52 protein-coding genes (2 of these 52 cut by a window edge) are annotated in these 57671 nt (G+C 66.6%); 32 read left to right on the plus strand and 20 right to left on the minus strand.

All coding sequences use genetic code 11. The annotated features are described in order from the left end of the window. The 4 genes from alr to coaA form a co-directional block, all read right to left on the minus strand. Nucleotides 1-413, minus strand: the beginning of a protein-coding gene (gene alr, locus CGU34_RS13495; RefSeq protein ID WP_198517807.1) for an alanine racemase. It extends 712 nt beyond the left edge of the window; the window shows 413 of its 1125 coding nt (coding positions 1-413); it begins with the start codon at nt 411-413; its stop codon lies off the left edge, out of view. Further along, on the minus strand, nt 410-820 hold the full coding sequence (locus CGU34_RS13500) for a holo-ACP synthase (protein WP_036298050.1): 411 nt from the start codon (nt 818-820) through the stop codon (nt 410-412). Before CGU34_RS13500 ends, alr begins: the two co-directional genes overlap by 4 nt. 149 nt (nt 821-969) lie before the next feature. Next, nucleotides 970-2820 carry a glutamine--fructose-6-phosphate transaminase (isomerizing) gene (gene glmS / locus CGU34_RS13505; protein ID WP_036298051.1) on the minus strand — a complete coding sequence of 617 codons (1851 nt, stop codon included), beginning with the start codon at nt 2818-2820 and terminating at the stop codon, nt 970-972. Nucleotides 2821-2877: 57 nt separating this feature from the next. Next, nucleotides 2878-3828, minus strand: coding sequence for a type I pantothenate kinase (coaA, locus tag CGU34_RS13510; RefSeq protein WP_100814379.1), 951 nt, complete (start codon nt 3826-3828; stop codon nt 2878-2880). A gap of 71 nt (nt 3829-3899) precedes the next feature. Between coaA and CGU34_RS13515 the strand changes: the two genes are divergently transcribed. Together CGU34_RS13515 and CGU34_RS13520 are read left to right on the plus strand one after the other, a co-directional pair. Then, complete coding sequence (locus CGU34_RS13515) at nt 3900-4832, plus strand: Ppx/GppA phosphatase family protein (protein WP_036298053.1); 933 nt, start codon at nt 3900-3902, stop codon at nt 4830-4832. 107 nt (nt 4833-4939) lie between these two features. After that, complete coding sequence (locus CGU34_RS13520; protein WP_100814380.1) at nt 4940-6220, plus strand: hypothetical protein; 1281 nt, start codon at nt 4940-4942, stop codon at nt 6218-6220. Between the two features lie 12 nt (nt 6221-6232). Here CGU34_RS13520 and glmM read toward each other — a convergent pair whose 3' ends face one another. The 4 genes from glmM to CGU34_RS13540 all read right to left on the minus strand — a co-directional run bounded on the left by glmM (nt 6233) and on the right by CGU34_RS13540 (nt 9647). Continuing rightward, nucleotides 6233-7591 carry a phosphoglucosamine mutase gene (glmM, locus tag CGU34_RS13525; protein WP_100814381.1) on the minus strand — a complete coding sequence of 453 codons (1359 nt, stop codon included), beginning with the start codon at nt 7589-7591 and terminating at the stop codon, nt 6233-6235. Between the two features lie 18 nt (nt 7592-7609). After that, nucleotides 7610-8113: a 30S ribosomal protein S9 gene (gene rpsI / locus CGU34_RS13530; RefSeq protein ID WP_051513354.1), complete on the minus strand. Its 504-nt coding sequence runs from the start codon at nt 8111-8113 to the stop codon at nt 7610-7612. 30 nt (nt 8114-8143) lie between these two features. Next, the gene (gene rplM / locus CGU34_RS13535) at nt 8144-8590 is read right to left on the minus strand and encodes a 50S ribosomal protein L13 (RefSeq protein WP_036298056.1); all 447 of its coding nucleotides are present in this window, start codon (nt 8588-8590) and stop codon (nt 8144-8146) included. 199 nt (nt 8591-8789) lie between these two features. Continuing rightward, nucleotides 8790-9647 carry a CPBP family intramembrane glutamic endopeptidase gene (locus tag CGU34_RS13540; RefSeq protein WP_157811319.1) on the minus strand — a complete coding sequence of 286 codons (858 nt, stop codon included), beginning with the start codon at nt 9645-9647 and terminating at the stop codon, nt 8790-8792. A 30-nt stretch (nt 9648-9677) separates the two neighbouring features. On the opposite strand from CGU34_RS13540, the gene CGU34_RS13545 reads away from it, so the two are divergent. The 3 genes from CGU34_RS13545 to CGU34_RS13555 all read left to right on the plus strand — a co-directional run bounded on the left by CGU34_RS13545 (nt 9678) and on the right by CGU34_RS13555 (nt 11559). Further along, entirely contained in the window at nt 9678-10262 is a 585-nt protein-coding gene (locus tag CGU34_RS13545) for an arsenate reductase/protein-tyrosine-phosphatase family protein (protein WP_100814383.1), read from the plus strand. A 98-nt stretch (nt 10263-10360) separates the two neighbouring features. Beyond that, nucleotides 10361-10945 carry a nitroreductase family protein gene (locus CGU34_RS13550; protein WP_100814384.1) on the plus strand — a complete coding sequence of 195 codons (585 nt, stop codon included), beginning with the start codon at nt 10361-10363 and terminating at the stop codon, nt 10943-10945. A 122-nt stretch (nt 10946-11067) separates the two neighbouring features. Continuing rightward, entirely contained in the window at nt 11068-11559 is a 492-nt protein-coding gene (locus CGU34_RS13555) for a DUF3237 domain-containing protein (RefSeq protein ID WP_036298059.1), read from the plus strand. Nucleotides 11560-11665: 106 nt separating this feature from the next. Here the strand turns inward: CGU34_RS13555 and CGU34_RS13560 are convergent, their stop codons facing one another. Further along, nucleotides 11666-13135: an HNH endonuclease signature motif containing protein gene (locus CGU34_RS13560; protein ID WP_157811320.1), complete on the minus strand. Its 1470-nt coding sequence runs from the start codon at nt 13133-13135 to the stop codon at nt 11666-11668. 539 nt (nt 13136-13674) lie between these two features. Between CGU34_RS13560 and CGU34_RS13570 the strand changes: the two genes are divergently transcribed. The 8 genes from CGU34_RS13570 to CGU34_RS13605 all read left to right on the plus strand — a co-directional run bounded on the left by CGU34_RS13570 (nt 13675) and on the right by CGU34_RS13605 (nt 22428). Next, on the plus strand, nt 13675-14217 hold the full coding sequence (locus CGU34_RS13570; RefSeq protein ID WP_269800309.1) for a DUF998 domain-containing protein: 543 nt from the start codon (nt 13675-13677) through the stop codon (nt 14215-14217). A 220-nt stretch (nt 14218-14437) separates the two neighbouring features. Continuing rightward, a complete protein-coding gene (locus tag CGU34_RS13575; protein WP_100814388.1) occupies nt 14438-15070 on the plus strand; it encodes a helix-turn-helix domain-containing protein in 633 nt (210 codons plus the stop codon). A gap of 97 nt (nt 15071-15167) precedes the next feature. Next, on the plus strand, nt 15168-15905 hold the full coding sequence (locus CGU34_RS13580; RefSeq protein WP_100814389.1) for an ABC transporter ATP-binding protein: 738 nt from the start codon (nt 15168-15170) through the stop codon (nt 15903-15905). Beyond that, nucleotides 15902-16735 carry an ABC transporter permease gene (locus tag CGU34_RS13585; protein WP_198517809.1) on the plus strand — a complete coding sequence of 278 codons (834 nt, stop codon included), beginning with the start codon at nt 15902-15904 and terminating at the stop codon, nt 16733-16735. The genes CGU34_RS13580 and CGU34_RS13585 overlap by 4 nt, the downstream gene beginning before the upstream one ends. Before the next feature lie 87 nt (nt 16736-16822). Continuing rightward, on the plus strand, nt 16823-17968 hold the full coding sequence (locus CGU34_RS13590; RefSeq protein WP_100814391.1) for a nitrate ABC transporter substrate-binding protein: 1146 nt from the start codon (nt 16823-16825) through the stop codon (nt 17966-17968). A 123-nt stretch (nt 17969-18091) separates the two neighbouring features. After that, nucleotides 18092-19267, plus strand: coding sequence for a mandelate racemase/muconate lactonizing enzyme family protein (locus tag CGU34_RS13595; protein WP_100814392.1), 1176 nt, complete (start codon nt 18092-18094; stop codon nt 19265-19267). Between the two features lie 19 nt (nt 19268-19286). Next, on the plus strand, nt 19287-20195 hold the full coding sequence (locus CGU34_RS13600; protein WP_100814393.1) for an NAD-dependent epimerase/dehydratase family protein: 909 nt from the start codon (nt 19287-19289) through the stop codon (nt 20193-20195). Nucleotides 20196-20223: 28 nt separating this feature from the next. Continuing rightward, nucleotides 20224-22428, plus strand: coding sequence for a malate synthase G (locus CGU34_RS13605; RefSeq protein ID WP_100814394.1), 2205 nt, complete (start codon nt 20224-20226; stop codon nt 22426-22428). Between the two features lie 27 nt (nt 22429-22455). On the opposite strand, the gene CGU34_RS13610 is transcribed toward CGU34_RS13605, so the two are convergent. Beyond that, nucleotides 22456-24012, minus strand: coding sequence for an HNH endonuclease signature motif containing protein (locus tag CGU34_RS13610; protein WP_100814395.1), 1557 nt, complete (start codon nt 24010-24012; stop codon nt 22456-22458). Between the two features lie 193 nt (nt 24013-24205). On the opposite strand from CGU34_RS13610, the gene CGU34_RS13615 reads away from it, so the two are divergent. After that, nucleotides 24206-24451 (plus strand): ribbon-helix-helix domain-containing protein, encoded by a 246-nt coding sequence (locus CGU34_RS13615; RefSeq protein ID WP_157811321.1) that lies wholly within the window; start codon nt 24206-24208, stop codon nt 24449-24451. Nucleotides 24452-24461: 10 nt separating this feature from the next. Further along, nucleotides 24462-24944: a PIN domain-containing protein gene (locus tag CGU34_RS13620; protein ID WP_100814397.1), complete on the plus strand. Its 483-nt coding sequence runs from the start codon at nt 24462-24464 to the stop codon at nt 24942-24944. Between the two features lie 100 nt (nt 24945-25044). Here the strand turns inward: CGU34_RS13620 and CGU34_RS13625 are convergent, their stop codons facing one another. Beyond that, nucleotides 25045-25635: a GNAT family N-acetyltransferase gene (locus tag CGU34_RS13625; protein WP_100814398.1), complete on the minus strand. Its 591-nt coding sequence runs from the start codon at nt 25633-25635 to the stop codon at nt 25045-25047. Nucleotides 25636-25746: 111 nt separating this feature from the next. Here CGU34_RS13625 and CGU34_RS17560 point away from each other — a divergent pair, with 111 nt between their 5' ends. The 4 genes from CGU34_RS17560 to CGU34_RS13640 all read left to right on the plus strand — a co-directional run bounded on the left by CGU34_RS17560 (nt 25747) and on the right by CGU34_RS13640 (nt 28964). After that, complete coding sequence (locus tag CGU34_RS17560) at nt 25747-25878, plus strand: hypothetical protein (RefSeq protein WP_269800307.1); 132 nt, start codon at nt 25747-25749, stop codon at nt 25876-25878. A gap of 37 nt (nt 25879-25915) precedes the next feature. After that, nucleotides 25916-26395 carry a hypothetical protein gene (locus CGU34_RS17230; RefSeq protein ID WP_198517810.1) on the plus strand — a complete coding sequence of 160 codons (480 nt, stop codon included), beginning with the start codon at nt 25916-25918 and terminating at the stop codon, nt 26393-26395. A 152-nt stretch (nt 26396-26547) separates the two neighbouring features. Next, nucleotides 26548-28038 (plus strand): polysaccharide biosynthesis tyrosine autokinase, encoded by a 1491-nt coding sequence (locus CGU34_RS13635; protein ID WP_100814399.1) that lies wholly within the window; start codon nt 26548-26550, stop codon nt 28036-28038. A gap of 8 nt (nt 28039-28046) precedes the next feature. After that, nucleotides 28047-28964: a hypothetical protein gene (locus CGU34_RS13640; protein ID WP_157811322.1), complete on the plus strand. Its 918-nt coding sequence runs from the start codon at nt 28047-28049 to the stop codon at nt 28962-28964. Here the strand turns inward: CGU34_RS13640 and CGU34_RS13645 are convergent. Then, nucleotides 28961-32020 carry a hypothetical protein gene (locus CGU34_RS13645; RefSeq protein WP_157811323.1) on the minus strand — a complete coding sequence of 1020 codons (3060 nt, stop codon included), beginning with the start codon at nt 32018-32020 and terminating at the stop codon, nt 28961-28963. The two genes, CGU34_RS13640 and CGU34_RS13645, sit on opposite strands and share 4 nt — an antisense overlap. A 222-nt stretch (nt 32021-32242) precedes the next feature. Here CGU34_RS13645 and CGU34_RS13650 point away from each other — a divergent pair, with 222 nt between their 5' ends. The 3 genes from CGU34_RS13650 to CGU34_RS13660 all read left to right on the plus strand — a co-directional run bounded on the left by CGU34_RS13650 (nt 32243) and on the right by CGU34_RS13660 (nt 36557). Beyond that, nucleotides 32243-33808 (plus strand): sugar transferase, encoded by a 1566-nt coding sequence (locus CGU34_RS13650; protein WP_232711678.1) that lies wholly within the window; start codon nt 32243-32245, stop codon nt 33806-33808. Between the two features lie 247 nt (nt 33809-34055). After that, complete coding sequence (locus tag CGU34_RS13655; RefSeq protein WP_100814402.1) at nt 34056-35549, plus strand: sugar transferase; 1494 nt, start codon at nt 34056-34058, stop codon at nt 35547-35549. A gap of 141 nt (nt 35550-35690) precedes the next feature. Then, the gene (locus CGU34_RS13660; protein ID WP_100814403.1) at nt 35691-36557 is read left to right on the plus strand and encodes a glycosyltransferase; all 867 of its coding nucleotides are present in this window, start codon (nt 35691-35693) and stop codon (nt 36555-36557) included. 151 nt (nt 36558-36708) lie between these two features. Here the strand turns inward: CGU34_RS13660 and CGU34_RS17035 are convergent, their stop codons facing one another. The 3 genes from CGU34_RS17035 to CGU34_RS17565 form a co-directional block, all read right to left on the minus strand. Beyond that, entirely contained in the window at nt 36709-37371 is a 663-nt protein-coding gene (locus CGU34_RS17035) for a glycosyltransferase (protein ID WP_157811324.1), read from the minus strand. A 419-nt stretch (nt 37372-37790) separates the two neighbouring features. Next, on the minus strand, nt 37791-38570 hold the full coding sequence (locus CGU34_RS13670; protein WP_157811325.1) for a hypothetical protein: 780 nt from the start codon (nt 38568-38570) through the stop codon (nt 37791-37793). 452 nt (nt 38571-39022) lie between these two features. Beyond that, nucleotides 39023-40396, minus strand: a complete 1374-nt coding sequence (locus CGU34_RS17565) for a DapH/DapD/GlmU-related protein (RefSeq protein ID WP_269800308.1) — start codon at nt 40394-40396, stop codon at nt 39023-39025. Between the two features lie 106 nt (nt 40397-40502). Here CGU34_RS17565 and CGU34_RS13680 point away from each other — a divergent pair, with 106 nt between their 5' ends. The 3 genes from CGU34_RS13680 to CGU34_RS13690 all read left to right on the plus strand — a co-directional run bounded on the left by CGU34_RS13680 (nt 40503) and on the right by CGU34_RS13690 (nt 43975). Beyond that, the gene (locus tag CGU34_RS13680) at nt 40503-41735 is read left to right on the plus strand and encodes a glycosyltransferase family 4 protein (protein ID WP_100814406.1); all 1233 of its coding nucleotides are present in this window, start codon (nt 40503-40505) and stop codon (nt 41733-41735) included. Nucleotides 41736-41966: 231 nt separating this feature from the next. Beyond that, nucleotides 41967-42998: a GDP-mannose 4,6-dehydratase gene (gene gmd / locus CGU34_RS13685; RefSeq protein ID WP_100813328.1), complete on the plus strand. Its 1032-nt coding sequence runs from the start codon at nt 41967-41969 to the stop codon at nt 42996-42998. Beyond that, the gene (locus tag CGU34_RS13690) at nt 42995-43975 is read left to right on the plus strand and encodes a GDP-L-fucose synthase family protein (protein WP_100814407.1); all 981 of its coding nucleotides are present in this window, start codon (nt 42995-42997) and stop codon (nt 43973-43975) included. Before gmd ends, CGU34_RS13690 begins: the two co-directional genes overlap by 4 nt. Nucleotides 43976-43982: 7 nt before the next feature. On the opposite strand, the gene CGU34_RS13695 is transcribed toward CGU34_RS13690, so the two are convergent. After that, entirely contained in the window at nt 43983-44510 is a 528-nt protein-coding gene (locus CGU34_RS13695; protein WP_100814408.1) for a VanZ family protein, read from the minus strand. Nucleotides 44511-44682: 172 nt separating this feature from the next. Between CGU34_RS13695 and CGU34_RS13700 the strand changes: the two genes are divergently transcribed. From CGU34_RS13700 to CGU34_RS13710, 3 genes are all read left to right on the plus strand, one after another. Beyond that, a complete protein-coding gene (locus tag CGU34_RS13700; protein ID WP_232711679.1) occupies nt 44683-46464 on the plus strand; it encodes a DUF4012 domain-containing protein in 1782 nt (593 codons plus the stop codon). Nucleotides 46465-46608: 144 nt separating this feature from the next. Continuing rightward, the gene (locus CGU34_RS13705) at nt 46609-47205 is read left to right on the plus strand and encodes a hypothetical protein (protein WP_100814409.1); all 597 of its coding nucleotides are present in this window, start codon (nt 46609-46611) and stop codon (nt 47203-47205) included. Nucleotides 47206-47412: 207 nt separating this feature from the next. Then, on the plus strand, nt 47413-48723 hold the full coding sequence (locus CGU34_RS13710; RefSeq protein ID WP_100814410.1) for a UDP-glucose dehydrogenase family protein: 1311 nt from the start codon (nt 47413-47415) through the stop codon (nt 48721-48723). Here CGU34_RS13710 and CGU34_RS13715 read toward each other — a convergent pair. Next, complete coding sequence (locus tag CGU34_RS13715) at nt 48702-49310, minus strand: VanZ family protein (RefSeq protein ID WP_100814411.1); 609 nt, start codon at nt 49308-49310, stop codon at nt 48702-48704. The two genes, CGU34_RS13710 and CGU34_RS13715, sit on opposite strands and share 22 nt — an antisense overlap. Before the next feature lie 534 nt (nt 49311-49844). Between CGU34_RS13715 and CGU34_RS13720 the strand changes: the two genes are divergently transcribed. Continuing rightward, a complete protein-coding gene (locus tag CGU34_RS13720) occupies nt 49845-51155 on the plus strand; it encodes an HNH endonuclease signature motif containing protein (RefSeq protein WP_100814412.1) in 1311 nt (436 codons plus the stop codon). Nucleotides 51156-51633: 478 nt separating this feature from the next. Here CGU34_RS13720 and CGU34_RS17765 read toward each other — a convergent pair whose 3' ends face one another. The 3 genes from CGU34_RS17765 to truA all read right to left on the minus strand — a co-directional run bounded on the left by CGU34_RS17765 (nt 51634) and on the right by truA (nt 53935). Continuing rightward, nucleotides 51634-52002, minus strand: coding sequence for a helix-turn-helix transcriptional regulator (locus CGU34_RS17765; RefSeq protein WP_100814413.1), 369 nt, complete (start codon nt 52000-52002; stop codon nt 51634-51636). A 213-nt stretch (nt 52003-52215) separates the two neighbouring features. Beyond that, nucleotides 52216-52980 carry an endonuclease/exonuclease/phosphatase family protein gene (locus CGU34_RS13730; protein ID WP_100814414.1) on the minus strand — a complete coding sequence of 255 codons (765 nt, stop codon included), beginning with the start codon at nt 52978-52980 and terminating at the stop codon, nt 52216-52218. Nucleotides 52981-53077: 97 nt separating this feature from the next. Next, complete coding sequence (truA, locus tag CGU34_RS13735; protein WP_100814415.1) at nt 53078-53935, minus strand: tRNA pseudouridine(38-40) synthase TruA; 858 nt, start codon at nt 53933-53935, stop codon at nt 53078-53080. A 166-nt stretch (nt 53936-54101) separates the two neighbouring features. Here truA and CGU34_RS13740 point away from each other — a divergent pair, with 166 nt between their 5' ends. From CGU34_RS13740 to CGU34_RS13750, 3 genes are all read left to right on the plus strand, one after another. Next, the gene (locus tag CGU34_RS13740) at nt 54102-56180 is read left to right on the plus strand and encodes an acyltransferase family protein (protein ID WP_100814416.1); all 2079 of its coding nucleotides are present in this window, start codon (nt 54102-54104) and stop codon (nt 56178-56180) included. Between the two features lie 152 nt (nt 56181-56332). After that, entirely contained in the window at nt 56333-57298 is a 966-nt protein-coding gene (locus CGU34_RS13745) for a glycoside hydrolase family 6 protein (protein WP_232711680.1), read from the plus strand. A 60-nt stretch (nt 57299-57358) separates the two neighbouring features. Further along, on the plus strand, nt 57359-57671 hold the beginning of the coding sequence (locus tag CGU34_RS13750; protein ID WP_100814418.1) for a response regulator transcription factor. It continues 761 nt past the right edge of the window; 313 of the gene's 1074 nt are visible here — the first part of the coding sequence; the start codon lies at nt 57359-57361; its stop codon lies off the right edge, out of view.

The following is a 57671-nucleotide window of genomic DNA, read 5'->3' on the forward strand; positions in this document are numbered from 1 at the left end:
CCGTTGCGCGACAGCCCCGTCTCGAGCTTCAGGTGTACGGCGACGGGACGGTCGACGGATGCCGCAGCCGCCGCCTGCAGAAGCTGTTCGAAGCTCGAGATGCCGAGCTCGACACCCACCGACACGGCCTCCGCGAACGAGGCGCCGGGCGCGTGTAGCCAGGCGATGATCGGGGCCATGACTCCGGCGCGACGCAGAGCGAGCGCCTCCGAGACGTCGGCGACGCCCAAACGCGTGGCACCGCCCTCGAGGGCCGCAACAGCCGCGCGCGCAGCACCGTGCCCGTACCCATCCGCCTTGACGACGGCGATGACCTCGACGCCGGTCAGCCGGCGCAGGTGGCGCGTGTTCGCGGTGATCGCTCCGACGTCGATGAGGGCCTCGCGCATGACGCCGGCCGGCAGCTGGGTCATGGGGTCTCCTCGAGAGGCGATGCGGGCTGTGCCGCGGCGACGGCGGATGCCGGGACATCCGACTCCGCGACGACGTACGCCGTCGCGAGCCCGGCGTCGTGCGACATCGAGAGGTGGATCGCGGTGATGCCCCGCGCGGCGACGACGTCGGCGGTCGAGCCGACGAGGGTGAACCAGGGACGTCCGGATGCCTCGGGGGTGACCTCGATCTCGGTCCAGTGCACCCCGTCCGAACCGCCGAGGGCCTTGATCAGCGCCTCTTTCGCGGCGTAGCGCGCGGCGAGGGAGCGGGGCCGGAGCATCCGTTCCGCGGGTGAGAACAGGCGCTCGAGCAGGCGGGGCGTGCGCTCGAGCGTGCTCTCGAACCGGGGAATGTCGACGATGTCCACGCCGATCCCGACGATCACGCGTGGGCTCCGATCTTCACCTCGCCACCCTATCCCCGCCCCTGGCCCGCCTGGCCCGCCTGGCTCGCCGCGCAGGCATACTCCGCTGTCGCGGATCGACGTTCCACGGCGTGCGAGAGGTCGATCTGTGACAGCGGAGCTCCGCGCGTTTACTCGACGGTGACGGACTTCGCGAGGTTGCGGGGCTGGTCGACGTCCAGCCCCTTCGCGGTCGCCAGGCCCATCGCGAAGATGTGCAGCGGCACGACCGCCAGCAGCGGCTCGAACAGCGGGGCCGCGAGCGGGATGCGCAGCACCTCGTCGGCGAAGGGCAGCACCGCGGCATCCCCTTCTTCCGCGATAGCGATGACGCGGGCGCCGCGGGCACGGATCTCTTGGATGTTCGAGACGACCTTGGCGTGCAGAAGCGCGGACTCGCGGGGCGACGGGACGATGACGAAGACGGGCTGGCCGGGCTCGATCAGCGCGATGGGCCCGTGCTTCAGCTCGCCGGCGGCGAAGCCCTCGGCGTGGATGTACGCCAGTTCTTTGAGCTTGAGGGCGCCCTCGAGGGCGATCGGGTACCCGACGTGGCGTCCGAGGAACAGCACCGAACGGGTGTCGGCCATCCAGTGCGCCAGCTGCTCGATGCGCGGCTGCTCGCGTTCGAGGATCTGCGCGATCTTCGAGGGCACGGCCTCGAGCTCGAGCACCTGCTGCGCCGCCTCGGTTGCGCCCAGGGCGCCTCGCACGCGTCCGACGTGGAGCGCGAGCAGGTAGAGCGCGGTGATCTGAGCGACGAAGGCCTTGGTGGATGCGACGGCCACCTCGGGTCCGGCGTGCGTGTAGACGATCGCGTCGGACTCGCGCGGAATGGTCGCACCCTGCGTGTTGCAGATCGACAGCGTCTTGGCGCCGCGTTCCCGCGCGTACTTGACGGCCATGAGCGTGTCCATCGTCTCGCCGGACTGGCTGATCGAGACCACGAGGGTGCTGGCGTCGATCACGGGGTCGCGGTAGCGGAACTCGTGCGCGAGCTCGACATCGACGGGGATGCGGGCCCACTGCTCAAGCGCGTACTTGCCGACGAGACCCGCATAGGCGGCCGTGCCGCACGCGATGACGACGATGCGCGAGATGCCCGCGAAAAGCTCGTCGAGCCCGTCGAGTTCGGGGATGACGACCTGGCCGTCGCGGGTCCGACCCAGCAGCGTCTTGGCGACGGCTTCGGGCTCTTCCGAGACCTCCTTCGCCATGAACGACGACCATCCGCCCTTTTCCGCGGCCGAGGCATCCCACATCACTTCGAACGGCTCGACCTCGACGGATGTCCCGAAGAAATCGGTCACGGTCACACCACCCGGCCGGATCTCGACGATCTGGTCTTGGCCGATCGCGAGTGCGTGGCGCGTGTGCTCGACGAACGCCGCGACGTCCGACCCCAGGAAGTTCTCGCCATCGCCGAGCCCGATCACGAGGGGCGAGTTGCGGCGTGCGCCAACGACGAGGTCGGGGTGATCCTCGTGCACGGCGAGCAGCGTGAATGCGCCGTCGAGGCGGCTGACGGTGTTGCGGAACGCCGTCGCGAGGTCTTCGCTCTTCCGGTACTCACGCCCGAGCAGCACGGCCGCGACCTCGGTGTCGGTCTCGCTCTGGAATTCGTAGCCCTCGGCGAGCAGTTCTGCCTTCAGCTCGGAGAAGTTCTCGATGATCCCGTTGTGGATGACTGCCAGGCGATCGTCGTCGGCGAGGTGCGGGTGAGCGTTCACATCCGTGGGCCCACCGTGGGTCGCCCAGCGGGTGTGACCGATGCCGGTCGTGCCCGCGGGGAGCGGGTTCGCGGCCAGGTTGTCCCGCAGGATGCTCAGCTTGCCCGCGCGCTTGCGCATCCCGAGCTCGCCCGAGCCGTCGATCACGGCGATGCCGGCGGAGTCGTAGCCGCGGTATTCGAGTCGCGCGAGTCCGGCGAGAAGGATGGCCTGGCTCGGCCTCGGGCCGACATATCCGACGATTCCACACATGAGGGACATCCTAAGTCGGTGCGGCTGTGCGGCAGGTGAAGCGGCCGGCCCAAGCGCCTACAGCTTGCGGAGGAACACCCGGTCGACGCCGTGTTCCGGCCCCTTCTGCAGGATGAGGGTCGCGCGGTGTCGCGTGGGCATGACGTTCTCGACGAGGTTCGGCATGTTGATCTCGTCCCAGTACTTCATGGCCGTCTCGACAGCCTCTTCATCGCTCAGGTGTGCGAAGACGTTGAAGTACGACGTGGGATTCGCGAACGCGCCGCGGCGGAGAGCCAGGAATCGCTCGACGAACCACCGCGCGATGTGCTCGGGTTCGGCATCGACGTAGACGGCGAAGTCGAACAACTCGCTGACGGCGACATCGTTCGGCGAAGCCGGCGGCTGCAGGACGTTCAGGCCCTCGACGATCACGACGTCGGGGCGCCGGACGACGACGCTCGCGTCGGGCACGATGTCGTAGCGCATGTGCGAATAAAAGGGCGCTCGGACCTCGGATGCGCCGCTCTTGACCTCCGTCAGGAAGCGGATCAGGGCGCGGCGGTCGTAGGACTCGGGGAAGCCCTTGCGGCTCATCAGTCCCCGGCGTTCGAGTTCGGCGTTGGGGAACAGGAATCCATCGGTCGTGACCAGCTCGACGCGGGGGGTGCCGGGCCAGCGGCTCATCAGTTCGCGCAGCAGGCGGGCGATCGTCGACTTTCCGACCGCGACCGAGCCCGCGACGGCGACGACGAAGGGCGTGGTGGTGTCGGGTTCGCCGAGGAATCCGCTCGTATCGACACCGAGACGCTTCGTCGCGTTGGCGTACAGGCTCAGTAACCGGCTGAGGGGAAGGTAGACGTCGCGCACCTCGTCGACGTCGAGGCGATCCCCGAGTCCGCGCAGCTGGACGATCTCTTTCTCGGACAGCGGTTGGGCCATCCCGGCCGCCGCGCGCGCCCATTCGGCGCGTTCGATTTCACGGTAGGGCGTCAGCAGTGACGTGTTCGTGGTCTCCTCGGCGGGCACCGTTCGATGCTATCGCGCCGGTCGGCAGAGCCTGTCCGTTAGACGGAGCCCGACCGCGCTACGCTTCACCGGTGCGCCTGGGAGTCCTCGACATCGGCTCGAACACCGTCCACCTGTTGGTCGCCGATGCGAGACCCGGGGGCCGGCCGCTCGGCACGACCAGCCACCGCACCGTGCTGCGGCTGATGCGCTACCTTGCGCCGGACGGATCGATCACGGAAGACGGCATCCGAGCGCTCGAGAGTGCTGTTTCCGAGGCACGCGATCATGCCGCCGCCGAGGCCGTCGACGAGTTGCTCGCGACCGCCACCTCGGCCGTGCGCGAGGCGACGAACGGCGCCGAGGTCATCGAACGGATCGAGGCGGCGCTCGGTCAGCCCCTCCAAGTGCTCGGCGGCGAGACTGAGGCGAGGTTCACGTTCCTCGCGGTGCGGCGGTGGTTCGGATGGTCGGCCGGACGCATCCTGCTCTTCGACATCGGCGGGGGTTCGCTCGAGCTCGCATCGGGTTCGGACGAGTTGCCCGAGCGCGCGGCATCCGTTCCTCTCGGCGCCGGACGGATGACGTTGGGGTTCTTCCCCGACGATCCGCCCGGCGAGGCCGCGGTCGATCGCCTGCGTGCCCATGCCGCCGACGTGCTCGCGCCGGTCGCCCGAGAATTCCGCGCACTCCCGAAGCCCGACCATGTCGTCGGGTCGTCGAAGGCGATCCGTTCGCTCGCGAAGCTCGCGGGCTATCCGATGCCCGGTTGGTCGGGAATCGACCGGATGGTTCTGCCCCGCGCCGCCCTCGCGTCGTGGATTCCGCGGCTCGCGCGCCTTCCCGCAAGCGCGCGGCAGGAGCTGCCGGGAATCACCGCCGACCGCACGATGCAGATCGTCGCGGGAGCGGTCGTGTTGCACGAGGCGATGACGGCGCTGCGCGTCGACGAACTCGAAGTGAGTCCGTGGGCCCTGCGCGAGGGCGTGCTGCTGAGGTATATCGAGTCGCTGACCTGGGGCTAACCGAGAAGCGCAATACCGTGCGTCATGTGGGATATCGGCCGATGTGACGCTAGTATCGGCCTCGGCGGGGGGAACGCCATCCCCGCCAGCCATTTCGGAGGTACCACGTGTCGACCGACGCACGCCGCGCCACCTCCGGCTCCGATAGCGACTCCGCGTCACCCCGAGGTCGAGCCTCTGAGGGCCGCGCGAACGAGACATCGAAAGCGCCCGAGACCACTTCCGTCCCGATCGCCGTGACGCAGGCTCAGCGCATCAAAGCGTTGAGCACGGCCGACCGTCACGCGGACATGCGCACGATGGTCACCACCGTCGGATTGCTCGGCGGGGCTCTCGCTCTCGCCGCAACAGCCCAGGCCGTCATCGTGCTCGGAATCGGCGATACGGCGGTCGGCGAGTCCGTGCCGTTCGGGTGGGATCTCGGTCGACGCATCTTCATCAACCTTTTGACGGTGATCTCGACCCTCGTCATCGTCAGCCAGCTGCGCATCGAGACGCGTCGCGCCCTGCCCGCGGCGGCCCTCGTCCTCACCGCCGGGGTCGGCGTTGCGGCGCTCCGCGCGGTGATGCAGATCGCGATCGGCGTCTACTCACAGAACGATGTGTTGCCCGCCCTCGCGGATGCCGCGGTTTCCGGCACCATGATCAGCCTGATCATCGCGTTCGCGGTCTTCGTGACGCGCTCGCAGCAGCGAGTCCGGCGGGCGGAACGAACATCTCACCTGCCCGCGGCGCAGAGTTCCCAGGCGCTGGTCCAGATGCTGCGCACGCAAACAAGGGGTCGCTACCGGCTGGCATCGAAGACACATGAGGCGCTCACGGAGCGATTCCAGCACGTTGCGCACGAGATTGCCGAGATCACCGCCGACGCGGATGGCCTCATGAAACTTCGCCTGCAGGCCGTGCAACACGAGTTAGCGGGTGTTGCGATTGACGGCCAGAAGGGCATCGCGTTGTTCAGCTATCCCGAGGCGTTGGAACACGGACTGATCCCCGCCGTTCGCGCCTTCATCGCGACGGTGCCGAACCCCATCGCCGTTCGACTGAGAGTCAGTGACTCCGCCGAGGTCCTCGCCGCTACGGGCACCGGGCCGTCGACGATCGACCGACGCGCCGTCCTGCTCCAGACGATCATCGAAGGCGTGCTGAACGCGCTGGAGTTCTGTCACGCACAGCGCATCGACATCACCATCGGCGTGGTCGCCGGAATGGTGCGCGTCTCGCTCACGAACGACGGCACCGGTAGCGCCGGTATGGCGGAGCCTCCCGGGCTCGACAGCCTGCGTCGCCAGGTGAGCGCAATCGGCGGGAGGCTCGAAGCCGAGATGCCCGCCGAGGGCGGGTGCAGCCTGATCATGTTCACGCCGCCCGTCGCCGCGAGCGCCTAGCGACTGAGCTCGCTAGAGAGCTAGGGCTGAGCGCACGACATCGGCCAGCTCGTCGGCGTGACGGCGGGCCGTTTCTTCGTCGGCGGCTTCGACCATCACGCGCACGAGCGGCTCGGTGCCCGAGGGACGCAGCAGCACACGACCGGAATCCCCGAGAGACGCGGATGCCGCGGCCACAGCAGCGATAACGTCCGGGTCCGTGTTGGCCCGTGAACGGTCGACGTCGCGCACATTGACCAGCACCTGCGGGAACACCGTCATGATCGACGCGAGTTCGGCGAGGGTCTTGCCCGTGCGCGCCATCTCAGCCACGAGGTGCAGACCCGTCAGCAGGCCGTCTCCGGTCGTGGCGTAGTCGCTCATGATGAGGTGCCCGGACTGCTCGCCGCCGAGCGAGTACCCGCCCCGGCTCATCTCTTCGAGCACGTAGCGGTCGCCGACGGCGGTCTGGAGCACGCGGATGCCTCGCTCCGCCATCGCCCGATGCAGGCCCAGGTTGCTCATGACCGTCGCAACGAGTGTGTTGTCGCGCAAGCGTCCACGTTCGTGGAGGGAGGCGGCGAGAATCGCCATGATCCGGTCACCGTCGATGATCTGCCCCGTGGCGTCGACCGCCAGGCACCGGTCGGCGTCGCCATCATGGGCTATTCCGACATCCGCTCCGTGTTCGAGCACAGCGGCGGCGAGCACGTCGAGGTGCGTCGAACCGACACCGTCGTTGATGTTCCAACCGTCCGGGTCGGCACCGATCACGACGAGTTCGGCGCCCGCATCGCGGAACGTCTCGGGCGAGACACCGGATGCGGCGCCGTGGGCGCAGTCGAGCACAACCTTGACGCCCTCGAGCCGCTGGGGCAGAGAGGCCAGGAGGTGCATGACGTAGCGGTCTTCGGCATCCGAGAATCGCGCGATGCGCCCGACGTCCGCGCCGGTGGGCTGGAGCTTGGGACCCGACATCGCCTGCTCGATGCGTTGCTCGACGGCGTCGGGCAGCTTCATGCCTCCGCGGGCGAAGATCTTGATGCCGTTGTCGGGCGCCGGATTGTGTGAGGCCGAGACCATGACACCGAAGTCGGCGTCACGATCGGCGACGAGGAAGGCGAGTGCCGGGGTCGGCAGAACGCCGGCCTCGAGCACATCGACACCCGACGAGGCGAGTCCTGCGGCGACCGCGGCGGTCAGGAATTCTCCCGACACACGCGGGTCGCGCGCGACCACGGCCGTCAGACGACGTCCCTGTGCACGGCGCGCCTCGGCGGTGCGACCTTGACCGAGGACGACTGCTGTCGCCTGGGCAAGCGAAAGTGCAAGGTCGGCGGTCAGGGTCCCGTTTGCGAGACCCCGAACGCCGTCCGTGCCAAAAAGCGGCATCGGAGCGCTGACCGCTGGTTAGCGCTTCGAGTACTGAGGCGCCTTACGGGCCTTCTTGAGTCCGGCCTTCTTGCGCTCCTTGACGCGAGCGTCGCGCGAGAGGAATCCGGCCTTCTTGAGGGTGGCGCGGTTGTTCTCGATGTCGATCTCGTTGAGCGAACGCGCGATGCCGAGGCGCAGTGCGCCGGCCTGACCCGAGGGTCCACCGCCCGAGATGCGGGCGATGACGTCGTAGGCGTCGGTGAGGTTGAGGACCGTGAACGGGTCGGTGACGAGCTGCTGGTGCAGCTTGTTCGGGAAGTAGTCCTCGAACGCGCGGCCGTTGACCGTGATCGTGCCCGAGCCGGGGACGATGCGCACGCGGGCGATGGCCTGCTTGCGACGGCCCACGGCTGCGCCGGGAACGGTCAGGACGGGACGCTCGGCTGCGACGGCTGCTGCCGTCTGGTCAGCGGGCGTCTCGGTCGAGTAGCTCTGGGGGGCCTCGTCAGTCGAGGAAGTGGAGTCGGAGATGTTCGCCACGAGTATGTCCTTTGAAAGTGAGTGCGGCGCTTACTGGGCGACCTGGTCGAGGGTGTACGTCTTGGGCTGCTGGGCAGCGTGGGGGTGCTCGGCACCCCGGTAAACCTTGAGCTTGCCCAGCTGTGCGCGACCGATGCTGTTCTTGGGCAGCATCCCGCGGATCGCCTTTTCGACGGCACGCTCGGGGTTCTTGTCCATGAGCTCGCCGTAGGTGACGGACTTGAGTCCACCCGGGTAGCCCGAGTGGCGGTAGGCCTTCTTCTTCTCGAGCTTCTGACCCGTCAGCGCGACCTTGTCGGCGTTGACGATGATCACGAAGTCACCGGTGTCCATGTGGTTGGTGAAGGTGGGCTTGTGCTTGCCGCGCAGGAGCGCTGCAGCGTGGCTCGCGAGGCGGCCGAGAACGACGTCGGTCGCGTCGATGATGAGCCACTCGCGCTGGATCTCGCCAGCCTTGGGGGTGTACGTGCGCGTCACAGTAGTGCTGCTTTCTTGTTCGAACGGAGATGTTCGTGAATCCCGCTCCGGGGTTGTTGTCTCCAGACGGATGTCCGGGCAACGAGCCAGTGGAGGGCTCACGTTCGCGGTAGCCAGGCCAGCAGGGCACAGGCACCAAGGGATCAGCTTAGCGCAGGCCGGGGCCGCGGCCAAACGCACGGGTCCGCGGCTCGTGCGCCTAGGCCAGGAGCGTTCCCGTCAGCGCAAGCAGCACATAGGTGCCGTTGAACACCATGTGCACGAGGAGGGCGCCCCAGATCCGCCCCGTGAGCAAGACGAGCAGTCCTACAACGAGGCCGACGAGCGTGAAGACAACGGCGTCGTCCCAGCCGACGGCACCCGAGATTCCGTGTGCCAGGACGAACACGCCCGTCGTGACGACCAGGGCGATGAACGCGGCGAAGCCCTTGCCGAAAGCGCGGCGCACGACCGTAAAGATCGCTACGAGCAGTACGCCTCGGAAGAAGAGCTCTTCGATCGTCGGTCCGATGATCACCGGCGTCAGAGCTTCGGTGAACCACCAGTCGGGGGTCAGTGACCCATTGACCGTCGGGTACGACGGGAAGGCGCCGCTCGCCCCCGCTGCCACGTCGAGCCAACCCTGCACCACCCGCAGGGCGCCGCCGAGGACGACGCCGTAGAGCAGGTCGACCCACCGAAACCGCAGCAGCATCCGGGGTCGCGAACGCGAGAACGCCAGCACGATCGGCACCAGCATGCCGGCCCACATGACGAGAGGCGCGATCAGTCCGCCGCCCAGGGTGGGCGCGAGAGTGCTGAGAGCGGATGATCCGAGGATGCCGGCCCCGAACGACAACATCGTCCAGCCGAGCAAGTCGTACCCCCAGCGTCGGACGGTGCTGCCCCCCTCGCGCCAGTCACGCGCAGGCCGACGACGGCGACGCCGCTCGGCTGTCGCGGATCGACCTTCCGCCGCACCCTCTGCGTCGATCTGCGACAGTGGAATCGAGCGCGGAGTCGAACGCGAGGCATCCGTTTCGCCCACGGTCGGCGCGTCGCTAGGCTCAGTGGGCACGCTGCCACGTTACCCGGGAGGCCCCTCGTCATGCTCGAGTTGCTGACGGTGTGCACGGGCAACATCTGCCGCTCTCCCCTGGCCGAGTCGCTGTTGCGCGAACGTCTCGCGCCTCTCGACGTGCGCGTGAGTAGTGCGGGCACGCGGGCGCTCGTCGGGTCGGGCATGACCCCCGAGGCGCAGCGGCTCGCGGTTGATCTGGGCGTTCCGGATGCGGCCGCACACCGGGCTCGACACCTGACCGAGGGGTTGCTCGAGACCCCCGACCTGATTTTCGCGATGTCACGCGAGCATCGGCGGGTCATCGTCGATCTCGCGCCGCGTCGGCTCCGCGCGACCTTCACCGTTCGCGAGTTCGCGCGCTTGGCACAGCACGCGACCGATGAGTCGATCGCCCGCGCCGTCGCCGACGCGACGGATACGCGTGACGCGCTTCGCCTGGCGGTGGCTCACGTGTCCGCGATGCGGAGCGAGGTGGAACCGCCGGCGGATGCTTCGGACGACGACGTGATCGACCCATACCGCCGCTCGTGGAAGACGTACGAGTTGTCGGCATCACAGCTGGTGCCCGCGGTGGATGAGGTCGTGCGGGTGCTGCGGATCGCTCTCGCCTGAGCCGCAGCATCCTCTTTCGGGTACATGCGGGGGAATAGTTACCCGCGGCGCCTAGTTGGCCCGTGCGGGAACCTACCCGTTCACAATCGAGGAGCACCATGATCACCGCGCACGCGAACCCCGCCCCGACCGAGGCCCCGATCTTGGATGTGTTGGCCGAGCGGTGGAGCACGCGTGTTTATGACGCGGATGCTCCGCTCGACGAGTCCGCGCTGCAGAGCGCACTCGAGGCGGCACGGTGGACTCCCTCGGCGAACAACACGCAGCCGTGGCGCTTCATCGTCGCGCGTCGCGGAACGCCCGAGTTCGAGACGGTGCACACCGCGCTGCGCGGGTTCAATCAGTCGTGGACGGCCGCAGCATCCGCTCTCGTCGTGTTCGTCGCCGAGACCGAGACTGAGGACGGCAAGCCGCTGCGCATGGCCGCCTATGACCTCGGCCAGGCGGCCGCGCACTTCACCGTGCAGGCGCACGCGAGTGGTCTGCACACCCATCAGATGGGTGGTTTCGACGGCCAGGCGATCGCGGATGCGTTCGGGCTCGATTCCCGCTTTGTGCCGATGACGGTCATGTCGGTGGGTTCGCTGGGCGACATCAAACAGGTGGACGAGGACGTGCGTGAGCGCGAGCTCGCACCGCGTTCGCGCCACTCGGTGAGCGATCTGGTGCTCGTCGGCGCGTAACCCCGCACCCGCTCGGTGAGCGAGCGCGGCGGGTCGAAACGCCGCTCCCCAACCCCGCTCGTTGAGCGAGCGCAGCGAGTCGAAACGCCCACATCGCGATCCGACCGCCGCGAAGTCGACGGATGTCTGGCAGCATCGCCGTTGTGATTGCAACGCCGCTCCCACCAACCCTGTCGTTCCTGTTCCGTCTCGAGGTCCAGGTTGGTGCACCGGTCGACCTGGGTGTCGTCGGGGGTGAACACCGCCGGATCGTCCCGATTCTGTCGGGCACCATCGAGGGCCCTGAGATTCGGGGGACGGTGTTGGATGGTGGGGCGGATTTCCAGGTGCTGCACCCTGACGGGCGCCAGATGCTCGAGGCAAGGTACGGCATCGAGACCGACGACGGTGTGCGGATGTATGTCGAGAATCGTGGGCTTCGCGCCGGTTCCGCCGAGGATCTCGGTCGCATCGCAAAGGGTGAGCGGGTCGATCCGGCGCGGATCTATTTCCGTTCGCAGCCGCAGCTCTTCGCGCCGGCGGGCCCCTGGGAGTGGCTGAATTCGCGGATGTTCGTCGGGGTCGGCGAGCGGGCACCGTTGGGCGTGCGGCTGGACGTCTTCGTCATCGACTGACGCTCCCCCGCTTACGCCGACACTCGCTTGCGCCGGCCACACCCCTCGCCTCACGCCGGACACAGCAGACCGCACGCCGGGCGCTCCTCCCCCCGCCGCACACACCTCACCCCGTTCCGGCCCAACTTCGGTGCCCCATGACCGCACCGACGCGCGCTCTTTGCCGTAGCCGCGACCCCGCGGCCGGGCGCCATCTTCGCTCCGGATCCCACCAGGCAGGTCCGCGCACGTGTGGCACCCCGTCGATCATCACGACGGACCAGCCCGATGTTGGCAACGTTCGATGGTGAACCCAACACAATAGGACTCCGTTGTCCGTATGCGTTGGGCCTCCGAGTGCATGGTCTGTGACGTGGTGGATTTCACACCACCCGGCCGGCACGTGGCAGCCGGGGATGACGCATCCTCCGTCGCGCAGACTGATCGCCTTACGCTGAATGGCGTTGAAGACCCGATCGGTCACGCTCAGGCCGACGATCCGGCCCCGATCGTTGCATGTGACGCGCTGGATGCTTCCGCAGCACGCGGCCCGCTCCGCAACCCCGATGCCGACCGGCTCATTGATGCCCTCGACCTCCACCCATCCGGTTCCCGCGACGACGTCCTCTTCGCGGGCGTAGACGACGAGGGTCGGCGCTCCCCCACCCACCGTCGGCAGCTCGCCCGACCGAGCCGCGACGTCGAGTGACGTCGCCAGGGCATCGTGCATCTTCTGAGCATGCGTCCGGGTGTCGCGTGGCTCGCCGACAGCATCGCCCGAATCACCAACGCCCACACCATCCGCAACGAAGCCGACCCCACCCCGCACCTTCGGGTTCGACAGTGAGTCGCAGTTGCGCTGCCACTGCGCCGCGACCTCGGCGAGCACATCGCCGCTCACTCGCGCGAGCCCGTCGCGCACGGGTCCCACGGTTAATCCGCGCCGCCGCATCGCGGATGCCTCGACCGGCTCCGCGCCGTCCTGATCGAGCACGCTCGCCCACACCTGCGCGAGCACCCGCAATTCTTGCGCCGACGCCTGCGGGCCGGACTCCACCGCACCCGTCGCGACATCGCGCGTCACACCCAACGCGGCCTCCCCCAACGCCGCGTCGGCGAGCAGCAGAGCGTCGCGGTCGATGCGACCGGATGCCTCGACCAGAACGGACGCCGCAACCACCCCGTCGCTTCCCACCGCCCCAGCGATCATCGCGTCACGAACCGCGGGCAGCGTCGCCGGCAGCCACTCCCCCGACGTCATCGAACGCTCACGGTGCACCACCCCGGCCGCCCGCACGATCGCCCCGGCCGACGCCCCCGACATTCGGGTCGTCCGCTGCACGACCTCCGACACCGAGCCACACCCCGCGCGCGTCGTCATCCGCTCATCCCGCGGACCCTCCGAGCGGCCGCGCACCACATCGGTCGCCTCAACCAAGAACCCCTCGATCCGCCGCAGGATCGATCCCGCAACCGCCATCGCCTCGAGAACGAGAGCATCGGATGCCTCGTGCACAGCATCGCTCGCGAACACCGGCGCGAGGGCCGCGGCGAGGGCAGCATCCACGTCGCGAAGGGCGTCGAGGGCGGGTTTCATGTCTCCATTCTGACGAGGGTCACCGACATTGACGGCCCGCAGAACGGCCAGATCAGGCATCCAAAAGAAACTTGTGGACAACCCCGAAACGCCCCGCCTGTGGAGGAAGGATTGGCTCCGCCTTCCCGTGGCCACCGCTTCCCCGCACACCGCGCGCACAACCGTCGCGAGCGCCCCTTTTCGCGCGAATGCTTGACCGCGGGGACCTCGGTGTGAAGGTAATGGGACTCGGCACGAAAGACACGCACGCCCACGCTCGACCCGAAGAGACTCAGGGCATCATGACGAAGTCGTCCCGCGCGTCCAAACCTTTCCACGCTCGACCCTCTCCCGCGATCGACCCCTCCCGCGCATCCAAGCCGTTCCGCGCGTCCAAAGCCGGCGACTCATCGAACCCGGCGAGCGCGCCCAAACCGAGCTCACCCAAACCCGGCCCGCCGCCCAAACCCAAACCCGGCCCACCCCAACCGATATCGGGCACGAGCATCGGGTGACCCCCCCAGCAGTGGGGTAGCGCCACCTCACTCTTTGCCATCACGATCGCCCTCATGACGCTGCTGGCCGTGCACGTGCTTCCCACCCAGGTGCGCGTTCTGCATGATCCGGTGAGCAGCTATCGGCTGACCCCGTACCGTCCGTGGACCATCGTGTCGAAGGTGAGCCTGTCGATCGCCGCGGGCGGAACGATCATCGGGCTCGCAGGGCTGCTGGGACGGCATGCTGTCGTCGCGTGCGTACTGCTCGCCTTGTTCGCGATCTCGACGGCACTCCTCACGATCATGCCGATGGATGCCCGGGACACCGCGTCAACGACGGGCGGCCGCGTTCACAACGCCCTGGCCTTCATCGGCTTCGCTTCGGTGACCGCCGCCGCTTTGGTCGTGGGCAGCGCCCTCCTTGAAGCAGGGTTCGACGAGGCGGCGATATGGTCGACGGTGCTGGGCGGCGTCATGGCCGTCGGCGCGGCGGGTCTACTCATCGGCGCCGCGGCCCAGCGGACGAACCTGTTCGGGCTCTTCGAGAGGCTGATCTACGCGGGCTTCATCCTCTGGTTCATCCTGATCGGAATCACCGAGTTCTGACGCGGCGCGCGAGGGTGCCCGTTCCCCCTCCCGAGGGTGCCCGTTCCCACGCGCGAGGGTGCCCGTTCCCCCTCCCGAGGGTGCCCGTTCCACCCCGCGAGGGTGCCCGTTCCCCGCCCGAGGGTGCCCACTCCCACCAGAGGGAGGGATGTCTCGTCGGCACCGGCGCGCCTCGGACCCGGGGCTCGAGCCCTCGCGTTTCAGCCCTAGGGTGTGAGGCATGGCAGCGACCCCCGGCGACGACACCGATGAGCGAATGACGCTCGAACTCGGCCGACGGATCAGCGTGCTGCGCAAGCAACGCGGCCTGACGCTCGTGGCTCTCGCCGCCCGCACCGATCTCTCGCAGCCCTTCCTCAGTCAGATCGAACGAGGTCGTGCCCGGCCGAGCATGCCGTCCCTGCACCGCCTGGCTTCAGCCTTAGGGACAACCACCCCCGCCCTCCTTTCCGGTGGCGAGCATGCGCACGGTTCGGCGGCCGAGATAGATGATGACGACGTGAGCCTGGTGCGGGTCGGCCAGGGCTCGATGGTCACTCAGTCGAACGGGCAGGCCAAGGCCCTGGTCGTCGGCGAGCGCGCTATGTACCCCCTCGAGTTCGTCACGAACGTCACCGAGTTCGAGGACTATTACCAGCATGCGGGCGCCGAATTCATCTACGTGATCTCGGGTCACCTCGAGGTCGACCTCGCCGAGAGAGGGATTCACCGGATCGGCCCGGGCGACACGCTCTACTTCGCGGGCGACGTGCGGCATCGGTGGCGAGTCGTGGGCCTCTGGCCCGCCCGCTTGCTGGTCACGCAGGCCGGTACGAGCACTGCCGTCGACAATATTGGCAGCGAGCATATTTAGCTCTGTCCAGACATTCACGGGGCCGCAATTGCGGCGAAATGCCTTCGTAACATCCTGAGCGGATATTGATCTAGTCAATATTTATTCAGGAGGACCGATGTCCGGCGCAACGCTCGACTTCCGTGATGTCGCCATGCGATTCCCCAACGGGACCGTCGCACTCGACGACGTCAACCTGTCGATCCGACCCGGGGAGTTTGTGGCGCTGCTCGGGCCCTCGGGATGCGGCAAATCGACGTTGCTGCGCCTCGCGTCCGGGCTCGACACGGCGACATCGGGCCGCACCGAGACCGGTACCGACCGCATCGGCTACGTGTTCCAGGACGCGACTCTCCTTCCATGGCTGAGCGTCGAGCGGAACGTCGCCCTGTTCGGAGAACTCGACCATCTGCCGGCGTCCGAGCTTTCAGGGCGGGTCACGCACGCCCTCGACATGGTGGGGCTGACGAAGTTTGCCAAGCACCTGCCGCACCAGCTCTCGGGCGGCATGCGCATGCGCACGTCTCTGGCTCGGTCGTTGGTCAACAACCCGGCACTGTTCCTGTTCGATGAACCGTTCGGCGCGCTCGACGAGTTCACACGCGAGAAGCTCAACGACGACGTGCGCGCCCTCTGGCTCGAAGACCGGTTCACGGGGGTCTTCGTTACGCACTCGATCGCCGAGGCCGTCTACATGGCCACACGCGTGGTCGTGATGGGAGCATCGCCCGGCCGGATCATCGGCGAATACGACGTGCCGTTCGGCGACGAACGCGACGAGCACACGCGCTACTCCCCCGAGTTCGCCGAGCTCTCGGGCGAGATCTCGGATCTCCTGAAAGCGGCAATGGTATGAGTCGCACGGTTATGAGTGGGACCGGCAAGGGCCGGACGGGCGTCAAGCGCTGGTCCTGGAAGTCCATCCTGCTCCCCGTCGCGTTCGCGACCGCGGTGCTCGCCCTCTGGTACCTCACGAGCGCGTTCCTGCTCGCCCCGTCCAAACGGTTCATCCTCCCGATGCCGCACGAGATCCTTGTCGTCGCATTCCTCGATCCCAACAACTTCGGCGATCTGCTGCGGCAGCTGGGCACCACGGCCGTCGTCGCGATGACCGGGCTCGCGATCGCGACCGTGATCGGCATCACGACCGCTGTGCTCATGAGCCAGGCCAAATGGGTCGAGACAACCCTTTACCCGTATGCGGTCGCCCTCCAGAGCGTGCCGATCCTCGCGCTCGTACCGCTCATCGCGTTCGCGCTGGGATACGGGTTCGGCAGCCGCATCCTCGTCGTGATACTGATCTCGCTGTTCCCGATCATCACGAACACCCTGTTCGGCCTGCATTCGGCGAACGCGCAGATGAAGGACCTGTTCCGCCTCAAGCGAGCCAGTCGATGGACGATCCTCTGGCGACTGCAGTTTCCCGCGGCCCTGCCCGCGCTCTTCACCGGTCTGCGCATCTCGGCGGGCATGGCCGTCGTCGGAGCGATCGTGGCGGACTTCTTCTTCCGTCAGGGCAACTCCGGCATCGGACTCGCGATCGACACGTACCGCAATCGCCTCGATGGCGAGATGTTGTACGGCGCGATCCTGCTGGCGTCCTTCTTCGGGCTCGCGGTCTTCTGGCTCTTCGGCGTGCTCTCGCGACTCGTCGTCGGCAGTTGGTATCAGCCCGAGTCACGCTGACCCGCACCATCCCGTCCCGCACCATCCCGAACCGCACTATCCCATCCCGTCCCACCCGCACCCACCCGAATCACCTGGAGAGATCACATGAACCGCACCCGCTTTCTCGTGCCCACCGTCGGAGTCGGGGCGGCCCTCGCGCTCGTCCTGGGCGGATGCAGCAGCACGCCCACGGCGCAGGACGCCGAGGCTGTCGGCGGTGAGGGCGCGCTCGGCGCCTGCCCCGCGACGGTCGTGCTGCAGACGAACTGGTTTCCCGAGCCTGAGCACTCCGCGGCCTACGCCCTGATCGATCCGGCTGAGGCGACGACCGATCCCGACGCCGGCATCTACTCGGGCCCGGCCATCGCCGACCCCGACATCACGATCGAGGTGCGCTCGGGTGGTCCGTTCATCGGGTTCCAGCAGTCCACCGCGCTGCTCTACTCGGACGACTCGATCATGCTCGCCATGATCGACACCGACGAGTCGGTCAAGCTCTCGGCCGACCAGCCGACGAAGGCCGTGTACACACCCCTGCAGATCAACCCGCAGATCCTGCTGTGGGACCCGGAGCGGTACTCGTTCGACGAGATCTCCGACATCGCCGCCAGCGACGCGACGGTTCTGTACTTCCAGGGCGCGACCTACATGGACTACCTGATCGCGCAGGGCGACGTGACCGCCGAGCAGGTGGACGGATCATTCGACGGGTCAGTCACGCGCCTCGTCGCCGACGAGCCTGTCGTGATGCAGGGCTACATCACACAGGAGCCCTACCGCCTGAAGGTCGACTTCCCCGACTACGGGCGCGACGTCGATTCGTTCCTCATCGCCGACTCGGGGTACGACATCTACCCGGCCGCGTGGTCGGGCAAGCCCGAGGTCGTCGAGGCGCAGTCCGAGTGCCTCGCGCAGCTCGTCCCCGCGATGCAGCAGGCGCAGATCGACTACATGGAAGACCCCGAGCCGGTCAACCAAGCGATCGCGGACTACCTCGTCGAGATCGACCAGTTCTTCCAGGTGACACCCGAGTTGGGTGCCGAAATCCACCGCGTGATGAAGGACGAGGGCATCGTCGCCGACGGCACGGACGGAGTGTTCGGTTCCTTCGATGCCGAGCGGATGGAGCGGATGACCGCGCTGCTCGCCGACATCTACGCCGAGTCCGGCGTCGACATCGCCGCGGACCTGACGGCGGAAGACATCTACACGAACGAGTTCCTCGACCCGAGCATCAGCTACGCGGGCTGACCGGACGGTGGGTGGCGTCCGCGCGGCGCCACCCACACCCGCCGCCGCTCCACAGAACTCTCATCCATCGACGAGTCCCGTCCCACCGAGCGCCCGCCCCACGCGATCGAAAGCTGCATCATCATGACCCTCCCCACGTTCACTCCGACGGCAAAGACATCGACATCGACATCGACATCGACGCCGACAATCGCGTCGATCACCCCGTACCCCCTGCGCCTGCGCACCGACTACGCCGAGATGACGCTGTTCCTCGTGCGCGTCGAGACGAGCGACGGCGTCGTCGGCTGGGGCGAGAGCTGCGACAGCTTCGGCATCTCGTACCCGACGGTGCTCGCGCGTTTCGTGGAGGATGTCTGGGGTCCGGTCGCATCCGGCATGTCCAGCACTGCCGCCCTCACCGCGCTCGGCACGAAGCGCCGAGCCGTTGCGCGGACGCTTGGCTTCAGCCACTCGGCCGCTCAGTCGCTCAGCGCGGTCGACATCGCGATCCGTGATGCCCAGGCCCGCGCCGCAGGTGTCTCGCTGTCGCCCGTCGAGGGGCGCGTGAGCGAGCGCCTGCGCGTCTACGCCGGCAACAGTCACTTCCTCGAGTCGCGCGACGCGGGCGGGCACGTCGAGCTCCTGGCTCCTCTGCTCGAGCGCGGGGTTTCAATGGTGAAGATGCGCATCGGCCCCGATTGGCGCTCGGCGATGCGCGTGCTCACGGACCTCCGAACCGAGTTGCCGGACATCGACCTCATGGTCGATGGCAGCGAGCTGTTCTCCGTCGCCGAGTCTCTCGAGATGGCCGTTCGCTTAGCCGATCTGCGCGTCAGTTGGTTCGAAGAGCCGGTGTCTGCCGCGCGGCTTCCCGCGATCGCGCGGATCGCGGCGGCCTCCCCCGTGCCTGTCGCCTACGGCGAGCACCTGTTCAGCACCGAACACATGCTCGACACGATGGATGCCGCGGCCATCTCGGTCGTTCAGCCCGATGCATCCATCTGTGGCGGGATGGCCGAGGCCGACCTGATGGCGCGAACGGCCCTCGGCCGCGGGGCGCGCGTCGTGATGCACACGCACGGCAGCCCCGTGACGTTCGCAGCCAACGCGATCGTCGCCTCGGCGATCCCGGGCATCGACCTGATCGAGTACCCGTTCCACCTCTCGCCGATGCTCGAGCGCGTCGCGCCCGGCGCGGGCTTCGGCGTGACGTCCATCGTGGACGGGACGATCGCTGTGCCGACGGGCCCCGGGCTCGGCATCGATGTGGACGTCGACGTCATCGAGGCGGGGCGCCGGGCGTTCCTCGACTCCTGACTAGCGTGGAATCGTGAACATGTCCTCACCCCAGCGCGTGCTCGTGACCGGATCCCGCGGCAAGGTCGGCCGTCATGTCGTGGCCGCCCTCGTCGCGGCCGGGTTCGATGTGCGGGCGACCGATATCGCCCGGCCCGTATACGACGCCGACGACTCGAACGCCGTCCCCTACGTGCAGGCCGACCTGACGGATGCCGGTGATGCGTTCGCCGTCGTCCGCGACGTGGACGCGGTCGTGCACACGGCCGGCATCCCCGAACCGACCAAGAACGTGGCGCACGTGGTGTTCGCCACGAACACGCAGTCGACGTTCAACGTGATCGAGGCCATGCAAGCCCGCGGCATCCGGCGCCTGATCAACCTGTCGAGCGACTCGGTGTCGGGCATGACCTGGGCGCACCGTCCGTTCGTCGGCTCGTTCTGCCCGATCGACGAGTCACATCCCGATCTCGCGCACGATGCGTATGGGATGTCGAAGCGCGTCACCGAGCTGCTGTGCGACGGCTTCGTGGCCCGCGCGGAGAAGGGCGCGTCGGCCGTTTCGATCCGTCCCACGTGGGTTCTGACGCCCGAGACGTACGCGGCGAACCTGCGGCCGTTCTTCGACGACCCCGACCTGCCGAGTGCGGTGTTCTGGGCTTATATCGACGTGCGAGACCTCGCCGAACTCGTCGTGGCGTGCGTCCGCACCCCGACCCCCGGGCACGAGGTCGTCTACGCCGCCGCGGCCGACAACATCGGCGGGCGTGACCTGCTCGCGAGTGTGGCGCGCCTGCATCCCGAGGTCGAGCTGCGCCCCGTGTCGCGCGTGGATGCGAGCGGCATCGACTCGTCAAAGGCCACTCGCCTGTTCGACTGGACGCCGTCTCGATCGTGGCGCGATCATCTCGCCCCGGACGGCACCCCCTTTTCCCACCCCGCGCCCTGAGGCGCCGCACGATCATCGGATCCACCCCATGACGGACTACGTCGACGCCGGCGGCGTGCACATCGCGCGTCCCCTCTACGACTTCATCACAAACGAAGCGCTCGATCCGGATGCCTCGGTCACTGCATTCTGGGCGGGTTTCGCCGCGATCGTCCACGACCTGTCGCCTCGCCGTGTCGGCCTGCTGGCCGAGCGCGACCGGCTGCAAGCGGCGATCGACGAGTGGCACCGCGACGCACGCAGCACCGGCACCGGCGACGCCAGCGGCAGCGGCACCGATCCAGCCCGATACCGCGCGCACCTCGAACAGATCGGCTACCTCGTGCCTGCGGTCGATCCCGCATCGATCACGACGACGAACGTCGCGCCCGAGCTGGGCGAGCTCGCCGGCCCGCAGCTCGTCGTGCCCGTCACCAATGCCCGCTATGCCCTGAACGCCGTGAACGCACGGTGGGGTTCGCTTTACGACGCGCTGTATGGCACGGATGCGCTCGCGCCCGTGGATCCTGCGGCATCCGGATACGACATCGAGCGGGGTGACCGCGTGGTCGCTCACGTGCGCGACCTGCTGGATGAGTTTGTCCCACTCATCGAGGGCAGCCACCAAGGATCGAGGGCGTACGCGGTGGTCGACGGCGAGCTCGAGATCACCAGCGCGGACGGACGCGTGACGAATCTCGCCGACCCCGCACAGTTCCGCGGGTATCGCGGGCACCCCGAGGCACCGAGCGCCGTACTGCTCGCGCGGCACGGTCTGCATCTCGAGCTGCAGTTCGATGGCGAGTCGCCGGTCGGGTCGCGTGACTCGGCATCGCTCAGCGACGTGCTGCTCGAGTCTGCGCTCAGCACGATCGTGGACTTCGAGGACTCGGTCGCCACGGTCGATGCCGATGACAAGGTCGCCGCGTACCGCATCTGGCTGGGTCTGAATCGGGGCGACCTCACGCACGCGTTCGAGAAGCAGGGACGGGTGATCGAGCGCAGACTCGCGCCCGACCGCGAGTACCGGAGCCCGGCCGGTGCGCCGCTGACCCTGTCGGGTCGTTCGCTCATGCTCGTCCGCAACGTGGGGTTGCACATGTCGACCGATGCCGTGATCGACGCGGCCGGTCAACCGGTAAGCGAGACGATCGTGGATGCGGTCGTGACGACGCTGTGCGCTCGGTCGGCCGGCACCCTCGCATCTCTCCCGGTCGTGATCCCGAAGCTGCACGGGCCCGCCGAGGTGGCGTTCGTCGTCGAGCTCTTCGGACGCGTCGAGGCTCTGCTCGGTCTGGCTCCCGAGACGCTGAAGCTCGGGCTGATGGACGAAGAGCGGCGGACGTCGGCCAACCTGGCCGCGTGTCTGGCCGAGGCCCGATCGCGGCTGGTCTTCGTCAACACCGGCTTTCTCGATCGCTCGGGTGACGAAATCCACACGTCGATGCAGGCCGGGCCGTTCGTGCCCAAGGGCGAGTTGCGCGAGCAGCCGTGGATGCGCGCATACGAACGCCGCAACGTCTCGTCGGCACTCGCGGCCGGGTTCGGTGGGCGCGCTCAAATCGGCAAAGGCATGTGGGCGATGCCCGATCGGATGGCCGCGCTGCTGGCCCAGAAGATCGCTCATCCGCAGGCCGGGGCATCCACCGCGTGGGTTCCCTCGCCGACCGCGGCGACCCTCCACGCCCTGCACTATCTGCGGGTGGACGTTTTTGCGCGTCAAGAGGTGCTGGCGGCCGAACCGATCGATCCGCTCGACGATCTGCTGACGATTCCGGTTGGCGATCCGGCGTCGTGGGCGGCGGATGCGGTTCAGCGCGAGCTCGAGAACAATCTGCAGTCGATCCTCGGTTATGTGGTGCGATGGGTCGATCAGGGCGTCGGATGCTCGACAGTTCCGGATATCGAAGGTGTGGGGTTGATGGAAGATCGCGCGACCCTGCGCATCTCGAGTCAGCACGTGGCGAACTGGCTGGTTCACGGGGTGGTCACTGACGATCAGGTGCGCCGGACGATGGAGCGGATGGCCGAGGTCGTCGATACGCAGAACTCTGGCGATGCGGGGTACCGACCGATGGGCCCAGACCTGGCGTCGAGCCTGGCTTATGCCGCGGCTATCGAGCTCGTGTTCGGCGGAACGTCCGCCTCGAACGGGTACACCGAGCCGGTGCTGCACCGCTTCCGCCGCGCGGCGAAGGGCCGGGACCGCTTCCGCGACGACGCCGCGGACAAGCCGATCCCCCCGCGAGTCTGAGGGCAGAGAGCGCGGCTTGTGATGCGGCTATCGCGATCGCCGAAGTAGTTGGCCTTCGGGCACTCCATCCTGCCGACGGAGCCTCTCGGGTGGGGCGCCTCCGTGTCGGCTCTCGGCGACGCGCACTCTTTGCTGGAGTCGCGACCCCGCGGCGGGTCGCCATCTTCGCTCCGGATCCCACCACGCGGGCCCTCTCACGTGCGGTACACCGTCGATCATCATGATCGACCAGCCCGATGTGGGCAACGTTCGATGGTGAACCCAACACAATAGGACTCCGTTGTCTGTGTGGGTCGGGCCTCCGAGCGCATGATCTGTCGCGTGATGGATTTCACACCACCCCGCCGGTACATGGCAGCCGGGGATGACGCATCCGCCGTCGCGCAGACTGATCGCCTTGCGCTGGATGGCGTTGAAGACCCGATCGGTGACGCTGAGGCCGACGATCCGGCCCCGGTCGTCGCAGGTGACGCGCTGGATGCTTCCACAGCACCCCACCCGCTCCGCAAGCCCGATCCCGACCGGCTCATTGATGCCCTCGACCTCGGCCCATCCGGTTCCCGCGAGAACATCTCCTTCGCGGGCGTAGACGACGAGGGTTGGCGCACCGCCACCCACCGTCGGAAGCTCTCCCGAGCGCGCCGCGACGTCGAGTGACGTTGCCAACGCGTCGTGCATCTTCTGCGCACGCGTCCGGGTGTCGCGAGGCGCGGTGATCACATCGTCCACACCAGCACCCTCCACACCACCAGCGCCCTCATCACCGTCAGCGCCCTCACCATCCGGCGCGAACCCGACCCCGGCCCCGCCCCGCACCCTCGGGTTGGACAGCGCGTCGCAGTTCCGCTGCCATTGCGCGGCGACCTCCGCGAGCACATCGCCGCTCACCCGCGCCAATCCGTCACGCACCGGCCCGACGGTCAAACCGCGCCGCCGCATCGCCGACGCCTCGACCGGCTCCGCGCCATCCTGATCCAACACACTCGCCCACACCTGCGCCAGCACCCGCAACTCCCCCGCCGACGCATGCGGGCCGCTCTCGGCCGCCCCGGTCGCGGCATCTCGCGTGATCCCCCGGGCGGCCTCCCCGAGCGCCGCGTCCGCGAGGAGCAGCGCGTCGCGATCGACCCGCCCGGATGCCTCGACGAGCACGGACGCCGCAGCCACCCCGTCGCTGCCCACCGCCCCCTCGATCATCGCGGCGCGCAGCCCGGGCAGCATCGCCGGCAGCCACTCCCCCGACGTCATCGAACGCTCCCGATGCACCGCCCCGGCGCCACGCATCAGAACCCCAGCCGAGGCCCCCGACATCCGCGTCGTCCGCTGCACCACCTCAGAGAGGGAAGCGCACCCAACTCGCGTCGTCATTCGCTCATCCCGCGGACCCTCCGAGCGCCCGCGCACGACATCGGTCGCCTCGATCAACAACCCCTCGACTCGTCGCAGGATCGATCCCGCGACCGCCATCGCCTCGAGCACGGAGTCGTCGGATGCTTCGTGCAGGGCGTCGCCCGCGAACACCTGCGCGAGGGCCGCGGCGAGCGCAGTATCCACCTCGCGGAGGGCGTCGAGAGCCGGTTTCATTTCTCCATTCTGACGAGGGCCACCGACATTGCCGGCCCGCAGAACGGCCAGATCAGGGATCTAAACGAAACGTGTGGATAACTCGAAAACTCCCTGCCTGTGGAGGAAGGATAGGGCACCGAACGCTGCCCTTTGACGCCGCACAGGTGCTAGTGTCGTCAATATTGATTACGCATAAGCAATGGGAGTGAACATGGCTGCGAAGACCGTGGGAATCGCCGTAGCAGACGATCTCCGCCCGGCGCTCGACGAGGTCGTCGAACACTTCGGACACGGCAACCGAAGCGAGTTTCTGCGGCTCGCCGTGCGGGACTATCAGGGGCGGCTCCGACTCGAGCGGATGCACGCACTTCGCGATCGAGCGCGCGCCGAGCGCGGCGGGCGACGCTATTCGTCCGACGAAGTGCTGGAGCTGATCCGCAACACCGCCGCGTCGTGATCGACCCGTCGTGATTGATCCCGCAACGGCGGTCGTCTTCGACGTCAACGTCTATCTCGACTACATCCTGGGCGACGACGGCAGCTGGCCGCTGATGCCCGATGTACCGCCGACGACCGCGAACCCGTCAGCGGACGCAGTCTCGCTGGCGTTCGCAAGCCAGTTCCGCCTTTTCACTTCTCCGCACATCCTGCGCAACATCGCTCGGGTGATGCGCGAAACGGGCCACGACGAATCGACCGTAGAAGACTTCGTCGCCGCCGTAGCCGAGATGTGTGAGTTCTTGGGCGGTGCGGTCATCGAACCCGAAGAACTCGACCACGGCGTCAGCGACCACGAAGACAATCTGATCATCGCGCTCGCCAAGGATGCCGCGGTCGATGCGCTGATCATTGTGACGAGCGACCATGATCTTCTCGAGCTAGGACCCGCCTGGCACGGGCGGCTGATCATGCGTCCGCGCGAATTCAGCAGTCGAGTCGTCGCCCGATAACCACGTGGCGCTCAACAGCCCCGCTCTTTGAGCGTGCGCACCACCGCCCGTTGAGCGAGCGCAGCGAGTCGAAACGCACCGACATCACCGCCCGCCAGGCCTACCCCCGCGCCAGCCGCTCCTGCAGCCCGTACCGCACCGTCGGCCACTCCCCGTCGATGATCGAGAACACGACCGTGTCGCGCACCGTGCCGTTGTCGAAGATCGAGTGGTTGCGCAGGATGCCGTCCTGCTTCGCGCCGAGCTTGGCGATCGCCGCGCGTGACTGCTGGTTGTGCCAGTGGGTGCGAAACTCCACCGCGATGCAATCGAGCTCGTCGAAGGCCCGCTCGAGCAGCAGGAGCTTTGCCGCCGGGTTGACGCGCGTGCCCTGCACGACCCGCGACACCCACGTCGACCCGATCTCGAGCCGCCGATTCTCGGGGTCCAACCCCATATAGGTCGTCATCCCGACCACCCGCTGCGACCGGGCATCGACGATCGTCCAGGGCGCCATGGTGCCGGCCGCCTGCGCGTCAAGGCGACGCGAGATCTCGTCCGCCATCCCCTCGGGCGACGGGATGCGCGTGTACCAGGTGCGCCACAAGTCCGCGACGCGCACGGCATCAACGAGCCCGTCGTGGTCGTCGGCGCTCAGCTGCCGCAGCTCAACGAACTCGTTCTTCAGGGTCGGGGCATCCGCGAACAGCATGCTTCAACGCTAATGCCGACAGATGCCTCGGCCCGCGCGCCCGACCGCGGCCGCTCAAGAGAACGCGAGGCCGTAACCCTGCCGACATGCACTCTCTGTATGTTGCGCCGCATGGCCAAGAGAAGACACCGCAGCAAGCCGCCCCGGCGCGGCACCCGCTGGTACGCCTATGTCGGCCTGCTTCTGCTCGCAGCCGGCGTGATCGCTCTTGTTGTCGCCGCGATCGCGTCGGTCCCTCGCTGAGCGGAGCGCGCTCCCGCGCTGACGCACCGAACAACAGATGTCCCCGCCGCGCGTTATCGTCGATCCCCTGGCGCGGCCGGCGCCGGGCAACGGGGAAGGGGCGCCGGCCATCGGAACGAACAAGCGCTACGCGGCGCAACTTGATCGACGCATGGACGAGCGCATCATGCAGTCCGCCACCTCAGGGCAGCCGCTCCAGTCGCTCACCGAGAAAGAGTTGCGCCTCGATATCTATCCGCTGACGACGTCTCCCCAACCGCTCGAGGTGCTGGCCTGGGTACGTTTCGGCCCGCACGCCATGCAGGTCCGTGCGCGAGCGGTGCGGTGGACGCAGAAGGCCGTCGGCATCGAGTTCGAGGTCGCAGGCCAGAAGCACCGCACGTGGGTCTGGGCGAACGCCGTCGACCGACCCGGGCCGGATCAACACCCGGGCCATCGCACCGCACCAGACAACGCGCCGCGCCCGGGCGAGCGGCAACCCGTGTGGCAGGATAGGCCACGGGCCGCGGCGGAGTGATCCCCTGTCACGCGCGCAACGCGAGCAACACACGCCACAGCCCAAGAATAGAACGCAACGCACGACCGCAAGTCCTTCCCCAAACCACCGAACGACGACCATTCGCGACAGGCCGCCCTGACGGCCGGACCGCGGGATGCCGAAGGGACGCCGTGGAACTCAGCGACTACATCCGCATCCTGCGCAAGAACTGGATCGTGATCTTGGCGATCACGCTCGTCGGTATCGGCGCCGCGGCGGCATGGTCGCTGACCCGCACTCCCGAGTATCAGGCGACGAGCCAGGTGTTCGTGTCGACTCAGGCCGGCACCTCGGTGAGCGAGCTGCAGCAGGGTTCTACGTTCTCGCAGGCCCGCGTGCAGACGTACGTCAACCTGGTGCGCACCCCGATCGTGCTCAACCCGGTGCTGTCGTATCTCGATGTCGAAGACCTCAGCGCTGAGGACCTGGCGACTCAGGTGTCGGCGTCGAGCCCCCTGAACACGACGATCATCGAGATCGCGGTGACCGACACAGATCCTGTCCGCGCGGCCGATATCGCGAACGCCGTCGGGGCGAGCCTCACGTCGACCGTCGCCGAGCTCGAGACGCTCCCGGGAACGAGCGAGAGCCCGATCAAGCTCACGCGTGTCAAGGATGCTCTGGCCCCGTTTGCCCCGGTCAGCCCGAACGTGCCGCTCAACCTGGCGCTGGGCGCCCTGGTGGGTCTCGCGCTCGGCATCGGCGTTGCGGTGCTGCGGACGGTGCTCGATACACGCATCCGCTCGACCCGAGATGTCGAGCTCGCCACCGACAAGCCGATCATCGGCACCATCCCCTTCGACCCGAAGGCGAAAGAGCGCCCCGTCATCCTGCACGCCGATCCGCAGAATGTGCGCAGCGAGGCCTTCCGCGCCCTCCGCACCAACCTGCAATTCCTCGACATGGATGGCGGCAAGACGTTCGTCGTCACGTCGAGCGTTCCGAACGAGGGCAAGTCGACGACGTCGGTCAACCTCGCCATCGCCCTGGCCGACGCGGGCAAGCGCGTCGTGCTCGTGGACGCCGATCTGCGCAAGCCGAAGGTCGCCGAGTACCTGCAGATCGAGGGCGGCGTGGGTCTGACCGATGTGCTCATCGGTCGAGCGCGCCTCGCCGATGTCATGCTGCCCTGGGGTGGCCGTTCGCTCTATGTGCTGCCCGCCGGCAAGATTCCGCCCAACCCGAGCGAGCTGCTCGGCTCGGCGCAGATGCAGCAGCTGCTCAGCGCTCTCGCGCACGATGCCGACATCGTCATCCTCGACACCCCGCCCCTCCTCCCCGTCACCGACGGCGCCCTGCTGGCGAAGCGCACGAGTGGTGCGATCGTCGTCGTGGCCGCTGGTGCCACCACGCGCCACCAGCTCGAGAGCGCCATCGAGGCCCTCGACACCGTCGACGCGCGCGTCGCGGGTGTGGTGCTCACGATGGTGCCGACCAAGGGTCCGGATGCCTACGGCTACGGGTATGGGTACGGCTACGGTTACGGCCCGTACGGCGGAGTGTCCGAGGCATCCGTCGCGAAGCCGAAGGGCTCGACGCGCCGCGCGAAGGGTCCGCGCACCGCTCGCGCGGGTCGCGCTCCCGAGGCCGCGGGCTCTGCCACCCCCGCCGACCGCGCCTAGGCCCACGCATGGCACGACGTTCTCATTTGCGGCGTACTCGCTCGCGTAACGCTGCATGGATCGGCGCCGTCGTCGTTGTCGTGCTGATCGTGGTCGTCGCGATTCTGGTCGTGGTGGCGCTCGATCGCGCCCGGCCCGCGCCGACGAACGAGACCCTCGCGCCCGTGCCGACCTTCGGGCCTGCAACGCCCGAACCCAGCGCGACGCCCACCCCGACAGCCGTGCCGATCACCGCGGTCTCGCGCGCGGACGAACGCTTTCTGTCGGTCAGTTCCGAGGGCATCCTCTGGCGCGGCATCGCCGGCTCGTGTGCCGAGGCGAGCACGCCCCTGATCGAGCGCTCGGCCGACGGCGGCACGACCTGGAACGACGTCACCCCCCTGTACCGCGGTCTCGCGCAGATCATGCGACTCGACGCGTTCGCCGGCACCCAGGCGCAGGCGGTCGCGGTGCTCGAAGACGGATGCGTCACCGACGGTCTGCGCACGTTCACGCAGGGTCGGTTCTGGGAGAGCTACGAAGAAGTGCTGGCCGAGTCGGCCTACATCGCACCAGATGACGCCGCGCAGATCGTGACGCCCGAGGGGCCGATTGACGCGCCGTGCGCCGAGGCGCGCGGACTTCGCGGCAGCGGCAGCAATCTCGCACTCGTCTGCGACGCCCAGGCGTTCGCGCTCGTCGGCGATGAGTGGCAGCCGCTCGGCGTCGAGGGCGCTGTCGCCGTCGCGACGGATGGTTCGGCGATCATCGTGGCTCATGCCGCGGTCGACTGCGACGGCATCGCGTTGTCGACGATCGAGGATGGCGCAGCCGCCCTATCCGCGTGTGTGGAGGGCCTCAACCCCGCCGAGCCGACCGCGATCGAGGTTTCGGACACGTCGGTGCTGGTGTGGAGCGGCACGACCTACACCGACGTTTCGCTCTAGTCGGATAGCGCGCAGAGTCCAGCGGCCCCGGCAACCGCAGGTTTCGGCGGGTTCGCGCAGTCGACCTGTGCGGCGAGCGCCCGATCGAGGGAGTCGATGCTGTACGACGAAAGCGCCCAGCCGAGGGGTGGTACGACGGTGGGTGTCGTGCCGGGCGCGACGACGATGACGCCGTTGCCGATTTCGTCACGGGCATCGTCGAGCTCGGTGTCGCAATCGTCAGTCGCACCATCGGGGCAGGCTTCGGCGAACCCAGCAGCGATCCGTTGGAGCCACGTCACGTCCGACACCTGGCGAGATGCGGCAGCCAAACCCGTGAGCGGCACCAGAGGTTCAGCCGTCAGTTCGCCGATCTCGGTTGCGACATCGATTCCGCTCGAGTTCCGAAGATAGATGGTGATCGGCAACAGGTAGTGGGTGCGTTCGGGGTCGGCGTTCGCTTCACGGATGGCTTCTGAGATCGCCGGCGTGAGATCCGCTATCGTCCCGAGCCCTGACCCCTCCGAATATCCTCCGTCGATCAACTGGGCTTCGTCCGCTGAGGAGCAGTCCCCCGCTCTCAGCTGGCCGCCGGGCGTGACGACCGGGAAGCGCGCCGAAAGCATCGCCGCCGATGCCCAGTCGAGCGAGTCCTGACACGCTTCACCGAGCCACCAGCTGGTTGCCGGCACGTCGCGCACACTGCCGCACCATGGCGGGGACGACCCCGCGCCGAAGACGTCGAGCCCGACCAGTACACGGCACCCCGAGTTGGTGTCGGTGGAATTGAGCAGCATAAATCCGGTGTGCTCGTTGAAGGCCGAGTCATAGGGCTCGGCGAGCGCAGCGGCCGCAGCGATCCATCCCTCTTCGATCAATCCCGCCCTGTCTCGCCATGCGAGCCCATCTCCGGGTACGAGCGAAGGCACCCGCACGCCGAGACCCGTTGCGATCACGTCGCCGCTCAGCAGGCTTGCAACCGCCGATCCGACGACCGCGGGACTCGCGAGTGCGTCCCATGTCTCATCCTCGTCCGCCGCGGGTGCCCCCGTGGTCGGAGCGGGCTCTCCCGTTACCGCTTCGGTCGCTGTCAGAACTAGTCCGACCGATCCGCCGCTGACGCCGCTAGATACGAGCACGCTCTCTGCGATGCACGGATCGAGTTCGCGCAGCTCGCCCATAACGCGAGCCGTCCAGTAGGCGGCGCGAATACCGCCGCCCTCGGCGGCGATCATGACCACTGGCTGAACACTGTTGCCGCCGACACTGATGGTGCAGTCGAGCTGGGCGAGCGCGTCTTCGAGGTCGCGGGGAGGCGGCGGATCCGACTCTTCGGATGCCACGGATGTCTCGCGCACCGCGTGCACTTCCGTATCCCATCCCGCGGCCGAGACGATCGAGGCGTAAACCAGCGGCAGGGTGATCGCGAGGGTCAGCACCGGTGTACCCGTGAGCCGCATCAGCCGAAAGACGGCGAGGGGGCGATGGTCTTGAATCGCCACGGTGAAGGCTCCGAGAAGGGCCGTCCAGGCGGTGACTAGCACGACCGTCAGGGCGACCGGTCCGATCAGGTCCGCTGCATACACCGGAAAGACGGTGACCGCCAAAATCACGACGATCGCGACACCGCAGATCACGATGAGCGACCTGACGTGTGGTCCGTGCTGCGGCTTGCCCGGCAGACGAGGCTCGAGCGGATCATTCCTGCTCACGAGGGGCGCGAAGATCGGCCACGGATCCGTCCCGATGCCGCGCAGCACAAGCGGGGCTGCGCATGTGGCGATCGCACCGACGACGAAGAGGCCGAATGCCCACGCCCAGGTCGGGCCGGACGAGGCGGGCCCGAGAAACACCGGAGCGGCGAGCGAGCGAACGAGCCCGAGTCCCCCGACCGACATCACCACCACGGCCAGGGTGTCGCCAACCAACCAGGCATAGATGGCACGCGACGCGTCGAAGGGCCGCGGGCTCACGGGCCAGGTCCGGCCACGCAAGACGAACGAGATCACGAGGATCAGGATCAGGATGCCCCAGAAGAAGTAGCTGCCGGCGCCCAAGGTTGCCGCGAGCGCCTCACCGAAGTCCAGCCCGGGCGCCAGATTGAGCAAAACCGCGGTCGTGGCCGTCACCAGCCATGCCGCCGGCGCAAGAGCCCACCACAGGGTGTTGCCGAGCTCACCAGGAAGGGTTTGTGTGCCCGACTCGCGCGCGACCGACCGGCGCGTGCGAGCACGGCCGAGCGCGAAAGCGGCGAGGGCGGCGAACAGTATCGAGCCCACAGCGCACAGGATCTGACCGAACGAGACGGGCTGGTCGATCCACTGCCGCTGTATGTCTGGCAACTGGTCGAGAACGCCGTCCTGCGGGATGCATGCCAGCACGACAAGCAGAGCGACGACCACCGCCGAGAGACGATGCAGCCAGAGGGCACGCATCCCGCGCACGATGATGCGTCCGATCGTTGCGCGCGTCGCGGGTGTTCGCATCAGGGATGCCGCCAGAACGACGACAACGACCCACTTCAGCAGCGCAACGCCCATGACGAAGCCACCGGCGACGGATGCCGCGCCCCCGGCGCCGGTGGCGACGCACACGAGCGCCCACCCCAGGGCGAGCGCTTCGAGGACCTCGACACCGATCAGCACATCGAGGATCTTTCGTGACGCCGCCGAGCCTGCTGTCGGCCACGCAGACAAGAATCGCCGCAGCAGAATGACGTAGGCGACGATGAACGGCACATCGAGAACAATCGCCCACGCGACCCACGCCGCCACCTGCCCGTGCGCGTCGCTCGAGGCCCAGGCTTCCCACGCGCCGCCGGCTGTGAACGCAAGAGGCCCGATCACCGAGCCGAGGGTGTGGCTGGTTCGATTGTCTCCGAGCACGGCCGCGATCAGCCGGTCGAGTTCCGCGATGGCAATGAGTGACCCGGCGGCGACACCGAGCCAGATGAGCAGGCGGGCGACCACGGGTCGCCGCGCCGAGACCGCAGCGGCGACCGCCACCGGATCGACCGGCACGCCGAGAGCCGAACTGGCCGCGTTCACCAACTCCGTTGTTGCAGAACCTTCGGCCATGATGCACCTTCCCAGTGCGCCGATCTGCTGCGGACTGTAGCGCACCCCCGTCTTCGCCGACAGGGCTTCTCGAATCCCTCATCTTTCGCAGGTCGAGCACGAGCCGGGGCATGAACATCGAACAACGCGCAATCGAACGGCGCGTGTCACACAGATGACACACAGCGCTGCTATTTTGTGGTCTTGGGGAAGCAGTAAACGCCAAGGCTGGGAGGACCGGGCGTGACGTCGAATATTGGGGTCGACGTTTTTGTGGGCGGTGCAAGCACTGCGCTCACGGGGACGAACACGGGTGCGATCGCTACGCAAGCGCGCATCGCGAGCTTCATGGCGCGTGCGACCGCGCCGCGAGTTCAGGCCGCGGGCTGGCGCGAGAAGTACGCACGGCGCCTGTGGGTCAGCGACTTGGCCGTGCTGGCGGTGGTGGTCTACGGGCTGCAGTGGGTGGGTATCGCGTGGGGCGACGGGCGTTCTCTGCTCGGCACGCACGCGCTCGACGCGACCGGATGGCTCGTGCCCGCCTTCATCGCGGCAGCCTGGATGTGGTTGCTGTCGTTGATCGACTCGCGCAGCCATCGCGTGACGGGCACGGGTGCGACCGAGTACGTGCGGGTCGCCGACGCCAGTTTTCGACTGTTCGGCACCCTCGCCATCCTGGCCTTCTTCTTTCGCATCGACCTGGGGCGCGGGTTTCTGCTCATCGCGCTGCCCCTCGGCGCCGCACTGCTGATCGTCGAGCGCTGGGTGTGGCGCCAGTGGCTCCTCACCCAGCGCAAGCACGGTGAGTACTCGGCACGCGTGCTGTTGGTGGGGTCGGAGAAATCGATCGCCCATGTCGCGAGCGAGTTGCGGCGCGCACCCAAGGCCGGATACCTCGTGGTCGGCGCCTGCGTCCCCTCGGGCAAGACCACGGGCATGGTCAAGGGCACCGACATTCCCGTGCTGGGCGGGGTGGAGGCGTTGCAGGCCGCGCTGGCCGCCACATCCGCTGACACGGTGGCCGTGACGAGCACCGCCAAACTGCCGCCCGCCAAGGTCAAGCAGATCTCGTGGAGTCTCGAGGCCGGGCGCCAGCATCTCGTGCTCGCGCCGAGCATCGTCGACATCGCCGGCCCCCGTATTCACACGCGCCCCGTGTCGGGACTCCCCCTGATCCATGTCGAGACCCCGCGGTTCAGCACCGGTCAGCGGGTGGCCAAGCGGCTGTTCGATCTGCTCATCGCTTCGAGCGCGATCGTGCTGCTCGCGCCGGTGATCGGTGTCATTGCGATCGTGGTCGGGCTGTCATCGCCGGGCGGGGTGCTGTTCCGGCAGAAGCGCGTCGGCATGCACGGTCGCGAGTTCGACATGCTCAAGTTCCGCTCGATGGTCGCGAATGCCGAGGCACTGCTGCCCGAGCTCGAGGCGCAACGAGATGCGGGCAACGAGGTGCTGTTCAAGATGCGCAATGACCCCCGGGTCACGCGCATCGGCGCCGTTCTGCGCAAGTTCAGCCTCGACGAGCTGCCGCAGTTGTTCAACGTCGTCGGCGGCTCGATGTCTCTCGTCGGGCCGCGTCCGCCGCTGCTGCGCGAGGTGGGTCAGTACGCCGACCACGTGCACCGGCGCTTTCTCGTCAAGCCCGGCATCACGGGTGCGTGGCAGGTGGGTGGCCGTTCGACATTGTCGTGGGAGGACTCGGTCCGTCTCGACCTGTCGTATGTCGAGAACTGGACGCTCGTGGGTGATGTCGTAATTCTTCTCAAGACAGTTCGCGCGGCTATTGCGCCCGGAGATACCGCCGCTTGAGCCGCCGTCGAGACTCCGGCCACCGAAACTTGGGGACCTCTGTCACATTCACGTCACATGCTCCTGCTAGCGTCATATATGAGAAGCGCCTCATCTATCCATACGCAACTCTCCCTCGCAGGAGTCATACATCGTGAACGCAGATGCACTCGATTCGGATGCCTCAAAGCTCCGGTCCGACGTCGCGTCTTCCCTGCCCGCGGAGCCCTTAGCTCCGGTCGCTGAGCCTGTCGAAGCGACCACCGCAATGCCACGCTCAGCAGCGGTCGCTGAGCCTGTCGAAGCGACCACCAGCACCAGGCCGCCCGCATCAGACTGGCGCCGCCGTTACGCCCGCTACCTCACCATCACCGACGCGATCACCATCGTCTGGATCGTCTTCGGCACGCAGATCGCGTGGCTTGGCCTCGACGCCGACCTCGCAACGCGCAACAGTCTCCGCTTCGGCGACTTCTCGTACTGGGCATTCTCGACGTTGCTCGTGATCCTGTGGATGGTTGCGCTCGCGCTGAACGACACACGCAGCTATCGCGTGACCGGCGTAGGTCCAACCGAGTACAAACGCATCTTCGACGCCAGCTTCGCGCTGTTCGGTGCAATCGCGATCATCGCGTTCCTCTTCCGAATCGACGTGGCGCGCGGCTTCTTGCTGCTGTCGCTACCCCTTGGTGTCGGCGTTCTCTTCATCGAGCGCTGGATGTGGCGGCAGTGGCTCGCCGCTCAGCGCGCCGCTGGACTGTACTCCGCCCGCGTTCTGCTGGTGGGGTCAGAGTCGTCCATTGCGCAGGTTGCGCGTGAGCTCGAGCGGACGAGCGTTGCCGGCTATCGTGTCGTGGGTTCGTGCGTGCCAAGCGGCCGTATCGGCGGCACGATTCCCGGCACCGAGATTCCGGTGATGGGTAGTGTCGCTGCCATCGAGCGTGCAATCACGGCAACCAACGCGGACACCGTTGTCGTGACCAGCACCGACGATCTTCCGGCCGACAAGGTCAAAGAGATCAGCTGGGCGCTCGAGGCCGGCCGGCAGCACCTCGTCCTCGCGCCCAATATTGTCGACATCGCGGGCCCGCGTATCCACACCCGTCCCGTTGCCGGGCTCCCTCTTATTCACGTCGAGACGCCGCGCTTCTCTCGCGGCCAGCGGGCACTCAAGCGCACTTTCGACATCGTCGCGGCGAGCGTTGCGCTCGTGATCTTCTCGCTTCTCCTCGTCGGCGTTGCGCTCGCTGTGAAGCTCACCAGCCCGGGGCCGGTCCTCTACAAGCAGGAGCGAATCGGACTCAACGGCGAACCGTTCCGCATGTTGAAGTTTCGCTCGATGCGCGTGGGCGCGGATGCCGAGCTTGCCCAGCTGCTCGAGGAGCAGGGCACGTCGACCCAGCCTCTGTTCAAGGTCATGAACGACCCGCGGATCACTCCGATCGGCCGCTTCATCCGCAAGTACTCCCTTGACGAATTCCCCCAACTCTTCAATGTGCTGGGCGGGTCGATGAGTGTCGTCGGGCCTCGCCCCCAGATTGCGGCCGAGGTGGCGCTGTACTCAGATCGAGCACGTCGACGACTCCTCGCGCGACCGGGCATCACGGGATTGTGGCAAGTTAGTGGTCGGAGTTCACTCGATTGGGCACAGACTGTACGGCTTGACCTCTATTACGTCGAGAACTGGTCATTAATGGGCGATCTGGCGATCCTTGTGAAGACCGTCAGAACCGTTTTCTTCCCAGGGGCGACAGCGCACTAGCAGCGGAAGATCCGCGCTGCGTCCGGGGACGTGGTCGCCTTGAATCTATAGAGAGCAGGATCGGTCGTGAAAGTGATAGTGCTCTCGGAGAGATCCGTCGCTGCGAGTCCGCCTGGCCATAGCCGTCGAGTAGTTTCACTCGTGGAGCACTACCTCAGCCTTGGGCACGATGTACTTCAAGCGCATTTGCTCGACCGCGACGCCAGCCTCCTGACGCGCTCGCTAGTTGCGGCCGGATACTCGTACCGAAAGCTCGCCCCTATCGGCCCTGATCTCGTCGTTGTCGCCGGGCTCGGAGCACCGCACATGCTTTTCCTTGGAACGAAGCTTGCACGACGAGTCGACGTTGTGTTCGATTCCTGCGACAGCTGGAGTCTGCAGCTTTCGGCGCGTAGAGCTGCCCACGCTAGAACGCTTGCCCTCAAGGCAGGCATCGCACTGACCCGCCGAGCATCCGTAGATTTCTCGTACATAAGCACAAGAGACGCAGCGGCGGACGCCGCCCTGCTCGACGGGACTCCAATCGTGATTCCGCCACACGTGAACCCCGAACTGGCCCAACTCGCGCCTGTTAGTTACCCATTGGAGCGGCTTGTGATCGCCGCAGATCTACGGTCGTTTCATAACCTCGAGATGCTCGACATGGTGCTTCGTGCCGCTTCGCAAACTTCCCGCGAGACCGGCGTCCGCCTGGAGATATTCGGTCATGCGTCAGACCGGATGGCGCTCCCTGAGAATGTCCGACACTTGGGATGGGTTGACCATCTCTCATCTGTCTACGACGGGAATACTGGCGTTGTTATCACGAACTCACCTGGCAGTGGGCTTCCCAACAAGGCCATCGAGGCTATGCAGGCTCGACGCCCGATGGCGTTACACCACTCGATCGACTATCTCCCGCACGTCGACCCAAGAACCGCGTACTGGTTCCACGACGAGCAATCGCTTTCCAGAAGTTTGCTCGCGATGGTTCGAGGAGAGGCCCGCGACGAGGGCTCCGAAGTCTGAGACGAAACGGGCCGAAAACATTCATCGGGCTACACAGGCGATTACAGTCAGATTTCGCCGAGGGTCATACCTGCTCTGCCGCCAGATTATGGCGCAGTCACTGGTCGGACGAAGAAAGCCCGAATGAGGGATCTCACGCCCCGCATACGATTCATCGCAGCAGCCAGCGGTCGGCGGATATCCGGCCATCCACAGCGGGCAAGTCGTAGGCCAATACCGAATCCGCCGCCTCAAGCTGCTCATAAATGGACCTAGCAATCTCCTCGACTGAGGCATTCGTCTCCAGGACCGCGGCGCCGTTTGCCCTGAGCCAATCCGTTAGCCCGGTCTCCGCTGTCGTCACTATCCGGCATCCGTGCGAGAGAGCCTCAACAATGGGGAGCCCGACCTGTTCTCGCCACCGGTTGGCCGGTTGCGACGGAAGAACGACCAGCATGTGCGACCGGAGTATCTTGTGGATTGCGGCCCGCGATTGCGGACCCAGGTAAGTCACGCCGACATCACCGTCCGCCAGCATGTGAGCTATGTTCTTCTGCGGCCCCTGCCCGACAATTGTGAGTCGCGCGTCCGGCATCAGCTTTCGAACAGTCGGCCAGGCGGAGGCAACCAAGTCGAACCCTTTGCGGCTCGAGAGGGCTCCCAAGAACAATACTGTCCGTTCCCGGTGAGCGTCAGGACAGTCGCACTTCGCGGGGAGGGCCGGGATAAGCGCAGATCTCTCCGGTCTCGCGAGTGCTTCGCGACCGCGAGAACCGAGCGAGTCCATCAGCGCGTCACGAGCACCGGACGTCCCGAACACGATGCGATCGAACATGCTGATCGTTGCTCGAACTGCACCACGCGCAGCAGTCGTCCAGACCCATTTAGGTAGGCGCTGAAGAGGCCGCGGAATCCGAGAGATCTCGGCGTTCTCAATTGCGTAGGACACAGTCGTCAGAGGCGTCCTAGTTAGGCCACCACGCAGCCTGCAGGTGAGCAACACGAGCGCCGTGGCGCCAAAGTACTGGAACCAAAGAGGTTCGGGTACTTCCATGTATCGCGGCGGCGCAACCCAGATCCGCCTTAGCATTTCCCAAAGCGAAGTCTGCTGAAAGGACTCGACGCCGGGCAGCGCCGAGTCGAAATCATCACGTCGATGAAGATAGAAGGTTGTGGCGGCACCCATCCCAATTGAACGCTCGATATGTGCCGATCGTGCCTCTGGATAAAAGCGATACACGCTGCCCCACGTGTTTACCATCCGAACACCACCATCATGGTCGAGACCACAAGGCAATACACGCCTGCCGCTGTGATCGTGGGGCTCTTGAACATACACCCAGCAGCGACGAGCGTCACGCTCTGGGAGGCCGAGTAGGCTCCAAAAAATCCGGTTACGGACGGACTAATTAGTAGCAAAGCAGCCAGCCCTAACGAAACGCCCAGATCCAACGAAACCTTAAAAACGACGAGCCCCACGCGCCCTCGCGCGTTCATCTCTCTGAGCGCTACAGCACTGGCGACGAGCAGGATGAACCACATTAAGACTGTCCCTGCATAACTCAGGCTCTGGTTTAGATTCGGTATCAAGAGAGCCGCCGTCGCGAAGGTAGCAGCAGCAATAGCGAGCGCGCGCACGCCTCCCGCGACTCGAAAGTCTGACTTTTTCCAGGAGTACAAGACGAGCAAAATTGAATTCACACCGATTCCGACGACCGAGGTCCCAATCCGTCCCACCGTGAACAAGATTGATGCGACTCCCGCGCCCAGGAGCGTTACAGCGGAAAGATACACGTTCGGCAAGACAGCACTGGTCACCGCGCCCACCGACAGCGCAAAAGCGTGCGGGCCCGCTTTTGCCGCCTCACCGCGCTCGTTGCGGAGATCTTCCTGCTTGACACGGGTTGCCAGCGACCAAAAAGTCACTGCCTGGATACAACTGAACGATGCCCACAAGATCGCGCCGAGCAGCGGCACCATCCCGCCGAGAAGCCACCCGAGGAGCGAACCGATGAGAAGTCCCGCGTTTGGCACGAGCGGGACCATCGCAAGCGCAACGGGTCGCCCCAAACATGCAAGTTTGGCCGCGAACGTGCCCCCGAACGCTAGGCCTGAACCACCTACCGCGAAGACAACGAGTACAGGCATTGCGTCGGGTCCCAACCGAGGAAGCGATCCAAGTTGAGCGAGCAGCCAGATCGTGGCTCCCGCGAGTGCAGGTGAGACAACTGCTGCAGCGGTCGCGCTGATGCCCCAGTGTCGGAATGCGGGACGACCGATGACGACGTTGTATACGACTCCAATTACGACACTCCCGAGGGCCGCAGTTCCCGTTTGCATGCCGAGCGCATAGGCGTCAGCGAATGCTGGCGACATAGTCAACGGGAAGCTGATTATCGCGGCAGCGGACAACAGTTGCGACGAGATCGTCACAGCCAGAACAGGCCCGAATCTGCCGCCCAGGGAACGGAGCCGCCGGAGAATCATCACGGCAGCGATCGAACCTCTCTAGCAGGCACGCCCGCATACAGACGATTAGCGAGGCAGTCTTTCGTGACAACGGCGCCAGCAGCGATGACGGCGCCCGCGCCGATGGTTACGCCAGGAAGAACTGTAGCTCCCGCACCAATCCACGTACCATCCCCAACCACGATCGGCCGTGCCGCCGCTGAGCCCGCGCGCCGCAGCGATTCACCTATCTCATGAGAACTAGTGATGAATCGAGCGAATGGCGCGATTTGAACGCGCGATCCAATTGCGATCGAAGCACTTGCGTCGAAATACACCGAGCGCCCAACAAAGGACTCTTCACCGATCGAGATTCGCCACCCGCCGATATATAGGCCTGACGATATGCGGGACTTTCCTACTGCGAAGCCGAAAAGCCGCAGGAGTCGGGCTCGGAAGAAATCAGGCACCAGGGCCGACGACGCAACCGGGATGATCAGGCCATCCCGAATCAAATTGCGCAATTCTACCGATAGTTTCGCGACGAGCGATGATGATTGAGTCGCAAAAGGAGTTCTCGGCCTCTGCCCACCAACGCCGCGTCTCTGGTCGATGACCCCTCGGATGGCCCACAAAAACTCCCACGGACGCCCCAAGGCCAACATGCGGACCACATCCTTCGGAAAGGCCACTAGCCAAGGCCATGCGCTCAGTAAGCCCCTGTGCTTTCTCGTCAAATAGGTGAGATTCCGATATTTGTAGTAGAGGGTGTAGTACCCCGGTTCTTGCATCGCTCGAGCTAGAGGCACAAGCAACACGTCGAAACCCAATTCGTGCAACCGGAGTTGCAGGTCGACTTCCTCCACATAGAGAAAGAAATACTCGTCGAAGCCACCTACTTGGTTGAACGCCCCGAGGTCCAGCGCGAGACAAGCACCATCTGCCCATGCGATCGATCGTGGGTTGCGCGGCGTGTCGTCGATGGTTGAAGTCGCGGCACCCTGAGCACGGTGAAGCGTACGGCCATTTCGCAGGAGGCGTCCACCAAGCGAAAAGACCTTGTCAGGCGCGGAGCGGAACACCAGAGCGGGCGCTGCGACCGCAACTTCCGGCCTCGCCTCCAGCTCGCGGAGGAGAAACTCAGCTGCGGTTCCCTCCATGTGGGCATCCTGCGTTAGTAGCAGCGCCCGGGGGAAGCGGTTCGAAGCCGCACGCATTGCGGCGTTGGCCGCTGGCCCATACCCGACATTTCTTGGCATCCGTATGACTTCGATTGGAATGCGACCGGGCCGTTGGCGCTCAGGGTAGTCTCCCGAATTGTCGGCAACGATCACGAGACTGGGAATTGCAGACCAATCCGCCATGTCGTCAACCAGGTCCTCGACTGCTTTGAAATCCCGATAGTGGATCACGACGGCACAGTACGGTTCGACAAGGCGGCCAGGAGCAGCCGACGACGTCATCCGGCCACCACCGCGGACGCGCACAACCCATCGCTGACATCAGTATGTTCGGTGTATGGCACTTCGTCCGTCCGTTCTCATCCTCAGCATGCACTACCCACCCGAAGCAACGGGTAACGCCCCATATGCGGGGTCACTTGCTTCGGGACTTGTGAAACTCGGCCATCGCGTCACGGCAAATGTGACACACCCCCATTATCCCGAGTGGAAGCTCCGTGAAGGGTACGGTGCGTGGCTTGCCGTCGAGGACATCGAGGGCGTTCAGGTGCGACGCCGTCGGCACTTCGTGCCCAACCCGCCACGCGGTTGGCGAAGGATGGTCTCGGAACTGAGCTTCGGGGTTCGACTGTTGCTAGGGCGCTGGGGCGGCGGTGAGGTTGTAATCGCGTTATCACCCTCGCTGCTTGCTACGGCAATAGCTGCAGCGCGAGTCCGGCTGAGCCCGAAGCGCCGTTGCCTGATCATCTGGGTTCAAGACATCTACACCCTCGGGATGAAGGAGACCGGCGAGGGGACCGCAATGGCCGCTCGGCTCATGCGGTGGGTGGAGTCCACAACCCTACGTGCCGCGGATAGAGTCGTAGTTGTACATGAACGATTTGCCGCATTCCTCCACACCGAACTCGGCGTCACACCAGAGCGGGTGGAAGTCGTCCGCAACTGGACACATCTGGCGCCAACAGGTGCGACACCAAAGTCTGTTGCTCGAGCGCGCCTCGGCTGGGACGAGCACGAGGGCATAGCTGTTCACACTGGCAATATCGGCGCGAAACAAGGACTCCGCAATATCGTTGACGCCGCACGGGCTGCGGATGCAATGAATGCTCACATCCACTTCTACGTAGTTGGAGACGGGAGCGAGCGGCAAGATGTCGAGAGATACGCCCGGGGGGTGACGCGAATCACCTTCGTGGATCCATTGGACCCAGTCGCTTTTAGAGACGCACTGGCCGCCGCGGACGTGCTCCTTGTCAACGAGAAAGTCGGCGTCGAACAGATGGCAGTACCTAGCAAGCTCACATCGTACTTTGATGCGGGACGTCCGGTAGCGGCGGCGACGGGGCTAGGGGGCATCACCGCTTCGGAGGTGAATGCTGCAAGTGCGGGCCTTGTCGTCCCTGCGGGTGATCCAGGCGCGCTACTTCGGGCCGTGATGACATTGCTGGAGGATCCGCAACTTGCCGAACGATACGGCCGAAACGGGAAGGCGTACCGGGAAAGAGTGCTCAGCGAGGACACCGCTATCAAGCTTTGGTCAACGATCATCGCCGTCCTCTCGCAGGGGTGATCCGCCACCACTTGCGTATCTGTTCCGACCACGCTGCGCCCGACCGTGCAAGGATTCCCTGCGGGCGGGATCCTGCGGACCCGCCGCGAAGTGACTGCGTACCCTCACGGTTCCCACCGGACTCCCCTCGAACTCGATGATCCGAAACGCGGTCGACCACTCAGGATCACCTGCCCTCCGCGCTAGAGTCGAACTCTCCCCGCGACTGTGAACCTATGTGAACGGAATCCCTTGACGAAGCGTGCACTCATCACCGGAATCACGGGCCAGGATGGTTCCTACCTCGCCGAGCTTCTGCTCTCGAAGGGGTACGAAGTGCACGGGCTGATCCGGCGAGCATCAACCTTCAACACGGCGCGCATCGACCACCTCTACGTTGACCCCCACGACCCGGCCGCGAATCTCTTCCTGCATTACGGCGACCTGAGCGACGGTGCGCGTCTGGTGACCCTCCTGGCCGAGATCAACCCCGACGAGGTATACAACCTGGCCGCTCAGTCGCACGTACGTGTCTCGTTCGACGAGCCCGAGCACACGGCCGACACGACCGGCACCGGCACGATCCGCATGCTCGAAGCCGTTCGACTCTCGGGCATCCAGACGCGGTTCTACCAGGCGTCGTCGTCCGAGCTCTACGGGGCCACTCCCCCGCCGCAGGACGAGAGCACGCCCTTCTACCCCCGCTCGCCTTACGCGGCCGCGAAGCTCTACAGCTACTGGATCACCAAGAACTACCGCGAGGCCTACGGCATGTTCGCGGTCAACGGCATCCTCTTCAACCACGAATCGCCTCGCCGTGGTGAGACGTTCGTGACGCGCAAGATCACACGTGCTGTCGCAGCCATCAAGGCGGGGACGCAAGAGCACGTCTACATGGGCAACATCGACTCGATCCGCGACTGGGGTTACGCCGCCGAGTACGTCGAGGGCATGTGGCGCATGTTGCAGGTCGACGAACCCGACGACTTCGTTCTCGCGACCGGGCTCGGCATCACCGTGCGCGAATTTCTCGAGATCTCGTTCAGTCACGCCGGTCTCGACTGGGAGAAGCACGTCCGCTTTGACGAGCGCTACCTTCGCCCCACCGAGGTCGACGCGCTGATCGGCGACCCGTCCCACGCGAAGGACAAGCTGGGCTGGACCCCGACGATCGACGGTCGCGAACTGGCTCGTCTGATGGTCGACGCCGACATCGAGGCTCTCGAGCACGCGGGACGTCCCTGGATCGACAAAGTTTCGCTCGGCTCGTGGGGCACCAAGTGACGGCTTCGGACGGGCTCGATTACACCCCGCGCCCGCTCGATCGCGACGCGACCTTCTACGTCGCCGGTCACCGCGGGCTGGTCGGATCCGCGATCTGGCGGCGACTCGAATCCGCGGGCTTCGACCGGCTCGTCGGCAAGCCCTCAGCTGAGCTTGACCTCAAGAACCGCGATGCGGTGTTCGAGTACATGTCCGAGATCAAGCCCAAGTACGTTGTGCTGGCGGCGGCGAAGGTCGGCGGCATCCTGGCGAACAGCACCTACCCCGTCGACTTCCTGAGCGACAACATGCGCATTCAGGTCAACGTCTTGGATGCCGCACTCGCGAACGATGTCGAGCGTGTTCTGTTTCTCGGTTCGTCCTGCATCTACCCCAAGTTCGCATCACAGCCGATCCACGAGGACTCGCTGCTCACCGGTCACCTCGAGCCAACCAACGACTCGTACGCGATCGCGAAGATCGCGGGCATCCTCCAGACCCAGGCGGTACGCCGCCAGTACGGACTGCCGTGGATCTCGGCCATGCCGACCAACCTGTACGGCCCCAACGACAACTTCTCTCCCCAGGGTTCACACGTTCTACCCGCGCTCATCCGCCGCTACGACGAGGCTGCGCAGACGGGCGCTCCCGTCGTTACCAACTGGGGCACGGGCACGCCTCGCCGCGAGTTCTTGCACGCAGACGACATGGCTGACGCCTGCCTCCACCTGCTCGAGCACTACGACGGCCCGGAGCAGGTGAACGTCGGTACCGGATCAGACGTGACGATTCGCGAGATCGCGAACACGATCGCGAACGTCGTCGGGTTCACCGGCGAGACGGAATGGGACACAAGCAAGCCAGACGGGACGCCCCAGAAACTGCTCGACGTGTCAAAGCTCGCCGACGCAGGGTGGACTTCGCAGATCACGCTCGGTGAGGGACTGGAACGAACCGTCGCCTGGTATCGCCAGCACGTCGGGACACTGCGCGAGTAGGCCTTCGTTAGCGGCGGGCAGCGCGGATTAGCGCGGCGAGAAGGATGCCGACACACGCGCCGGTGACATTCGCAACCACGTCTAGCAGGCTCGATACGCGCTCGTCGATGAGAACCTGGCACGCCTCAACGGCAACGGAAACGACGAGCGCGGCAGGGAGCACGACATAGTGACCTCGCCGCAGGATCAGCGTGAGGAGAAAACCGAACGGCACGAACAACAGGACGTTCGCGATGAACTCGATGCGCGCGTACGTCAGCAAGGGCCACTCCGCGGTGATCGCGTCAAGCATCGGACGCGCCGGCACGTCAACGTACGTCGGCCACAACGCGATGAACGCAAGCGCAACCCCGTAGACCAGCACGAGGAGCCAGAGCACCACGACCACCCATCGTGGCCTGCGATGGATCGTCCTCGTCACCATGACCGGCGTCGTCGCATCGCCCGGCTGGCGCTGCGGGCGGCGAAGCTGTTGCCGGGTCCGTGGACTATCGAGCGCGGCAAGCGAGGGAGCGAGGGGCGCTGCGGGTTCCATGGGCCTCCGGGTTCGGATCGGGTGCACCAATGCCGCGGACTAGTGCGGGAGAGACTATCGGATCGGCGACCGATGCGCCCGCCGCGACGCGGCGTGAGAGTCACGCAACATATAATCCCCCCTCCCGAGAGCCGGCACCGGGCGCTCGCCGTGCGTCACTTAGGGTGAGTGAGTGAGTACACTGCGGCCCCGTCATTCGCGACGGGTGGCCGGCAGAGTTTTCACCGTGGTGCTGGGCGCCGTTCTGCTGGTGGTGGTCACAAGCGCTGCCTGGATAGGCATCCGTGCGTCGCTCGCACAATCGCACCTGAGTGAAGCGCAGCAATCCGCAGCCGAGTTACCTACCCTCGTCTCCACCGATCCGGCGGCCGCCGCGACAGCCGCCGATGCGCTGTCGGAGGACACCTCAGCGGCCCGCGAGCTCACGAGCGACGCGATCTGGCGAACCGCCGAGTCGCTGCCGTGGATCGGCCCCCAGCTCAACGCGGTTTCGGTGCTCGCGCGCAGTATCGACGATGTGGCAAGCGATGCCCTCGGCCCCCTGATCGACGTCGCGGGAACCATCGACCTAGACTCCTTCACGCCGCGGGATGGCGCGATCGACGTCACTCCCTTCATCGAGATGCGTGATGCGGCCGCCATCGCTGCCGACGGAACACGACGGGCAGCAGCTTCGGTCGCCGCACTTGACCGCGCGGCACTGGTTGGAGCCGTTCGCACACCCTTTGACGAGGTCTCTTCCCTTCTGGACGGCGTCACTGTTGCGACCGAGTCATTGGCGAACGCCAGCGTGCTGCTGCCCCGCATGCTCGGTGCGGACGGTCCGCGCGACTATCTGGTGATCGTGCAAAACAATGCCGAATGGCGCTCGCTCGGCGGCAACCCCGGCGCGATGGTATTAATCCATACCGAGAACGGCGCCATGACGCTGACCGAGCAGGACTCGACCGGGGGGTTTCCGTCGTATAGGGAGTCGGTGCTACCGCTGGACGACGACCAGCTCGCTGTCACAGGGGAGAGTCCCGGCATGTGGTTTCAGAATGTCACCCAGGTAACCGACTTCGCTGTTGCCGCGCAACTCGCCAACGAGTTCTGGACGCGTAAGTACGGAACACCCGTCGATGGCGTGATCAGCATCGACCCCGTCGCCCTGTCGTACCTGCTCGAGGCGACCGGCCCCGTGACAGTCGCCACGGGTGACGTGTTGGACAGCGAGAACGCCGCGCGATTGCTGCTCAACGAGGCGTATCTGAGGTATCCCACCGGCGGCGAGGCCGATGTGTTCTTCGCTGCATCCGCGGCCGCCGTCTTCGACGCGATCAGTGCCGGGACTGCTCAACCCGGCCCGCTACTCGAAGCGCTCGCTCGCGCCGGTGAAGAGCGCCGCCTGCTGATCTGGAGCGCACACGCCGAAGACCAGGCAGTGCTCGGTGGCACGACGCTGCAGGGCGGACTGCCGGTCACGGATGCCTCGGCCACTCGATTCGGCGTCTACGTCAACGACGGCACCGGCTCGAAGATGGACTACTACGCGCGGCTGAATACGACAGCTGCGTGGTGCGGTCCGCTATCGGACGAAACGAACGCTGCTGCATTACGGGTGACCATCAAGAACGAGGCACCCGCCGATGCCGCTACGTCGCTGCCGCCCTATGTGCACGGAGACGGCATCTTCGGGGTGCCGGCCGGAACTGCGCGAACCGTGGCCTACATCTACCTACCCGAGGGTGCCAGCATCTTGCGTTCCAGAGCGACCGAATCGCGGACGATCGACTCGCATATGCATGCAGGCCGTGAGGTCATCACGTGGAGCGTGGACCTTCCGCCCGGGGGCTCCGCATCCTTCGACTTCACCGTCGAGACGCCGTTCACCGACGTGCTCGACGTCGTTCGTACTCCAACGCTTAACGTAAATGAAACAGAGGACATTAGCATTTCCTGCGAGTTTGCCTAATACTGGAACGAGGGGGGCAGTTCATAGGGTCGTTTTTTCGGGACGGCCTACTTGTGGTCTTCTCTCCTCGTTCCACACCGGAGCATCAAGAGCGGGCGACCTAGCGCCGCCTCCCCGCACACCGAGACCCATAAAGGAACTGACATGAGGCTTCCCTTCCCCAAAGCCGCCGCCACCCTCGTGCTGGTCGGCGCCTTCGCACTCGCGGCGCCTGCCGCCGCTTCGGCATCGCCAGCCCCGAGCTACCCGCCGTCCGGATCGACATCGAACAACATCATCATCAACGTCTCGAACGTTGCCCCTGGCGGGATCGTCGTCATCAACTTCGCGCCCAGCACCTTCGTGTTCGGCGAGACCGTGACGCTCAGCCTGACGGGAGAGAATGCGTCCGGCGCATCTCTCGCCATGGTCGTCAAGACGGCTATCGAGACGAGAATCCTCGGCACCGTCCAGGCAGCAGCGGATGGAACTGCTCCCCCGTTCCAGGTGCGTTTGCCCTCGAACGCGGTCGGCAACTACGTCTTCACCGCCACCTCGCCGAGCGTGCCGGGTGGCATCTCGGTCACCGCAGCCGTTGCAGGCGGTGGCGCGGGAGGATCCGGTGACGCGATCGCCAACACCGGAACCGACGGCGCCATGCTGCTCGGCCTGTGGGTCGGCGGCGGCGCGCTTCTGCTCGCCGGTGGCGCAGTCGTCGTCGCGACCACGGTTCGTCGCCAGCGTCAGAAGGTCGACGCCTGATCGCAGCCTAAGGGCTCATCTTTACCGGTGGCCGCAGCATCCTGAACTCAGGGCTGCGGCCATCGGTCTGTTCGCGGATACCTGGCGACGGGGGTCGAAGCGCCGGAAACACAATGGTCACCCGGGCTCTCTATGCTCGGTAGTGCGGTGACGCGACCATTCTGAGCGGGGCGCTCGCCCCACATCGCGTCACAATCAAGGAGAAGCATGCGTCTGTCGGTCATTGGCTGCGGATATCTCGGAGCCGTTCATGCGGCGGCCATGGCATCCATCGGTCACGAAGTCATTGGAATCGACGTCGACGCGGCCAAGATCGAATCCCTATCTCGGGGCGAGGCGCCGTTCTTCGAGCCGGGGTTGACCGACATTCTGGAGGCCGGGATCGCGTCGGGCAACCTGCGATTCACGACGGACATTTCTGAGGCGCACGGCGCTGCTGTGCACTTCGTCGGCGTCGGGACGCCTCAACGGAAGGACGGCTACGCCGCCGACCTGACGTACGTCGACGCGGCGTTTGACGCTTTGGTTCCCTGGTTGTCGCCGGGCGACGTGGTTGCGGGCAAGTCGACCGTGCCCGTGGGCACTGCGGCTCGACTCGCATCCGTCGTCTCGCCGACCGGCGCCACCCTCGTGTGGAACCCCGAGTTCTTACGCGAGGGGTGGGCCGTTCAAGACACGATCGACCCCGACCGCCTGGTGGTGGGAGTGCCGACCGACGATTCGGGCTCGCGCGCGGCCGATGTGCTGCGCGAGGTCTACCACCCGGCCGTCGCGAAAGGCACGCCGTTTCTCGTGACCGACTACGCCACGGCCGAGCTCGTCAAGGTGGCCGCCAACGCGTTCTTGGCGACCAAGATCTCGTTCATCAACGCCATGGCCGAGATCGCCGAGGTCACGGGAGCCGACGTCACGCAGCTGGCCGACGCGATCGGGCATGACGCGCGCATCGGGCGCCGATTCTTGGGCGCCGGCATCGGGTTCGGTGGAGGGTGCCTTCCCAAAGACATCCGTGCCTTCTCGGCGCGAGCCGAAGAGCTCGGACGCGGTGAGTCGGTCGCGTTCTTGCGTGAGGTCGACGCGATCAACCTGCGTCGCCGCGACCGTGCTGTGGACTTGGTCGTCGCGGCGCTGGGCGGCTCGGTGTTCAAGAAGAACGTCACCGTGCTCGGTGCGGCCTTCAAGCCGCACAGCGATGACGTGCGCGACTCCCCCGCCCTGGACGTCGCGGTTCGCCTGCGCGGGCTTGGCGCCTGGGTCACGGTGACCGATCCTGAGGCGATCGCGAACGCCGAGCGGCTGCATCCGCAACTCAACTTCGTCGCCGATCGCGATGAAGCCCTGCGCGGTGCCGACGCCGTCGTGGTCGTGACCGAGTGGGACGAGTACCGCCGCGATCTGGCACCCACGCACGCGGCATCGTTGGTGGCGTCGCCTGTGGTCATCGACGGGCGTAACTGCTTGGATGCGGCTGCGTGGCGCGCGGCGGGGTGGACGTACTACGGGATGGGTCGGCCCTGAGGCTTCTTGGGCGTTGCTCTGGTTAGGGTGACCGCGAGGATGCCGATAGCGGCGCCGAGGGTGTTGGCCACGACATCCTGAACGCTTGACGTTCGATCGGTCGCGAGCATCTGCAGCAACTCGGCCGTCGTCGAGAACGCGAGCGCGGCAATGAGGGCGTACCACCAGCGGACGCGCGGTATCAGGAGCGTTGCGAGCGCGCCAAACGGGACGAACAGAAGGATGTTCGCCGTGAACTCGATGCGCGGATAGGTGAGCCAGGGGATAGCGCGGGTGATTGCGCTGAGTAGGCCGCTTACGGGGGCGTCGACGTGGGTGGGCCAGAGGGCGATCGTCGCGAGGGTGATGCCGTAGACGACCAGGGCGGCCCAGAGGGTGCGGGTGAGCCTTTTCTTGGGGCTGGCGCTGCGGCGGGTCGCTGAGGCTGGTGCGCGTGGCTTCGGCGGCAGTGGCGGCTTCGGCGGGAGCGGTGGTCTTGGCAGGGGCGGCAGTGGTGGCTTCGGCGGGAGCGGTGGTCTTGGCAGGGGCGGTGGGGGCGGTGGCGGCGGTTTCGGTGGCGCCTCGTGCGCTTTGGGCGTGGCCGGCACCGACGTCGGTACTGGTGCGGATTTCGGCGCGGGGTGCATGGGTCTCCGGGTGCGAGTCGGATCGAGTCGGATCGGGTCGGGTCGGGTCGCGCCGGTGCAGCCCAAATGTTCGTTGGAGACTACCGGACGGGGGCTGGACGGCGCCCGGTGGGCGATGCTGACGGGCTGCGGCATCCGGGTGAGTGCAGGTCCTGGGCCGGTGTCGGCTGCGGTGCGCGCCGGAAGCTGCCGCGGGATCGCGGGCGATCCCTTGCCGTCGAGGGGATGGGTTGCGTTCGCGGGTGGAGGCGCGTTTCTCGTCGATGCGGCGAGCAGGCGGGTTTGGGTGGTTGCGTGTTGGCGCGCGACGATCTGGTTCATGTGGCCACTGGGTTCGTGCGGCCATTGGGTTTGTGCGGCGACCTGCCGGGCATCGGGGGTGGCGCTCTTTGGGGCATCCGGTGGCGACTTTTCTCGCATTTTTGTTCTAATTACTTATCCACAACCTCGTAATATCGTGGGCTTGATGTCGGCGCTCGCTGATACTTTTGGTACATGCATTCGAACAGCCGCGAGACTCAAGCGGGCAGCATCGACGTCGTTTCTGCCGACGTTGCGGATGAGTACTGGACCGCGATTGCCGAGTTGGCTGCCGCAGAGGCGAAGGTGCTTCGCGTTTTGGCGCGGGCGGGAGACGTTGCGTTCGAGCGAATGGAAGCCCTGCCGCGGACGAGTGCACGCGAAGCAGAACTACCGCTGCGGGCGATCGCAGCTGAGCTCGCCGCGCGGGCGAACCAGTCCGATAGGACTGTGCAACGCAGAATCGACGAGGCACACACCATCTCGACCAAGTTCGGGGCGACGCTCAAGGCTCTGGGCGAAGGCCGTGTGGCTGTGGCACACGTCCGTGTGATCGTCGATCACGGGTCGAAGATCGAAGATCCTTCCGTGCGTGAGGTCTTCGAGGCCGAGGCGATCGCGCGGGCTGAGTCCACCACCGCTGGTCGGCTGAATGCGTCCTTGGCGCGTCTGGTTGAAGAGGTACAGCCCCGCACGTTTGCCGATCGGCACAAGGCTGCCCGCGAGGGGCGAGGTGTGTGGGTCCGCGACGACGCGGACGGCATGGCGGAGTTGGTTATGCGGGGTCCCGCGGTTCCCGTCCATGGCATGCACGACATGCTCACGCAGATGGCCCGCAAGATCACCAACGCGGCTTCCGCTGCGACTGCAGACGGCGCCGAGCCCGACCCGCGAACCATGAGTCAGGTGCGTGCTGATCTCCTCGCGGAGATCGTGCTGACTCACCGGGTCGACCCGGCGACGGGCGAGGGGCTCTCGGACGGGTACGGCGGGCTCGCGTCGATCCGTGCGGTCGTCAACGTGACGGTCCCTGCGCTGGCGCTGGCCGGCGTCACCGCTGACCCCGCCGAACTTGTCGGCCGCGCTCCCGTCGACATCGATACGGCCCGCATCCTGGCCCTCTCGGCGCCGGGGTGGGAACGAGTGCTCGCCGATCCGATCACCGGAGGGGTGTTGGCGGTCGATCGGTACACAAGATCCGCGGATTTGACCCGATATCTGCGGGTTCGCGACCCACATTGCCGATTCCCCGGGTGTCGAATGCCGGCGCATCGGTGCGATGTCGATCACGGGCGGGACTATGCCCTCGGCGGTGAGACATCGCATTGCAACCTCGCGTGCTTCTGCCGAAGACACCATGTATTGAAGGGCGAAACTCCGTGGATGGTCAGGCACCTGCCCGGCGGAGTACTCGAATGGACGTCACCCGGCGGCAAGGTCTATATCGACATACCGCCGCCGGTCCTGGTGGGATTCGTGCCTGATCTGGAGCCGCCACCTTTCTGAGTGGTGCGGCGCGGCGCGGCGGCGCGACGGTTGCGTGCGAGGTGCGGGCGCCCGACGGTTTCGGGCGAGGTGCGGGACGGTGCGCATCTGGCGGGCCGGGCAAGACCGTTCTCACGTTGTTGTGTTCGGCGTCCGAGTCCTGTGTCCGGCGTACTGTGTCCGGAGTTCCTGTCCGGCGTCCTGCGGGGTGACGTCCCTCTGAGTGGTGGTGGGACGTCACCCCGCCCGAACCGTCCGGCTGGCGCGAATCCCTCGCTACTGCGGCTTCTCGTCTCGCGTGGAGCCTGGTGACGTAAACGACTCGATCGAGCTGACGCTCACACCGAAGTCGAACGGGTCACTCACCCGCACGGCGGAAGAGAGAAGCATGCGCGGCACGACGATTCCCTGAACAGACGAGAAGCCCCACGGTGCGTAAGGCGTTCGATATGCAACATTAGAGCGCTCTCATAATCGCGCCCTGGGGTTCCGGCAGATATCACCCCCGAAGCGACTCGAATTCACCCTGGGGGTGAGGTTCTGGGGCCGAGTTATTGTGCTGTTTAGAGCTGGCGGGCGAGGGCGGTGGCCTCGGCGCGACTGTGAACGCCGAGCTTGCGATAGAGGCTGCGGGTGAGGGTTTGACGGTGTTGAGGCTGATGAAGAGCGTGTCTGCAATATCGGCGAAGGGCTGACCGTCGGCGATGAGGACGAGCAACTCGCGCTCGCGACGAGTGAGGGCGTCGAGGTTCGCGTGGCGTTCTGTAGTGGAACATGCGGTGGCGTAGAGATCCCAGTGCCGCTGGAAGACATCGGCGGCGGCCAGCCAGCCCTCGTCGCGCGCGGCGATCTCGATCGCGGAACGCAGGTGCTCAGGCTCAGGTGCTCAGGTGCTCAGGTGCGACCAACACCCGCTCGGGCGCTGACTCGCGCGCACGCTCGACATGCTGTTCTCGCTCACGGCAATCCCCACCATCAGACGGTTCTGATGTGTTCGACCACGATAGAGGGCGCGCGGAATGGTCGCTCTCTCATGAGACGCCACATGGGGCGTTTTACGACGCGAGTCGAGCCAGAAGATTCAGGCGCTTGCCGCGGGCGCGAGGGGCTCGCCGGGGGTGGGCGTGCCTGGCATGGCGTTGGGGGTCGTGGCGTTCGGGGTCGCGTCGTTCGTCGCGGCGATCGCCTTGGCCGTAACGAGGATGGGCTTGTGGTCGGAGAGGCCCTGCGGAAGGGTCTGCACTTTGTCGATCTCGAAACCGACCGAGGTGGCGAAATCGTAGTGGCCGCGGAAGAAGCGGTAGCGCGTGTAGGTGCGGGCGTCACTGAGGTTCAGCTCGTAGCCCTGGTCGCGGATGCGCTGGCCGAGGTTCTCCTTGAAGACGGGGTAGTTGTAGTCGCCGACCATGAGGGTGGGAAGACCCGGGCCGAGCGTGTCGAGTTCATCGAGTGCCGTGCGGATCTGGTGCCGGCGCAGAGAGTTGAGGGCGGTCAGGGGCGCGGCGTGGAAGGACGCGACGATCATCTCGTGGCCCGCGTCGATATCGTGTAGGCGCACCCCGAGCAGGCGCTCCTCCGCGGGCTTCAGCACACGGTCGTGCAGCGACTTCTTCAGGCTCATCGCCCGCACGGCCTCAGCACGGTAGGTGTTCTCGCGGAAGTAGACCGCAAGTCCGAGGCGGTTGCGGCTCGTGGCATCCGCGAGCTTGAGGCCATGGATGGTGTCGGGAATGTCGGTGGAGTCGCACTCCTGCAGGCAGAGCACATCGGGTTCGTAGCGCTCGGCGAGCGCCGCGAGCTCGGTGGCCGCACGGTGCTTGCGCAGGTTGTAAGAGATGACCTTCATACCGCCAACCAGGATATGCGCGAGACGTTACCGTCGGGTGACGCGTTGACCGACGGTGCGGGGTTCTTTGAGAACTCTCAGGTGGACGAGCGAGTTCTCACTCCTCGTCGCGGCGAGCGCGGGTGGCGTCGGCGCGCGACGCGAGCTGATCGTCGGCGGGGTACCCCACCTCCATCAGGGTGAGGCCGCGGGCAGCCAGCACGGGGAAGGCGCTGGTGCGTTCCTGCGCGTCCCGCAGGGTCGCGACGTCCTCGATGCTCAGCCTGCCGCGGCCGACCGCGACACAGGCGCCGACGAGGGCGCGCACCATGCTGTGGCAGAACGCATCCGCGCGCACATTCGCGATCAGCACGCCGTTCGCGTCGCGCCGCCAGTCGTACTCGAGCAGCGTCCGGATGGTCGTCGCACCCTCGCGGGGCCGGCAATACGCCGCGAAGTCGTGCAGTCCGATCAGCGACCGGGCGGCAGCATCCATCGCCTCTTCATCGAGGCGGGCGTTGACGTTCGTCGTGCGCGTGCGCTCGAGCGGGTCGTAGCCCGTCGTCGAATCGGCGATGCGGTACCGGTAGCGGCGCCAGACGGCGGAGAAGCGGGCATCGAACCCCTCGGGGGCCTCCCGGATGTTCCGCACGGTGACGTCCGCGTACTTGCCGAGCACGCCACGCACGCGCTGCGCCAGCAGATCGAGCGGGCTGCCGTACTTCGGGCGCGACCGGCCCAGAGCGTCGAGCAGCTGTGCGTCGAGATCGAGGTGCGCAACCTGGCCGGCGGCGTGCACACCGGCATCCGTGCGGCCCGCGACGACGAGGCGTGGGGTCGGGGTGGATGTGTAGGCGGTGCCGAGCACCAGCGCGAGGGCATCCTCGAGCGTCCCCTGGACGGTGCGGAGGCTCGTCTGCCGCGCCCAGCCGCGAAAATGCGTGCCGTCGTAGGCGATGTCGAGGCGGATCCGCACCCGCTCAGCCTATTGCCGCGGCGGAACACCTCAGGGGCCCGCCGCCGGCAATCCTTCTCGCAGTGTCGGCGCCCCCGACGTAAACTTGGCCTGCGTCGACGCCACCCGCATGTGCCCCACACACTCCCCCGAAAATGGGGGCGCTACGTCCGCCGCCCGGTACCCCATGACTCGCGATATCCCCACCGCCCCCGCCTCGGCTCCCGCGCTCGACCGTCCCGTCGCGCCTGCTCTGCCGGTCGTTTCTGCGCCCGTTTCGGGGCGGTATGCGGGACTTGATGGACTGCGCGCGATCGCGGTGGCACTCGTGGTGGCCTATCACCTGTTCCCCGCGTGGTGGCTGCCGCAGGGGTTCATCGGGGTCGACGTCTTCTTCGTCATCAGCGGGTTCCTGATCACCTCGCTGCTGCTGCACGAAGCCTCGACATCCGAAGCCGCGTCATCCGAGGCCGTGGGCCGGGGGCGACGCATCTCGTTGGTCGGGTTCTGGCGACGCCGCGCCCGGCGCCTGCTGCCGGCGCTCGTGACGCTGATCGTGGTGTGCGGGCTCTGGGCGTGGACGATCGGCGGCGACGTCCTCGTCGGCTTCGGGCGACAGGTGCTCGGCGCCCTGACCTTCAGCTTCAACTGGATCTCGATCTCGGCGGGCAGCGGATACTTCGACGCGGGCACCCCCGAGCTGTTCCGCAACCTCTGGTCCCTCGCTGTCGAAGAGCAGTTCTACGTGCTGTGGCCCCTGCTCTTCCCGCTCCTGTTGCTGATCCCCTCACGCATCGTCCGCGCGGGCGTAGCCGTCGTCGCGGCCGCGGGGTCGGCCCTCTGGATGGCCGTGCTCGTGTCGAACGCACTGGCAGGCGCGAGCGGCGGAGTGGGCGTGACGCGGGCTTACTTCGGCACCGACTCACACGGCTTCGGCATCCTGCTCGGCGTCGCGCTCGCGTTCGTCGCGGGGCAGGCGCTTCGCACACCGACCGCCTGGATGCTGCGCGCCGGCGTTCGCCGCGGTGTCACCGCCCTCGGCGCACTGGCCGTCGCGGGGATCGTCGCGATCGCGACCGTGCCGCCCGCGCCCGACACGGCGACGTTCCCGGGCGCCCTGCTCGTCGCCTGCCTGCTCACGGTCGTCGCAATCACCGCCGGCGCATGGCCGGGCTCGGTTCTCGGACGTGCGCTCGATCTTCCGCCGCTCCGCTTCGTCGGGCAACGCTCGTACGGCATCTACCTGTGGCACTGGCCCGTGCTCGTTCTTCTCATGGCGGGCCTCTCGATCGCCCCCGGCACCGAGGTCCCTCTCGCGGTGGGGCTCTGGGCCCTCGCCATCACTCTCTTCGCCGCGATCGTTTCGTACCGGTTCATCGAGACCCCCATCCGCCGGAACGGCTTCCGCGCCTCGTTCGCGGCTCTCCGCGCTCGCTTGTCCGGGGCACCGGCGGGTCGCTTCGCCGCTCTCGCGGCCGTCACGGCGTTTGTGTTCGCCGCGGGCGCCACGACCAGCGCGATCGCGATTGCGCCCGAGGTCACGTCGGGGGCGACCGCGGTCGAAGCGGGACAGCAGGCTCTCGACTCGGCAGACGCACCATCACAATCACGGTCGCCATCCCCGTCTTCGTCGTCGGGCCCCCGGGTCGAGCCGCCGCTCGCCGTGCAGACGGGCGATGAGCCCGTGCCCGGGCCGCGGCCGACCCCCGTGACCGGCGACCAGGTCAGCGCCATCGGCGACTCCGTCATGCTCGCGTCGGCACCCGGACTGATGGAACGCCTGCCGGGAATCCAGATCGACGCATCCGTCTCGCGTTCCCTGAACGCCGGCGTCGGCATTGCCGAAGCGCAGGCCGCCGCCGGGCAGCTTCGGCCCTACGTCGTGATCGCGCTCGGCACGAACGGTCCGATCAGCGCCGAAGCGCTCGCCCGCCTCGAACAGGCGATCGGGCCCGACCGGCACCTCGTTCTCGTGAACGCCTTCGCACCGCGCGATTGGATCGCCGGGGTCAACGCCGAGCTCGCGACCTTCGATGCGGCCCAGGCCAACGTCGTCGTCGCCGACTGGGCGGGCGCCGCCGCGGCACACCAGGACCTGCTCGCGGGCGACCGCATCCACCCCGGCCCCACGGGCGGAAGGCTCTTCGCCGAGACCGTGGCGACGGCCGTGCAGGGTGTGGAAGATGCCCGGGCCCAGGCCGCGTTCGACAAGTCGGTCCGCGCGTCGGCGCTCGCGACGCGACTGGTCGACGGAGGCGGCGAGTAGACCCTGCTGGGCCGGCTTCTCGCGCCGCACGATGACGCGAGCGCGGCGCGTCAAGAGAGGGTGCTGGCGACCGATAGATTCTCAGGGTGACGTCCTCGCCCCCTCCCTCGCGCGACGCGAGAACGCGCAGACGGCCCGGCCGTACGATCGCGGTGGTCCTGATCGTTCTGGCACTGATCGTGGTGGTGGGCGCGGCCGCCTGGAACCTCCTCAAAGACGGAGATATCACGAGCGCACCCGACCCGATCCGTCCGGCGCTGTACGCCAACACCGAAGCATCACGGCACGCCGCGAGCGAGCCCATCGGCACCCCCGAGCAGCTCGCCGCCGCCTACCTCGCGCAGCAGCCCACGGCCTACTGGCTCGTACCCGAGCGCGACCCGATCGGCGGCGTCGGCCCCCGCGTCACCGCCCTGGCCCAGGAAGCATCCGACCAGGGCGCGATCTCGACGATCGTCATCTACGGGCTGCCGGGACGCGACTGCGGCAACTTCTCGGCCGGGGGGCTGTCCGAGGCCGACTACGCGATCTGGACCGCCGAGATCGGCGCGGCGGTGAGCGCATCCGGCATCGAGACGATCGTCATGCTCGAACCGGACTCGATCGCCCTGGCCCAGGAGTGCGGCAACCTCGCCGAGCGCGCGCCACAGTTGCAGGGCGCGGTCACGAACCTGTCGGCCGAGAACGCCGACATCTACATCGACGGCGGCCACTCGACATGGCACTCCCCCGAGGTCATGGCGGGATTCATCCGCCAGATGGGCGTCATCGACCAGGTCCGCGGATTCGCCACGAACGTCTCGAACTACAACACCGACCGCGATGAGGTCGCCTACGCACGCCAGCTGTCGGGACTGCTCGGCGGTGCGCACGCCGTGATCGACTCCGCACGCAATGGCGTCGGGGGGACGGGCGAGTGGTGCAACCCGCCGGACCGGCGCGTCGGATCTGCTCCCGGAACCGTGCACGACGACGTCGTCGACACCAACCTCTGGATCAAGGTGCCGGGCGAGAGCGACGGCACCTGCAACGGCGGCCCTGCCGCGGGCGCCTGGTGGCCGCAGTCCGCCATCGTCCTGACCGCCGACGTGGTCGTCATCGAAGACGAGAACGAATAATGCCTGCCCCGTGTGTGCGAGAATTCGACAGGATCCACCGTCAGCAAAGGGAGCGACCGAATGGCCGATGCCGATGAGCTGCGCACCGCCGTTATCGTCGAGGACGACCCCGACGTTCGGCACCTGATCGCCAGCGTCTTCGAGTCGGCCGGGTTCTCCGTCGTCTCCGTCGGCAACGGGCTGGATGGCGTCCGCGCCGCCCTGGCCTACAAGCCCCTCATCACGACGCTCGATGTCAGCATGCCGGGGATCGACGGCTTCGAAGCCGCTCGTCGCATCCGCGCAGGTGGCAGCCCGACCTTCATCATGATGGTCAGCGCCATGTCCGAAGAATCCGACGTGATCCAGGGACTCGGCGCCGGCGCCGACGATT

The organism is Microbacterium lacus, from assembly GCF_002812805.1.
GTDB classification, from domain to species: Bacteria; Actinomycetota; Actinomycetes; order Actinomycetales; family Microbacteriaceae; genus Microbacterium; species Microbacterium lacus_A.

Excerpts from the sequence above, each read along its gene's own strand:
- glmS (WP_036298051.1), bottom strand. The coding sequence starts at position 2,820 with ATGTGTGGAATCGTCGGATATGTCGGCCCGAGGCCGAGCCAGGCCATC.
- glmM (WP_100814381.1), bottom strand. The coding sequence starts at position 7,591 with ATGCCGCTTTTTGGCACGGACGGCGTTCGGGGTCTCGCAAACGGGACC.
- CGU34_RS13545 (WP_100814383.1), top strand. The coding sequence starts at position 9,678 with ATGCTCGAGTTGCTGACGGTGTGCACGGGCAACATCTGCCGCTCTCCC.
- CGU34_RS13550 (WP_100814384.1), top strand. The coding sequence starts at position 10,361 with ATGATCACCGCGCACGCGAACCCCGCCCCGACCGAGGCCCCGATCTTG.
- CGU34_RS13555 (WP_036298059.1), top strand. The coding sequence starts at position 11,068 with ATGTCTGGCAGCATCGCCGTTGTGATTGCAACGCCGCTCCCACCAACC.
- CGU34_RS13560 (WP_157811320.1), bottom strand. The coding sequence starts at position 13,135 with ATGAAACCCGCCCTCGACGCCCTTCGCGACGTGGATGCTGCCCTCGCC.
- CGU34_RS13575 (WP_100814388.1), top strand. The coding sequence starts at position 14,438 with ATGGCAGCGACCCCCGGCGACGACACCGATGAGCGAATGACGCTCGAA.
- CGU34_RS13580 (WP_100814389.1), top strand. The coding sequence starts at position 15,168 with ATGTCCGGCGCAACGCTCGACTTCCGTGATGTCGCCATGCGATTCCCC.
- CGU34_RS13585 (WP_198517809.1), top strand. The coding sequence starts at position 15,902 with ATGAGTCGCACGGTTATGAGTGGGACCGGCAAGGGCCGGACGGGCGTC.
- CGU34_RS13590 (WP_100814391.1), top strand. The coding sequence starts at position 16,823 with ATGAACCGCACCCGCTTTCTCGTGCCCACCGTCGGAGTCGGGGCGGCC.
- CGU34_RS13595 (WP_100814392.1), top strand. The coding sequence starts at position 18,092 with ATGACCCTCCCCACGTTCACTCCGACGGCAAAGACATCGACATCGACA.
- CGU34_RS13600 (WP_100814393.1), top strand. The coding sequence starts at position 19,287 with ATGTCCTCACCCCAGCGCGTGCTCGTGACCGGATCCCGCGGCAAGGTC.
- CGU34_RS13605 (WP_100814394.1), top strand. The coding sequence starts at position 20,224 with ATGACGGACTACGTCGACGCCGGCGGCGTGCACATCGCGCGTCCCCTC.
- CGU34_RS13610 (WP_100814395.1), bottom strand. The coding sequence starts at position 24,012 with ATGAAACCGGCTCTCGACGCCCTCCGCGAGGTGGATACTGCGCTCGCC.
- CGU34_RS13615 (WP_157811321.1), top strand. The coding sequence starts at position 24,206 with ATGGCTGCGAAGACCGTGGGAATCGCCGTAGCAGACGATCTCCGCCCG.
- CGU34_RS13625 (WP_100814398.1), bottom strand. The coding sequence starts at position 25,635 with ATGCTGTTCGCGGATGCCCCGACCCTGAAGAACGAGTTCGTTGAGCTG.
- CGU34_RS17560 (WP_269800307.1), top strand. The coding sequence starts at position 25,747 with ATGGCCAAGAGAAGACACCGCAGCAAGCCGCCCCGGCGCGGCACCCGC.
- CGU34_RS17230 (WP_198517810.1), top strand. The coding sequence starts at position 25,916 with ATGTCCCCGCCGCGCGTTATCGTCGATCCCCTGGCGCGGCCGGCGCCG.
- CGU34_RS13640 (WP_157811322.1), top strand. The coding sequence starts at position 28,047 with ATGGCACGACGTTCTCATTTGCGGCGTACTCGCTCGCGTAACGCTGCA.
- CGU34_RS13645 (WP_157811323.1), bottom strand. The coding sequence starts at position 32,020 with ATGGCCGAAGGTTCTGCAACAACGGAGTTGGTGAACGCGGCCAGTTCG.
- CGU34_RS13655 (WP_100814402.1), top strand. The coding sequence starts at position 34,056 with ATGCCACGCTCAGCAGCGGTCGCTGAGCCTGTCGAAGCGACCACCAGC.
- CGU34_RS17035 (WP_157811324.1), bottom strand. The coding sequence starts at position 37,371 with ATGTTCGATCGCATCGTGTTCGGGACGTCCGGTGCTCGTGACGCGCTG.
- CGU34_RS13680 (WP_100814406.1), top strand. The coding sequence starts at position 40,503 with ATGGCACTTCGTCCGTCCGTTCTCATCCTCAGCATGCACTACCCACCC.
- CGU34_RS13695 (WP_100814408.1), bottom strand. The coding sequence starts at position 44,510 with ATGGAACCCGCAGCGCCCCTCGCTCCCTCGCTTGCCGCGCTCGATAGT.
- CGU34_RS13705 (WP_100814409.1), top strand. The coding sequence starts at position 46,609 with ATGAGGCTTCCCTTCCCCAAAGCCGCCGCCACCCTCGTGCTGGTCGGC.
- CGU34_RS13710 (WP_100814410.1), top strand. The coding sequence starts at position 47,413 with ATGCGTCTGTCGGTCATTGGCTGCGGATATCTCGGAGCCGTTCATGCG.
- CGU34_RS13720 (WP_100814412.1), top strand. The coding sequence starts at position 49,845 with ATGCATTCGAACAGCCGCGAGACTCAAGCGGGCAGCATCGACGTCGTT.
- CGU34_RS13730 (WP_100814414.1), bottom strand. The coding sequence starts at position 52,980 with ATGAAGGTCATCTCTTACAACCTGCGCAAGCACCGTGCGGCCACCGAG.
- CGU34_RS13740 (WP_100814416.1), top strand. The coding sequence starts at position 54,102 with ATGACTCGCGATATCCCCACCGCCCCCGCCTCGGCTCCCGCGCTCGAC.